Below are 48,189 nucleotides of genomic sequence, written 5' to 3' on the forward strand. Positions count from 1 at the left end.
AGCGTCACTTCAACAATCAGCGCGGGTTCGACCGCGAGGACGACGCGTTGCCCTACGAGCTCCCCGACTTCGACGCCGCGCTCTCGGAGTACTACGAGGTGCGGGGCTGGAACGACGACGGGACGGTCGCCGACGACCAGCTGAGCGCCGCGCCGGCCGACGACTGAGTCGCCGTCCGCTTTTCCCGTTCTCTCACGCGCTGGCGTCGACGGTCGGCGCCTCCGGCGTTCCCGTCCAGAGCCACGTCACCGCGATCGTCGACGAGAGCAACACTGCGAAGCCGATCACGAGCCAGATCGCTCGGCTCAGTCCGTACGCCTCGGCGAGGACGCCGACGACGGCCGGCGAGACCGCGATCCCGACGTACGTTGCCCCGGTCGTGAGGGCGTTGATCGGGCCACTGTACTCGGGAGCCGCCTCGACCGCGTAGGCCGACAGCGCGGGGAAGCAACTCGAGAGCCCGGCCCCGGCGACGAAGACGGCCGCGAAGAGGACGGGACCGGTGATCCCGGAGAACGCGATCGCGAAGGCCGGGATCGCCGGAACGGTCGCGACCAGCATGAGCAGGAGGTAGGGAACCCGATCCACGAGCAGCGTGTAGCCCGTGCGGGCGGGGATGTACGCGAGCAGGTACGTCGACAGGAGCAGGCTGGCCGTCCCCGTTCCGTAGAACCCCTCGGCGTAGTAGACGAGCCACGTGAAGACGATCCCCTCGACGGCGCCGGTAAACAGGATGCCGACTGTGGCGCCGACGACGGCGGGTCGGCCGAGCAGTTCGCGAAGCGCACCGACCGAGATCGACCGCTCGGCCTCCATCGAGGGAAGTTCGGTCCGGGCGGCGACGACCGCGACCGGAACGAAGAGTCCCGCGAGGACGAGGAAGACGACCCGCCAGTCCGCGACCGCGAGGACGCCGGTGACCAGCTGCGGCCCGAGCACGGCCCCGACGGCCCAGGCGAGCGCGTACGCGATGTAGACTCGCCCGCGACGAGCCGAGTGGATGTGACTCAGAGCTGCTCGGTCGACGCCGCGAAACACGCCCGCGGCGCCGCCCTGAGCCAGCAACGCGAGCAGGAAGACGGCGTAGACGGGCGCGGCCGCCATCGCGACCAGCGCACAGATCACGCCCGCGGCGCCCGCGAACAGCGCCCACCGCATCCGGAGCCGTCCCGCGAGCAGCCCCGTCGCGACGGCGGCGACGGCGAAGCCCGCGGTTCCGGCCGGCGCCACCAGCCCGAGTTCGGCCTCCGAGACCGCGAACGTCGCCTCGAGACTCGAGAGGATCGGCCCCCTCGCCTGTAACGCCATCGCGTCCCCGAAGACGAACAGGAAGATGGCGACCGTCCAAACCGTCGTTCGCTTCATACCGGTGGTGTCGGTTCGTCGAAGAAAACCGTGGCTATCGTCGGGCGTCGAACGCGCCGTCGCTTTCATTCCAGCAACCGTGGTTTGGTAACATTTGACGAACGGTGAAGGTTCTCCCCGCCCTACCGTCGGACGGGAGATGGCAATCAAAACCACGACGCCCGACGCGGGGGATCGCTTCGACTCCGTCGTCGAGGTACTGGCCAAGGCGAACGAGCCCAAAACCGGCGACGAACTGGCCGGAGTCGCAGCCGACTCGGACGCCGAGCGAGTCGCCGCCAAGCGGGCGCTGGCGGGGATGCGACTCGAGACGCTGCGGGAGAATCCCGCCGTCCCCGCCGACGAGGACGAGGTGACGCGGGTCATCCAGGAGGCGGTCCGAGAGCCGATCTACGACGAAATCCGCGAGTGGACCGTCGCTGACCTGCGGGAGTACCTCGTCGCCACCGACACGGGCGAGCGAGAGATCGCGGCGATCCGACCGGGGCTCACAAGCGAGATGATCGCCGCGGTGACGAAGCTCATGTCGAACCTCGACCTGGCGCTTGTCACCTCGCGGATGGAAGTGCCCGCGCGCTGTAACACGACGGTCGGCGAGCGGGGAACCCTCTCCTTTCGACTCCAGCCCAACGACCCCGCCGACGACGTCGCGAATATCGTCGACGCGACCCGGGAGGGACTGTCCTACGGCGTCGGCGACGCCGTGATCGGCGTCAACCCGGTCCAGGACGGCGTCGAGACGACGACGCGGATCCTCGAGGCGACCCACGGGTTCATCGAGGAGTGGGACGTGCCGACCCAGAACTGCTGTCTCGCCCACGTCACCACCCAGATGGACGCCATCCGCGAGGGCGCCCCCGCGGATCTCGTCTTCCAGAGCCTCGCCGGCACGGAGGCCGGCAACGACGAGTTCGGCGTCGACGTTGCCCTCCTCGACGAGGCCCACGAGCTCGCGCGGCGTCGGTGTACGTCCTCTGGGCCGAACGTGCTGTACTTCGAGACGGGCCAGGGCGCCGAGCTGTCGGGCGACGCCCACGAGGGCGTCGACCAGCTCACCCTCGAGGCCCGCTGCTACGGGCTCGCGAAGCGGTACGACCCCTTCCTCGTGAACACCGTCGTCGGCTTCATCGGTCCGGAGTACCTCTACGACGGGCGACAGGTGATCCGCGCCGGCCTCGAGGACGTGTTCATGGGCCAGCTCCACGGGATCCCGATGGGGATCGACGCCTGTTACACGAACCACATGCAGGCCGACCAGAACGACATCGAGAACCTCGCCGTGTTGCTCGCGGCGGCGGGAGCGAACTACTTCATCACGGTTCCGATGGGCGACGACGTCATGCTGAACTACCAGTCCAACAGCTACCACGACGCCCCCGCCCTCCGGGAACTGTTCGACCGCGACCCGGCGCCCGCCTTCCGCGAGTGGCTCGAGGAGATGGACCTCTGGCGGGACGGCCGGCTCACCGACCGCGCGGGCGATCCGACGATCTTCACGTAATCATGGCATCCGACTCTGGCGCCGACGCCGACGGACCCGAACCGACCGCCGACCGCGACGCGGAATCCGACGTCGAGACCGACCGTGCGATCGCGGACGAGGAGGCGCTCCGGCGAATCGCCGACCGAACGCCGACCCGCCTCGGCGTCGGTCGCGCCGGCCCGCGACCGGCCACCGACTCGCTGCTGGCGTTCCGGGCCGACCACGCGGTCGCCCGCGACGCGGTCCGCTCCCGGGTAGGAGACGAGCTGCTCGCGGACCTCGACCTCGTCGCCCTCCGGACGAAAGTCGACGACGCGGACCAGTACCTCGCACGACCGGATCTCGGCCGGGAGCTCGACGCGGCGAGCCGCGAGCGACTCCTCGAGAAGTGCGACCTCGAACCTGCGGTCCAGCTGGTCGTCAGCGACGGGCTCTCCTCGACGGCCGTCGAGGCGAACGTCCCGGAGCTACTGCCGATCCTCCGGGACGGGCTCGCCGAGCGCGGGATCTCGGTCGGCACGCCCGTCTTCGTCGAGTTCGGCCGCGTCGACGTGATGGACGCGATCGGCGAGGAGCTCGGGGCCGACTGCTGTGTGATCCTCATCGGCGAGCGCCCCGGGCTCGGCAGCGCCGAGAGCCTGAGCGCGTACCTCGTCTACGGCCCGGAGCGCGGGACGGCGACCTCGAGGAAGTCGGTCGTCTCGAACGTCCACGACGGCGGGCTTCCCCCGGTCGAAGCCGGCGCCGAGCTCGTCGACCTGATCGCCGAAACCCTCGCGGCCGAGGCCAGCGGGATCGACCTCCGCGAGGACGACCGCGCGTTCAGGGAGTCCTGATCGGCCGTGACCGACCGCTCGGAACGGCTGACCAGCGTCGGGATCGACGTCGGGACGACGACGACCCATACGGTCGTCAGCCGCCTGCGAGTCGAGACGCCGCCCGGCGGCGTCGCGAGCCCCGAGATCGCCGACCGCGAGATCGCCTTTCGGGGACCGGTCCGCGAGACGCCGCTGCTCGATCCCGAGACGATCGACGTGGAGGCGGTCGCCGCGCACGTCGCGACCGACCTCGAGGCGGCGGGCGTCGATCCCGCCGCCGTCGACACCGGCGCGGTGATCGTCACGGGCGAGACCGCCCGCCGGGAGAACGCCGAACCGCTCGTCCACCGGATCGCGGCCGACGCGGGGCGGTTCGTCGCGGCGACGGCCGGCGCCGAACTCGAGGCCGTCCTCGCCGGCCGCGGTTCCGGCGCCGCGACCCGCGCCGCCGAGCGAGGCGAAACCGTCGCCAACGTCGACGTCGGCGGCGGGACGACCAACGCCGCGATCTTCGAGGGGCGATCGGGCGACGGGCGCGGGCGAGGCGGGGAGCTGGTCGGAGAGACGCGCTGTCTCGACGTCGGCGGCCGACTCGTCCGGTTCGACGGGCACGGACGCGTCGAGTCGATCTCGCCGCCCGCGTGGCTGCTCGCGGACGCGCTCGAGCTTCCACTCGAGGTCGGCGACGAACCCGACGACGAACTGCTCGCCGCGCTCGCTGCGGCGATGGCCGACCGAGTCGTCGACCTGCTCGAGGGGCCGCCGTTCGACGCCCTCACGCGCGAGCTGGCGATCGGCGAGCTCCCGTCCGAGCCCGTTTCCCTCGACGGCGTCGTCTTCAGCGGCGGCGTCGGGCGTCTCGTCGGTTCGCCGCCGTCCGAGCCGTTCGCCTACGGGGATCTCGGCGGGCCGCTCGCGGCCGCGCTCCGCGATCACGAGCGGGTCCGGGCCTGGTCCGTCCGCGAGCCCCACGAGGACCTGCGAGCGACCGTCGTCGGTGCCGGCACCGAGTCGACGACGCTCAGCGGGCGAACGATCTCGATCGAGCCCGACCTGTTCCCGATCCGGAACGTCCCGGTCGCCGACGCCGGCGACCTCGCGGGCCGCGAGGAACGGGCCCTCCGCGAACCGCTCGAGTCGGCGGTCGCGCGGCTCCGGGAACTCCACGACCTCGCCGACCTCGACGCCGTCGCCCTCGCGATCGCCGACGTCGGCCCGCTCGAGTACGACCGTCTGGGCGTGCTCGCAGACGCTCTCACGGGGGCCGTCGATCCGCTCCCGCCGTCGCTTCCGGTCGTCGTCGTGACCCGACAGAACTGCGCGAAGGCGCTGGGACAGCTCCTCCGTCGACGAACCGATCGGCCCCTGGCCGTTCTCGACGAGCTCCGTCCCCGCGGAGGCGACTACCTCGACGTCGGCGCGCCGATCGCGGGCCACCGGAGCGTTCCCGTCGTCGTCAAGACGCTGGCGTTCTGACTGCGGTCGGCTACCGCTCGCCCTTGGAGCCCGACCCGTTCGGCTCCTCGAGATCGTCCGGCCCCGTCCGATCGTCCCCCCGCGAGGGAAGCGGCGCGTCGTCGGCTCTCGAGGGATGAATGTTGAAGTTGTTTCCCTTGTAGGGGTCGCTCTCGGGATCGTAGTCGCGCTCACTGCGCTCGAACAGGTAGATGAAAAAGCCGAAGATTGGGACCGCGAACGCGATCGCGGCCCACTTTCGGGCCGGCTCGAGCCCGACCCGACCCGCGTCGTAGTAGACGAACGCGGTGATCCCCAGGTGCCAGGCGAGCGGGATGCCGACGATCGCCGCCAGCAGGATGGTGCTCATACGCCGCCTACGGCTCGGAGCTACTAAATCGCGGGCCCGGAGCTCGTCTCAGTCGACCTCGAACTCGATCGCCGCACCCTGACGCGACCACCTTTTGTCTCGGGCGCTCGCTGTGCGAGCGCCCTCGCAAAATCTGGACCAAAAGGCCCAGACTGATCGGCTTAGTTGACCTCGAACTCGATCGCCGCGCCCTGGCCGAAGCCGACACACAGCGTCGCCAGGCCTCGCCCGCCGCCGCGCTTCCGGAGTTCGTGAATCAGCGTGACGGGCAGGCGCGCGCCGGAGGCCCCGAGCGGGTGGCCCAGCGCGATGGCGCCGCCGTTGACGTTGAACGTCTCGGGGTCGATCCCGAGCTCGTCGCGGGAGTAGATCGACTGGCTGGCGAAGGCCTCGTTAAGTTCGACCAGATCGTAGTCCCCGATCTCGCGGCCGTTGCGCTCGAGCAGGCCCTCCGTCGCGGGAACGGGTCCGATCCCCATCACCGTGGGATCGACGCCCGCGACGTTGTTCGTGCCGACCTCGGCGAGAATCTCGAGGTCGTGCTCCGCGGCGAAGGCCTCGCTCGTGATCAGCAGGGCGGAGGCGCCGTCGGAGATCTGGGAGGCGTTGCCCGGCGTGACGGTGCCGTCGGATTTGAACACCGTGGGGAGTTCGGCGAGCTTTTCGGCGGTCGTACCCGGCCGGATGCCCTCGTCCTCGTCGACGGTGCCGTCGTCAGTTTCGATCGGGACGATCTCGTCGTCGAAGCGACCCTCCTCGGTCGCCTCGGTCGCGCGCTGCTGGCTCCGGGCGGCGTACTCGTCTTGCTCCTCGCGGCTGACGCCGTACTCCTCGGCGACCTTCTCGGCGGTCATCCCCATCTGGAGCTCGCCGATGTTGTACAGCTCGGCCATCCGCGGGTGGACGTTGTGGGTGTTCTCGCCCATCGCCACCCGGGACATGTTCTCGACGCCGCCGGCGATGACGGCGTCGCGGTTGCCCGCGGCGATCGCGTCCGAGGCCGAGATCACCGCCTGCATCGAGGACGCACACCAGCGGTTGATCGTCGTCGCGGGGACGCCCTCGCCCAGCTCGGACAGCAGCGCGATCACGCGGGCCAGGTTGTTGCCCTGCTCGCCGCGTTGCTGGGCACAGCCCCACATCAGGTCGTCGACCTCCGCGCCCGAGAGGCCGGTTTCGGCGAGGATTTCGTCGATCAACGGGATCGAGAGGTCCTCGCTGCGCACGTCCGCGAAGACGCCGTCCTCCTTCCCTTGCGGGGTTCGTACCGCCTCGACGACGACCGGTGTCTGTGACATACCGTATCGGACATTCCTCACGAACTTAAATTCGATAGAACTCCCGAGGATGCGAGCGGAGTTTACGCCAGTACTCGAGAACAACGCTTATCCCGAGTAGCTGGCAATACGCGGCCATGAACGACGACGGCGCGGACGCCGGGTTCGAGGCCCGGGACGCTCGGACCGACGAATCCGACGGCGACGAGCGGGACTCGATCGACGCCGGCGGCACAGCAGACGCCGACGATTCCGGCGACGACCCGATGCCGAACGTCCCGGATCCCGAACCCGAGGAGTCGGACGTGCCCGACGACGTCCGGAAGTACGCCCGGTTCAAGAAGATGGACGGCGCCCAGTACGAGCGGGTCAACGAGTTCCTGCGGGACCGAACGTACATCACGGCCCGCGAGTGGGCTATCGCCCGGCTCTGTTCGGACTTCCGAACCGAGACCGGGGTCGAGATGACCAAGATCGGCGAGAACCTCCCCGAACTGGTCCCGTTCATGACCGACACCTACACGCCCCAGGCGGTCAACCAGGCCCGCGCGTCCTTCGAGGAGAAGGTCCGGATGGCGGGCGCGACCTTCCTCTACGGCGCGATGTGTGACTTCTTCACCGCCGAGGAACTCGACGACGTGATGTACGAGTCCACGGAGGTCGCGAAGTTCCTGCTCGAGGTCGAGGGCGTCGACCTGGCCGTCGAGGAGGAACTCGAGGCCGAGGAGCGGATCTCGACGGTGATGCGGGAGGTTCGGGAGGCGAGCGAGGAGCTCCGGGAGCGGGAGACCGACGCGGAGTAACTCAGTCGACGTCCCAGGCCCGACGGTCCCGTTCCTCGAGGAACAGCGACGGATCGCCGTGGGAGAAGACGATCCATTCGGCGGCGTCCGCGGGACGGACGTGGACCTGGAGGTCCGACTCGCGCAGCGCGCGCTCGAAGACGTCGCGGGCCTCCGGGAAGGCGTACGCGACGGGAACGACGACCGCGGTTTCGCTTCGCTCGTCGCGCTCGACGATCAGCGCGAACCGCCGATCGCCGCCCTCGGACGGCCGGTAGTACACCTCCGCGTCCCCGAACGCCACCGCCTCGTCGGCGACGATGTCCTCGAGGCGGCCGTACGCCGACTCCGCGATCGTAACGTCGAGTCCCGACCGATCCCCGCGCTCGACCGGGGTCACGTCGATCGGCTCGAGGACGAGCACCTCCCAGCCGCGCTCGCGGTACTCCGCGGCGACCTCGCCTGCGTCGTCGATCAACTCCTCCCACTCGGGGGTCGTCGTCGGGTTCGGTTCGTCGCTCATCGGACTCCCTCCACGAGTCGCGCCATACTGGAGATCCCCACCGCCGACCGAGAAAAACGTTGCTGCGACCCTCCGGACCCCCTGGGCTGGCGTCAGTTTCGTCGAGAGAAACGGTCCGTGCGATCGAGTATCGGCCGATTTCGGCGCGCGCGAATCCGCGAAAACTACGGCCCGACGCTGCGCTGACGGCGTCCTCGACGCGGCCGTCTCGGCGGGGGTCGCCTCCCGATCGTTCTCGAGACGAGACGGCGCGACAGGCGGTCCGTACTCTCTCGAGCTGACCGGTAATCGGAACGATACTTTGACGGGTGATATGTCAGCTGTAGACGAGATGACGACGAACGATTCGGATACAGGCGATTCCGCGGGCAAACGACGCGACGAACGCGATACCATCGACGGGACGGGCGGCTCCCGAATCTCCCGCCGGCGAACGCTCCGCGCCGGGGCGCTGGGCGCCGGGGGACTGTTCGGGCTCGCGGGCGTCGGCGTCGACCGCGCCGCGGCGGCCTGTAGCGAACCCGAGGAGGTACTGCACCTCGACTACGATGCGGTCGACGACTGGACCGATCTCTACCGGGTGTCGAACGGCGACCCCGAGAACCTCACCCTCGTCGCCAGCCCGACGGCCTCCGGCGATCGGGCCCTGCAGCTGCGGATCAGGGAGGGCGACAACTGGGGCGTGAGCACCCACTACGACTTCGAGAGTGGGCTGCTCGAACTCAACGGTCGCGTCGACTTCGCGCTCGACACCGGGTGGTCGATGTCGGGGCGACGGCTGGCGAACTGCCGGCTCTGGAACTGCGCGATCGCCAGCGGAACCGGAAGCGCGGGCGGGGGCACGCCCGACGGCACCAACGGCTGGAGCAACCGAATGTACATCACCACTCGAGGCACCGACCCCGAGGGGCCGTATCACCTCCTCTCGAACACGTACCACATGGGCGAGGGCCAGGGCGCGTACGGCGACCAGGATTACATCGTCGACGGCGAACCGACTGCGCTCGCGACCCCCGGGATCGTCCCGGGCCGGTGGTACGAGTTCGAGTACTACGTCCGCGTGAACACGGTCAGCGGGGGCACGCCGAACGCCGACGGCGTCGTCCGCTACTGGCTCGACGGCGACCCGATCTACGAGCGCGAGAACTTCCAGTTCACGACCGACCGGGAGGACAACGCGATCGAAACGACGGGCCCCGTCGGCCACTACGGCGGCCGCTACACGCCCCCGAAGAACCTCTACGCCTACTACGACAACCACTCGATCGCGCTCGAGGGGGCGTTCGACCCCGACGCCTGCGAGCCCTAGACGAGCCGCGGCCCCGGGGCGCGATCACGCCGTTACCTCGACGATCTCCGGCCTGCGATCGCCGACCAGTTCGTTCTCGATCGACCGCGCGATCGTCGTCGGGTCGTCCTCGCCGCTGACGCTGGCGACGCTGCCGATTCCGTCGGGATCGAACGGCACCTCGAGCGCGCCGTAGACCGCCTCGAGGACGGCCGCGAGCCCCTCGCGGTTGTCGACCACGAGGATCCCCGAGACCAGCGCCGCCTCCCGGCGGACCCGCTGGGCGATCCCGGCGACCTTCCGGAGTCGCCCGGCGTCCGACGTCGACAGGGAGTGGGCGCCCGGACAGAACGAGGCGTCGGGCTCGCCGCGCTCGAGGCCGACCCCCAGGTCCGCTACCGCGCGGGCCACGTCCGCGGTCAGTCGCTCGTAGCGCTCGTCGGTGCCACGACGGAAGTCCGCGATCGGTTCGGCGCGGGCGAAGGCCAGCGTCGTCTCGCCGTCGTACGCGACCGCCCGTCCGCCCACGCTGCGCTCGACCGGGGGAAACCCCCGTTCGCTGGCGGCCTCGCGAGCGCGGTCGTATCCCTCGAGTCGGCTATCGCGACGGCCGAAGGCGACCTGTCGGTGCGGCGCCCAGACGCGAACGGCGGGGTCGCCGTCCGCGGCGCCCTCGAGGAGCCGCTCGCTCACCTCGCGGTCGGCTTCGATCGTCCCCGCTCGGCCCCGAAACACGCGCATGCCCCGACGTTCGGGTCGATGGGTCTAAACGCTCCCGCTGCCGACTCGCAGACGACCGATGGCCGTCACCCTCCCCGACGCGCTGCTCGCCCGCTACCGGCGGTTCTCGCTGTACAACTCGCCGTACCGCGCCCACGACGGCGGCTGCGCGGTCGATCTGTACCCCGGAACCCTGCGCGACGGCCGGACGACCGCCGCGCCCAGCCCCGTCACCGGGGTCGTCCGCGAGACCCGCACCGTCCGCGCGCCGCCGAAACCGTACGCTCCCGAGCACGACCATCTGACCGTGATCGACTGCGACGGTCCCGACGACCTCGCGGGGCTGACGGCCCGCGTCCTCCACGTCGAGCCGACCGTCTCGAGCGGGGACCGTGTCGCGGCGGGGGAGTCGCTTGGCACCCTGGTTCGCGCCGGCTTCTTCGCCCCCTGGGTCGACAACCACCTTCACGTCGGCTTCCGGGAGCCGGATCGGAACCCGTACCGGGCGTCCGGATCGCTCCCGCTCGAACCCGGCGTCGAGATCGAACCGCTCGCCTGGGACGGGACCGGCGAGGTGGTCGCGACGGGCGAGACCTACGCCGTGCTGGACGCGCCGACCCACCCCGAGCCGGGAGCGCGGTTCGTCGGCGTCGGCGCCGACTCCGGAGGCGTCCTCGACGGCGGCCTCCCCCACTACGAGGGTGGCGGGCTGCTCGGACCCGCGAGGTCGTCCTCGGGGGCCGTCTCACTGAACGGCGATCGGCTCGGCGTCCTCGACGAGCGAACGATAGACTGGGACGACGTGGTCGTCACCGCGAACGACGAGCCGATCACCGGGCTCTCGCTGTTCTGTGCCCGAGACGGCGACTTCGGCGCGAAGCTGATCCGCCCGGACCGCGAGCTCGAGGTCGGCCAGTGGGTCCGCGTTCGCATTCGCCCCGGTGGACGCTCGTAGCGGGTCGCCGTCGCCGACGCTCGCGGCGCGCCCTGCGAAAAATCGGGTTCAGTCGGCGGGTCGCTCGGTCTCCTCCGACTCGACCTCCGCGCGCTCCCGAGCCGCGGTTTGCATCTCCTCGAGTTCCCGCTCGACCTGTACGCGGCCCTTCTCGAACTCGCCCATCGACTCGCCGGCGGCGCGCGCGAGTCCGGGAATTTTCGCCGTCCCGAACAGCAACACGGCGATAAAGAGGATGATGAGTAGCTCCGGTCCGCCCGGCATCATGAACATCGGTACTAGTGAACTCATCGCGGTCGGAGCTACGACTCCAAAGGAGTTAACCTAGCAGTCAGGAGTTCGGACTCGTTCGCTACTCCCGCCGTTTGCGGTGTCGTTCCCTGGCGTCCCGGTAGGCCCCGTCTTCGCGAACCCGTTCCCAGTACTCCTCGAAGACCAGCGCCGCCGCCCGTTTCTCTCCGTCGGCCCACCGTTCCGGTTCGCGCTCGGTCCCGTCGTCGCCGTACTTCTTCCCGCCGGGATACTTCGCGTAGCGCATCGCTCGCGTGTACCCCATCCGGAGGTACTTCCGGGCCATGTCCATCCCCGGAAAGTCGTCGTCCTCGCGGTACCGTTCGTACCGCTCGTAGATCGCCTCGGCGGCCTCCTCGGCGCTCTCCTCGTCGGCGTAGGACCACAGCGGCAACAGCTCGCTCTTGTAGGGCTCGACCTTGAACACGCCCTCCTCGCCGCGGCCGATCTCGTAGGCCTCGGGATCGGCGCGGAAGTCGACGTCGTACTCGGGGCCGTCGTCGTCGGGGCCGCGCTCGGTCGACGGATCGCTCATACCCTCGAGACGGTCCCGAGGCGGATGAGCGGGTCCCCTGCGTTCGACAGCCGGCAAAGCGTAGCCGTAAAGAGCGTCGCACGTGCACGGAGTGACATGACCGACGAGGCGCCGCGCTCGGCCGAGGAGATCGACGATCTCGCCGCATTCCTCCAGCGCTACATCGACGAGAACCACGAGTTTCTCTCCTGGATCGGCACCAGCGTCGAGGACGTCGACGACGGGACGATGACGCTGTCGATCCCCTACGACGAGAAGCTGACCAACACCCGACCGACCGCGGGGCCGGACGATCGGCCGGACATCCACGGCGGGATCGCCGCGACGCTGATCGACACCGTCGGCGGGTTCGCTATCCAGACCCAGCTCGAGGCCCCGCTCTCGACGGGCGTCGCGACGATCAACCTGAACGTCAACTACCTCCGCCCGGCGACGGGCGACCTCGAGGCGACGGCGGAGGTCGTCCGCGCGGGCTCGACGGTCGGGGTCAGCGAGGTCACCGTCGAGAGCACGACGCCCGACGGCGAGACGAAGGCCGTCGCGACGGGACAGGGATCCTACCGGATCTTCCGGGACGGCTAGAGCGAGCGCGATCGGATCGACCGAAACGCTAGCCGTTCGAAACCATCCAGTATCGGACCCCCAGGTAGACGATCACGAGTCCGAACGTCGCGGCGTACAGCGTCGCTCCCTCCGCGGCCGCGGCGACGAGCGCGATGGTGTTGAGTGCGATTCCACCCGCGTACAGGACCCGGAGCCGTCGGGCGTTCACTCGCGACACCTCCCCTCACCGGGGGTCGCGGCCGACCGCGTCGACGATCGCGGATCGTCCGTCCGGACGCTCGTCGGTCGTCGTCGCACGTTCATAGTGGACCGTTCGAAGGCGGAGCCAAAAACCCCTCTCCTCGAGACGGCGACGTTCGAGCGCCCGCCGGGGGCGTCGGCTCCGCTCGCCCCGCGGGGACTACGCCGCGTCGAACGCGAGCGCGTCGCTCTCGACGACCTCGCCGAACAGCCACTCGGCGTGCTCCAGGGCGTACTCGCGGTGGTCGGGGTCGACGTATCCGATGCAGTCCTCGACCAGGATCGGGCGGAAGTCCCGCAGCCCGGCGCTGCCGCCGGTGTGGAGCACGCAGACGTTCGCGAGGGTGCCACAGATGACGAGGTCGCGGATGCCGCGGGCGTTCAGCCACCCCTCGAGTTCGGTGTTGTAGAAGGCGTCGTAGGTGTGTTTCTCGACGACGTGATCCTCCGGCTCGACGGGGAGTTCCTCGACGAGTTCGGCCTCCCAGGAGCCCTCGAGGACGTGCTCGCCCCACTGCTCGAACTCATCGTAGTAGTAGCTCTCCTCGAACTGCTCGGGCGGGTGGACGTCCCGCGTGAAGATCACCTGGACGCCGGCCTCGCGCGCCCGCTCGACGAGGTCGACGACCGGCTCGATCACGCCCTCGCTGCCCGGGGCGTGCAGCGTGCCCTCGGGGTGACAGAAGCCGTTTTGCATATCGACGACGACGAGTGCGGTGGTCGCTGGCTCGAGGCGCATACGCGACCGTAGGCGGTCGATCCACAAAACGTTCGCCCGATCGGCGGCCTTTTGATCCGCCCGCGCTTACGGATCGGTATTCCGGCATGAACTCGAGGCGAACGCGGACCGTCGTCGCCCTCCTCGCCGTCTCGTCGATCCTGCTGCTCGCCGCGGCCGGCGGCGCGGTCCCGGGGCTGCTGTCGGCGGGACCGTTCGGGGGCGACGCGACCGCCGACCGACCGGACGACCCGACGACCGAGGAGACGGTCGGGTACGTCGAGGGGTACTGGCACGACGACGAGCTCGCGGTCGACGACCGCGAGGGCGCCGTCGTCGAGGACGACGAGCTCGAGGCGGTCGTCTACCGATCGATGGCCCGCGTCGAGGAGATCCGCGGGCTGACCTTCGACGAGGAGGTGTCCGTCGACGTCGTCACGCGAGCGGAGTTCGAGGAGAACAACAGCGAGGTCTTCGGGGCCGCCGACGGGGACGAACGGATCCGGCTGAACGTCGAGGGCGAGGCGCTGTTCGCGGTCGACAACGAGACCGACGCGACCGACGAGCGGGACGCGCTCTACGGCGGAGCCGTCGGCGGTTACTACGAGCCCGGCACCGATCGGGTCGTCGTCGTCTCGGACGACGTCGACGAGCCCTCCGTGGACGAACCGGTCCTCGGACACGAGCTGGGACACGCCCTGCAGGACCAGCGCTTCGATATCGGGAGCTACAACCGCTCCACCGTCGACCGGGACAACGCGAAAAACGGGCTCGTCGAGGGCGACGCCACCCGGATCGAAACCGAGTACGAGACGCGTTGCGAGGCGGGCTGGTCGTGTCTCGACGCCGCCGCGTCCGGGGACGGCTCCGCGAACCTCAACTGGGTGCTGTACGCGACGATCTTCCAGCCCTACAGCGACGGCCCCGACTACGTCGAGCACCTGCTCGGAACCGACGACCCCTCCGGGGACGACTGGGGCGCCGTCGACGCGGCCTACGACGACCCGCCGGCCAGCAGCTCCGAGGTGATCCGACCCGGAACGGAACGCGAGCCCGCGGGCGTCGACGTCGAGGACCGGTCGAACGAGAGCTGGAGCCAGCTCGAGGTCGACGGCGAACCCGCGACCGAGACCTACGGCGAGGCGGGACTGGTCGCGATGTTCGCCGGCGACGCCCTCGATTCGCTCGAGCCGTCGGTGATCGACAGGGAGTCGTTCCTCACCGAGCGAACGGGCGAGTACGACTACGACCACTCCTACACCGACGGCTGGGCCGGCGACGAACTCGTCACCTACGTGCCCGACGGCGCGTCGGCCGACGATCCGACCGCCGCCGCGGATCGCTCCGGCTACGTCTGGGAGACCGAGTGGACCTCGAGCGAGGAGGCCGAGCAGTTCCTCGCCGGCTACCGGGAGCAACTCGAGCTCGAGGGCGCCGACCCCGTCGCGGACCGTCGGGACACCTACGTGATCGACGAGGAGTTCCCCGGAGCGTACTACCTCGAGCACGACGGAGAGACGGTGACGATCGTTCACGCGCCCACCGTCGCGGAGCTCTCGGCCGTCGACGAGGGCGCCGCGCCGTCCGGCGAGGACGAGATCGACCCCGAGGACGTCGATTCGAACGACGGAACGACCGGGGACGACGACGAGACGATCCCCGGCTTCGGAGTCCCCGCCGCGCTCGTCGCGGTCGCGGCCGTCGTCGCGGTCGCGATCCGAGCCCGGGACTGAACGCGGGCGCCGACCGCGACCGCACGGCAGACGGGTAGCTTATTTGACCGCCGACTGAAACCGACGGTATGACTAACCCGTTCGGAATCGTGTCGTCCGAGGCGATCCTCGAGGGCGCCGCGACGGACGCCTACTTCGAGCGCACCCGGACCACCCTCGAGCACGCGGGGAAGAACCCCCGCGTGGTCGCCGAGGTGACCGCGGACCAGTTCTCCACCGGCTCCTTCGAGGTCTGTACCGGCGTGAAAGACGTCGCGACGCTGTTCGAGGGTCGCGACGTCGACGTCGACGCGCTTCCCGACGGCCAGCTGTTCGACGGCGGTCCCGTCCTGCGGATCGAAGGGCCATACCTCGAGTTCGCCGAGCTGGAGACCTCGCTGCTGGGTTTTCTCTCCCAGCCAAGCGGCTTCGCCACGGCCGCACTCGAGGCCCGGCTCGCGGCGCCGTCGGCGACGGTGCTCTCCTTCGGGGCCCGCCACGTCCACCCTGCGATCGCGGCGACGGTCGAGCGGGCGGCCCTGCTCGCGGGGCTGGACGGGTTCTCGCACGTCGCCGCCGGCGACGTTCTGGGTCGGGAAGCCGGCGGGACGATGCCCCACGCGCTCATGTTCTGTTTCGGCGAGGGGAACCAGGCCGACGCCTGGCGGGCATTCGACGAGGCCGTCCCCGAGGACGTCCCCCGGATCGCGCTCGCCGATACCTTCTGGGACGAGAAAAGCGAGAGCCTGCTCGCCGCGGAAACCCTCGGCGAGGACTTAGACGGCGTCCGCATCGATACCACGGGCTCCCGACGGGGCGATTTCAGACACATCATCCGGGAGGTCCGCTGGGAGCTCGACGCGCGGGGCCACGAGGACGTCGACATCTTCTGTAGCGGCGGACTCGGCCCCGAGAACATCCGCGAACTTCGGGACGTCGCCGACGGCTTCGGCGTCGGCAGCCACATCACCGGGGCCGACTCGGTCGACTTCAGCCTCGACATCGTCGAAATAGCGGGCGAGCCGATCTCCAAGCGGGGCAAGCTCTCGGGCGTGAAACAGGTCTACCGGACCGCCGACGGGGGCCACCACGTCGCGCTGGCCGACCGCGACGGACCCGACGACGCCGAGCCCCTGCTCGAGCCGCTGGTTCGGGACGGCGAGGTGGTTCGGGAGTTCGACCTCGAGGCCGCCAGCGAGCGCTGTCTCGAGGACGCCGCTGCGGTCGGGTTCGACGGGTGAACGATCGGCGACGAAGAGTGCTATCGGCGTCTCAAAGCTCCTCGATGCTGCCGTCGGCCTCGCGCTCGCGGAAGACCTGCCCCTCGAACAGCGTGACGACGACGTCGTCGTCCTGCCAGGCCCCCGGCGCGAGCTTCGCCTTCCGACAGGTGCGATCGAGGTACTCGCGGGCGCTCCAGCCGTTCTCGACCGGAACCGTCGGATAGAGCCACCCCCCCTCGCCGCCGTCGATGGCGACGCCGTGGGTTCCCAGCTCGAGGTCGGCCAGCGGGTCGTCGGTGAGGACGACGTTTCTGACCGCACAGACCGAGACGGTGAGGTTCGGCAGCTCCGAGGGGCTCACTTCCGAGCCACAGGAGTCCTCGCTGGCGGCCTCGATCGCCGCGTCGACGATGACGTGGCCGAGCTGGTCGCCCGAGCGGTACCCCCCGGCACAGCCCCGTAGACTGCCCCGCCCGCGGGTCGACTCGAGGCGAACGAACGCCCCCGTTCGCTCGTAGAAGGCCTCCCGCATACTGCCCGGTTGCTCTCGCTGTCCGTGTTGCACGTAGGATTCGACGGATTCGCGCGCGAGCTCGACGGCGCGTGCACCGTCCTCGTAGGAAAGGTCAACGCCCTGTCGCTGGGACATACAACCGGACATGGTGATTGTCGTCCTAAAGCGCTTCCATTCGCCTCGAGGCGGGAGGACCCGACCGCGGGACTTATTGGTCCTCCGACCCTACTCCCGCCGGGAGAGAGAGCCCGGCTGCCGCGATGACCGCGACGGCGACGGCGCGGTCACCATGGGACGGCGCGACTCGACGTCGCGTCGTGCCCCCACGTTGCTCGTCCCTCCGGGACGCGCAACGCTCGCGAGGAAAGTCCCCCCACCCGTTCGGGCGGGTGACCGGACGCAAGTCCGGAGCGGGAGACCGCTGGCTCTGGAACAGAAACGACACGTCTCGGTCCGACCGATGAGGCGCGCGACCCCGACCGCGAGGAAGGGAAGCTGACCCGCCGAGGGACGCGTGGCTCTCGTGCCTCCGGCGCGAGAGCCGCGGTATGCGAGACGGCGACGCCGTCGAGCTGTGTGCGGTCGCGCTTCCGACGCGGTTCGAACCCGCGGGTTACGATCGTCGTAACCGACCGCACACGGACGGCCGAGGATCGATGGAACGGCGAACCCTCACCGGTGCAAGTCCGCGCCGTGGTAGCCCGAACGCCCCGCGATTTCGCGGACGGCGCGGACGCTCAGCCGAATGCCGGATCGAACAGAAGGGGGCTTACTCCTCTCGCCCACCGTTCGTCCTCGAGTGGCGACGCCCCTCGAGAACGGGGACTCCACTCAACAAAGTTGAACGATCTGTCACCAGTGAGGCGCTGTTCAGACCGTCCTGTGGAAGCTACGGCAGCGAAGCGGTTCCCCTCAGTTGGGACGGGAGCTCGTTCAGATGATTATATAACAATCGAAGAAGCGGTTCGATTTGGTTCCACTCCGGACCCTCGGTTATCGTGTCTTCGTCACCGTCCCAGCAGACGTATCCCTTCTCCTCGAGTTTCGGCAGCTGCATGTGATACAGTTCGACCCGTACGTTCTCCTCCTCGAACGCGAGGTTTGAAACCCGGTGAAGCGGGAGTTCACCGGAATCGCTATCCCGTTCGTAGAGGCTGAACAGTAGCCGACGCCGAAGGGGATGACTCAGCGTATTCAGTATCTCGTCGGTTGCCTCGTTACGAGAGTGAGCGAGCATATCGATAGAGTCGTTAACGTAACTACATGAACTTTACTAGCGTTGTCTGAAGTTTCTCCCCGTTCGGACACTAGTGGACGTTTGGAGATCGTCGGCGTGATGTATCTCCGACCGACGCTTCGCGTCGCTCGCGGTGTTGTTGCGTCGGAAACGTCCTGACGGAGTCCAACGGCGAGCGAAGCGAGCGTTGGGCACGTCAGGACCGAACGAGGCAGCGAGTGCTGAACGAAGTGAAAGCACTCGTAAGGAGTGAGCGTCCTGACGGAGATTTGAACTCCGGTCCCTGGCTCCGCAAGCCAAGAGGATAGTCCACTACCCTATCAGGACTCATCTCTACGTACTGCCGTCGACATTAAAGCCCTTTCGAAAGTATTCGACCGCTGGCCGTCGATTCCGGGTGTGAGTGACACGCGAGCGACGCAGGTTTATCCCGGAGGAGGGGGCCAACGGGGGTATGCACTCCGACCGTCGAACCGGCCTCGAGCCGTCGCGTCCGTTTCGCCCCCTCGTGTTCGTCATTCGCTCCCGGAGCCGTCGAATGAGCAATTCTTATGCGCGGGCTACCCATGAACGAACATAGAATGAGCGACATCGAGGGCGTGTACGAGGACCTCGAGGCGGACGTTTCTCTCGAGGAGTTTCGCGAGGCCGTCGAGGAGAAAGTCGAGCAGATGGGCGGGCTCGCCGACGAGGAGACGGCGGCGATGCTCATCGCCCACGAGATCGGCGAGAGCGAGGTCGGGGGCGTCGCCGACGTCGAACCCGGGATGGAGGAGGCGAAGTTCGTCGCCAAGGTGATCGACATCGGCGAGTTGCGGACCTTCGAGCGCGACGGCGAGGACGAGGACGGCCGCGTCGTCAACGTCGAGGTCGCCGACGAGACGGGGTCGATCCGGGCGGCCTTCTGGGACGACCACGCCGAGGCGACCCGCGAGGAACTCGAGGAGGGCCAGGTGTTGCGGATCAAGGGTCGACCGAAGGAGGGCTTTTCGGGCGTCGAGGTCAGCGTCGACGAGGTCGAACCCGACCCCGACACCGAGATCGACGTGCAGGTCTCGGACACTCACACCGTCGAGGCGCTGTCGCTCGGGCTCTCGAGCGTGAACCTCGTCGGCGTCGTCCTCGACACCGACAGCGTGCGCACCTTCGACCGCGACGACGGCTCGGAGGGGAAGGTCGCGAACCTCGTCGTCGGGGACTCGACGGGACGTATCCGGGTGACGATGTGGGACGAGCGCGCGGAACAGGTAACGGAGTTCGAGACGGGCGACACCGTCGAGGTCGTCGACGGCTACGTCCGCGAGCGCGACGGTTCGCTCGAGCTCCACGTCGGCAACCGCGGCGCGATCGAGCCCGTCGACGCCGACGTCGAGTACGTTCCGGAGAACGTGCCGATCGAGGACGTCGAAATCGGCCAGACGGTCGACATCGCGGGCGTCGTCCGCTCCGCCGACCCCAAACGGACCTTCGACCGCGACGACGGCTCGGAAGGGCAGGTTCGGAACATCAGGGTCCAGGACGCTACCGGTGACATCCGGGTCGCGCTCTGGGGCGAGAAGGCCGACCTCGACGTCGGTCCCGGCGACGAGGTCGCCGTAGCCGACGTCGAGATCCAGGACGGCTGGCAGGACGACCTCGAGGCCTCCGCAGGCTGGCAGGCGACGGTGACCGTTCTCGATTCGGACGCCGACCGGGGTGCCGAGACGAGTTCCGACACCGACGACGAGAACGCGGGCCTGTCGTCGTTCGCCGACGGCTCCGATTCGGCGGCGGACGACGACGGCTCGAGGACGGACGAGGGCGGGGACGCCGATGAGATCGGGGACGATGATCGGAACGACCCCGAACCCGGCGAGGAGATCGAGTTCACCGGCGTCGTCGTTCAGGCGGGCGATCCGATCGTCCTCGACGACGGGGAGACGACGATGAGCGTCGAGACCGACGTCGACGTCGGCCTCGGCGAGGAGGTAACCGCCCGCGGGACCGTCCGGAACGATCGACTCGAGGCGAACGACGTGTTCTGAGACGGCGAAAAACGCCGAATCACGAGGAAAAGCGTTAAGGGAGTTAACTCCGGCTATCATGATATGAACGTCGAACTCCCGTTCGCGCCGGTGGATACGATCATCCGGCGGAACGCGGACGAGCTTCGGGTGAGCGCCGACGCCTCGGAGGAACTCGCAAAGCGCATCCAGGACCGCGGGAGCGAGCTCGCGACCGAGGCTGCCGAGCGAGCGGACGCCGACGGGCGCAAGACCCTGATGGCCGAGGACTTCGGGGTCGAGACGGTCGTCGACAAGGAGGGCCTCGAGTTGCCCGTCGCCCCGGTCGACCGCATCGCGCGCCTCGAGATCGACTCCCGGTACCGGGTCTCGATGGACGCCCGGATCGCGCTCGCGGACATCCTCGAGGACTACGCCGACAACGTCGCCCGGGCCGCGGCCGTCCTCGCGCGCCACGCCGATCGGCGCACGATCACGGACGACGATATCGAGACGTACTTCTCGCTGTTCGAGTGAGATGCAGTTCGGCTACAGCGAGACCTGTCTCGCACACGATCCCGGCGCGCGTCATCCGGAGTCGCCGGACCGACTGCGCGCGATTCGCGAGGGACTGAAGCGAAAACACGGCGTCCAGTACGTCGAGGCCGATCCCGTCGACGTCGACGTCATCGACGGCGTTCACGACCGCGACTACCTCGAGTCCGTCAGGGAGTTCTGTGCCGACGGCGGGGGTAACTGGGACCCCGATACCACCGCGGTCGAGGAGACCTGGGACGCGGTCAGATACAGCGCCGGACAGGCCTGTTGGGCCGCCGAAACGGCGCTCGACGGCGACGATGGCCGAGAGACGCCGTTTTCGATCGGCAGGCCACCGGGCCACCACGCCGTCTCCGACGACGCGATGGGCTTTTGTTTCGTCAACAACGTCGCCGTCGCCGCCCAGCACGCCCTCGAAACGCGTGACGTCGACCGGGTCGCGATCGTCGACTGGGACGTTCACCACGGCAACGGTACGCAGGACATCTTCTACGACCGCGGGGACGTCTTTTTCGCGTCGATCCACGAACAGGGACTGTACCCGGGCACTGGAGCGGTCGAGGAGACTGGCGAGGGTTCGGGCGAGGGAGCGACGATGAACCTCCCGATGCCCGCCGGCACCGACGACCGGGACTACCTCGAGGCGGTCGAGGGACCGATCGCGACCGCGCTCGAGGCGTACGACCCCGACCTCCTGCTGATCAGCGCCGGCTTCGACGCTCACCGCCACGACCCGATCTCGCGGATTCGCCTCTCGACGGAGGCCTACGCCCTGCTGACCGATCGGCTCCGCGGGATCGCCGACCGAACCGACGCGGCGCTGGGGTTCGTCCTCGAGGGAGGGTACGGACTCGACGTGCTGGCCGACACCGTCGCGCTGGTCCACGAGACGTTCGACGGCCGCGAACCGATCGAACCCGACGGCGACCGCAGCCCCGACGCCGTCGAACTGCTCGAGGAGGTCGCGGCGGCTCACGACCTCGAGTTGGACCTGGATTGAAGCGGGCTGAGCCCCGCTATCGGGCGTTTGGACTCAGGGGCGTGGCTCGAAGTACGCACGGAGCTGGCGGCCGAACTCCGGCAGCAGCGCCGTCGTCTCCGCGCCGACGAGGACGTCGTACCCGTCCTCGAGGGCGGTTTCGACGTGGGCCCCCAGTCCGACGTCGAACAGCCGCTCGCTCTCGAGGAAGGCACGGGCGGTCGTCCACTCCCGCTCTCGCTCCGCGACGTACCGATCGCCGTCGACGAACGGGCCGTACACGTCGGAGTCGCCGGCGTAGGCGTCGTAGAACCCTTCGGCGTGGTCGCGGACGTGAACCGGCGGACCGAGATGGCGCTCGACCGCGGGTCGCTCGGCGACGGCTAGCTCCGCGAAGACGACGGCCGTCTCCGCCGCGAACGTCCGCGCCCGGAGCACGTCGAATCCGCGGTCCTCGAGTCCGCCGACGATCCCCTCGAGGGATTTCTCCAGTTGCGGGTAGAGCTGGTCGTCGACGAGGTCGGGCGTCTCGAACCTGATCGCGACGGGCGTCGTCCCGCGGTCGGCGAGGTGCTCGCGAAGCTCCGCCTCGGTCAGCGGCGCCGGCTCCCGGGGCTCGAAGTACTCGACCGACGGCGCCGCGAGGAACTTGCGGGCGTAGTGCTGCAGGCGGGCGACGTTTTCCGCCGAACAGACGGCGGCAACGTTGCGTTCGGGGTCGGTCGGATCGATGACGATCAACGGGTCGTCGAACGCGACGTCGGCGGCGTGGTCCTCGGGGTCGAGCTCGACGGGCGGATGCCAGTCGGCCGCCGCCTCGAGCAGCGGGACGAACCCGCCGTACTCCACGACGAGCAACTCGGTGAGGTAGCCGCTGAACCCCCGCGTCCGGAGGTCGCTCCCGTAGGCGCCGATCCCCTTCAGAAACTGCTTGGCGAGGCGGACGTCGGCCGCGAGCTCCGCGTCGAGGCGCTCCACAAGGTAGCGGTTGTGAAACGGCGTTCGGTCGACCGCCGATCGGATCTCGGTCGCCGACTCGAGCCGAAAGCAGGGCACGACGTCGACGTCGAACCCCTCGACCTCGCCTTTGACGTAGGGGTGTTCGGCGTACTCCTCGTGGCCGTCGGGAACCGTCGCGTGTCCGACCTCGAGGCCGTACTCCTCGAGGGTCTCGCGGTCGATCTCGGGCGGAAAGCGGACGAAAACGTCGATGTCGCGGTCGCCGCTGATCCAGGTCTCCCGGGCCGAGGATCCGACCTGCAACACGTCGGCGCCGGGCGCCAGGTCGGTCGCCGCGTCCGCAGCACGCTCGGCCAGCGTCGTCGCGACCGCGCGCAGCCGCGAGCGCTCGTCGGCGTCCGGATCGACCCGCTCTCGGACGGTCGCCAGGACCGACTCGAGGTCGGCGTTCGATCCGTTCGCACCGTACTCGTCGCGGTCGCCCTCGTCGTCGCTCATCGCGTCCCGGTACTCGAGCGGTGAGTGAAAGGGTGTCGAACTCCGGGAAGGGAAAACGAAAGCCCTATCAAACCTACCCGATTACCTGATGATGAGCCGAAGTAGCTCAGATGGTAGAGCACCTCGCTGTTAACGAGGTTGTCCCAGGTTCGAGTCCTGGCTTCGGCGTCCGACAAATTTCTTCGGAATTTTCGGGCTGGCTGGAACGCGAAGCCTTCCAGCCCTGCTGATTTTCGAGCAATCACACGCGAGGAGCGATAGCTCCGAGCGTATCCAGCGAGAAAATCAGCGGGACAAGCAGGACTCGAGCGCGCGAGTCGCACGCGGCGAACGGAGTGAGGCCGACCGTCTCGCACCCGTTCGAGTCCTGGCTTCGGCGCTTTTCCGGACCTCTATCTCGAGAAGAGCGATTCCGCCGATCGAATTCGAGTTCCGAAAACGAGAGACGGGGACGTTGTTCCGCGGTGTCCCGTTTCTCACTCACTCGCCTCTTCGATCATCTGGAGGACAGACTCCCGGTCGCCGGTCTCGACGACTTCCTGGACGACCGCCGAGGAGACAGTTTGCTGATCGACGGACGGATTCGTTTCCCCGCTCGCGGTCGGCTCGGTGTACAGGATCCCGTTGACTTCGATGCTGTTCTCCGCTCCGCCGACGATCTGTATCGGTCCGCCCTCGTTCCCCCGAGCGGTGTTCGCGCGCCCTTCGTTAACGCTCGAGTTGAACAGATTGAATCCGGGACTGACCGTAAACTCGTCTAAAGTGGGGTCCCCGAAGCCGCTCTCGTTGTCGTTTGCGGTGTTGTTCGACAGCGTATTCCTGTCTGACCACGCGAGGAGGATACCGCCCTCGAACCCGTTGGAGTTCGCCGTATTTCCGATCAGGGCGTTTTCGTCCGAGAACAGGAGCGAGATCCCACAGTCTGCGTTTCCGTTGGCGGTGTTTTCCCGGATCGTGTTTCCGTGTGACTCGACGAGGCTGATGCCGATGAGGTTGGTGTTTCCATTTACGGTGTTTCTTACGAGCGTATTCGCGCTCGATTCGATCAACACGACTCCGTCGAAAATGTTGTCGCTCACGGTGTTTCCCTCGAACGTGTTCTCGTGGGAGTTCTCGAGCCTGATGCCGGTGATGTTTCCGTCGACGTCGTTGGCTACGAGGGTGTTCTCGTTCGACTCGAGGAAGAAGATGCTGCTATCTTCTTCGTCGGGGAACGAATTATCGTTCGCGGCGTTCGCCTCCAGCCGGTTCCCGTCGGCGTTCTCGAGTCGAATTCCGTGTCCGACGTTCGCGAACGCGTCGTTGTTGACAAGCGTGTTCTCCGCTGACTGGAGGAGGGAGATTCCATATCGATTACCCGACGCGGTCGTCTCTGCGATCGATCCCGCCGTCACCTCGTCGAAGGCGATTCCGGCGTCGAACCCCTCAACGGCGAGGTTCCGTACCGTCACGTTCGAGAGGCCGTCGGTCGCGTGCCCGTTGGATTTCTTCTTGTCTGTTTTGGCTTTCGTTTCGTTTTCTCCTCCCGTACCCGGCTGAACGAGAACGCCGGCGGTCCCCGTCTCGAGCGGGCTGTCGAACCCGTTCGGTTCGGTGGGTCCTGGACCGGAGATCGCGTACCCCTGGCCATCGAGCGTCACATTGCTCGTACGAATCTCGATACAGGTTTCACCGGGCTCCGCTTCGAGATCGGTTTCCAGTGCGTAGCGTCCGGGCTCGGTGATCGTCGTACACTCGGCGATCGTCGTCCGTTCCGTCTCCGTCCGTTCGCCTTCCTGCTGGTCGGTACGTTCTTCGCCGTCGGACTGTCCATCCGATGACGGCCCGTCGGCCGCCCGAGGGTCGTTCGTCCGATCTTCTTTTTCGGCACGGCCGTCGCTGGCCCCAACGCATCCCGCCAGCCCGCTCAGCGTAATGACGCCACCGTACAGGTACGACCGTCGTCCGACCCCGCAGCCCTGGGTTTCGATATCTTTCATCTCGGATCCCTCCAGAATACCGGCGGACTTGGGTATGAGTCACTTATCTTTCCACGTATGTTGTTTGTACGCATCACGTCGTCAATCCTGATCTGAGGTGTACTCGGGAGTGGGATCCCATTTCTCGGGCAAACACCCCAACTATTGTTGACAGACGCTTACTTTAGGAAAAACCGATACGACCGAGAGACCGCTGTTCGAGCGGTCTACTCGCAACAACCGTCGACTACGCGTGACAATCGCCGATTCTAACCCGCACTCGACCGAGCGACAGGCCAGTGATGAACTTCGATCTCTCCGTCTCGTCGCTTCGGATGGTTGCCAGCTGCCGTTGAGATGATAGTATGGACCCCGAACTCGGCCGGTTCGAATCGGAAGACCGACGTGTGCTCGCGCCAGCGAACGATCCAATGCCCGTTCCGGTTACTATCCTCTGTGGCGAGCTCGGCGCCGGAAAGACGACGCTGCTTTCGAGACTGCTCGAGTCCGCCGACCGCGACATTGCCGTGCTGGTCAACGACGTCGGCGAGGTCAACGTCGACGCCGATCTGGTGGAAGCGCGCACCGACCTCGAGACTGGCGACGAGGTCGTCGCCCTCGAGAACGGCTGTATCTGCTGTAGTCTCGGCGGCGAGCTCTCCCGAGCCGTGATCCGGCTCTGGAAGGACCACGAGTTCGACCACCTCGTCGTCGAAGCATCGGGAGTCGGCGAACCCGAGCCGATCGCCCGGCAGTTCGTCCGCGGTCCTGCGGGCGGCCCCTACGACCTCGAGGCAGTCGTCACCGTCGTCGACGCGCGGCGGTTCCACGATCGGTTCGCCGATGGCGAGGCGGTTCCCGTTCGGCAGGGTCCCAACGGCGAGGGAACGCGTCCCCTTTCGGACCTGGTCCTCGAGCAGGTGGAGTTCTGCGACCTGCTCGTGGTGAACAAAGGCGACCTCGTCAGCGACGCGGAACGCGAGCGAGTCGTCGCCCTGCTCGAGATGCTCCAACCGCGCGCGGCGATCGAGACGGCCGAGTACGGCGATCTGGAGCCCGAGGTCTTGCTCGGCGTCGAGCGCTTCGAACTCGAGACGGTCCGTGATTCGGCGGGCTGGAAGCGCCAGATCGAGGCCGACGCTGGCGAGGGCGAACACGGGACCGACGGAAATCACGACTGCAGCGACGGTGGCGACCCCGCTCGCGGCGGCGATCACACCCACAGCGACGGCGACCACGCGCACCCGCCAGAACGGTACGGGATCGAGGTCGAGGGCTACCACCGTCGCCGTCCGTTCCACCCGGAACGGTTCGCCGAGCTGCTGCGTTCGCTTCCCGACGGGCTCGTCCGCGCGAAGGGGCTGACGTGGATCGCCGGCCGCGAGGACCAGGCGATCACGACGAGCACCGCCGGCGCCGCGACCACGCTCGAGGTGACCGGTCGCTGGATCGCCAGCTTTGCCGAAGAACGACAGGAGACGTATCGTCGGGGCCAGCCCGACCTCGTCTGGGACGAGGAGCACGGCGATCGGGAGGTGCGGCTCGCGCTCATCGGCCGCGACGTCGACTGGGACGCCCTCGAGTCGCGCCTCGACGACTGTCTGCTATCCGACGAGGAGATGGCCGCCGACTGGAGCGACTACGAGAACCCCGCACCGACGGGGATGGGTGAAACGGTGACGATCTCGAGCGCCGACCCGGAGGCGCCGGCCCGATGAGAACCGCGGTCTCGGGACAGGAGTTATCGCCCTTCGGTCTGGAGGTACGCGTATGACGACCGATCGCGCCGACCGGCGGAGCACCGACGACCACGGCCACGACCTCATCGATCCGCTCTACGTCGGGATCGTCACGGTCTCGAGTTCGCGAGCCGCGGCGGCCGACCCCGACGATCCCGGCGGCGACACGATCCAGGAGTGTTTCGAAGCGGAGGGTCACGAGGTCCGGGATCGCGTGCTGGTTCGGGACGACTACTCCGCGATCCGTACCGCGGTTCGGGGTCTCGTCGCCCGCCAGGATATCGACGTCGTTTGCACGACGGGCGGCACCGGCGTCACGGCCGACGACGTCTCCCCCGAGGCGACGTCGTCGCTGTTCGAACGCGAACTTCCCGGCTTCGGCGAGCTGTTCCGCTCGCTGTCGTGGGAGGAGATCGGCACGCGAGCGATGTCCTCGCGAGCGACTGCCGGCATCGCCGTCGACACGCCGGTGTTCTGTCTCCCGGGGAGCACGGGCGCCTGTCGAACGGCCTGCGAGGAGCTGATCGTCCCCGAGACTCCCCACCTCGCGGGACTGGCGACGCGCCACCGCGAGGGGACGACCGAGCAGACGCTCGCCGACTACGACGAGTAACCTCCCGCGGCGTGCGCTGTGATTGCCGGAGCGGTCGCCAGCCGTCGGCACGCCCGCAACAGTCTTTATTGGCTTCGAGGTCGAAGTCTCGAGTGTTATGTGTCACCACTTCGAATCCGTCTTCGAGCTCGACGCCGAGGAGCGAGCCGACGTCCTCGAGTCCCACTCCGACGAGGAACTCGAGGCAGAGCTTTCCGATGACGAACTCGAGGCGCTGACCGCGTAGCCGAACCGGTGCTTTTTCGCGGACGAAACAGACAGCAAGCGTTAACTATCGTGCCGGGTTCGTTCGACTCGAGGGCCCTTAGCTCAGCCTGGTTAGAGCGCTCGGCTCATAACCGAGTGGTCGATGGTTCGAATCCGTCAGGGCCCATGTACCTCGCGGCGAACAATCCGTGAACCGCGAGTACGGGATCGCTGGCGGTTCGAACCAGACTGAGGTTCTACGAGCAACGCGAGCAGGTTCTCAGGCGAGGTTCGAATCCGTCAGGGGCCATGGCTACCATATATTGGTTTTGGGGCCTTTCAAGCGCCCGAAATCAGCGTTTTGGAGATTCGGAATGTTTCTGTCTGACAGGCTCGTCCACATATTGCAGAGTTCTCAGCCAGCCGAATTTGGGAGCAACACAGAATAACTTAGCCGAGTAGTAAAGTCACAAACAGCGGAATGAAACTATAGCCGGTGTACTCACGCAGTCACTTCGTCAGCGGCGAAGTGCTCGCGGAGTTTATCCTCGTCTTCCGGTGAGAGATTCGTCTCCAGGACTTCGGGGTTGTACGGATCGAGCTCTTCGATAACGCGGTCTCGCTGGACGTCGCTCACGAGCATGAACAGCGCGGACTCGTCAGGTTCGATCTGCTCGCCAACTTCCTTGATGAACGCATCGTCGACACCGATATCGGAGAACTTTCCGCCCAGCGCGCCGGACACTGCACCAACAGCCATCCCTAGTACGGGTGCAAGGAAGATGAGTCCGATGAGCAGTCCCCAGAACGCACCACCGAGCGCGCCCGAACCGACGAGGCTCTGGGCCTGTTTTACGTCCGTTTTTCCTTTTTCGTTCCGGACCACGACAGCAGCATCGTCAATCGTGATCAACTCCTGTTTTTGCAACTCGAAGAGTTTGTCTCGCACTTCGAGTGCGCCAGTCTCGTTATCGAACGCTAGTACAATGAGTTTCTTCATCCGGTGTCTTCACGGAAACTCCCACCGAGGGCTGGCAAATACCTTTCCGGTGCTGGAGGAGAGTGTCTCCACACGGAATCTGTGCTCGGATGTATAACAGTTACCGATGGTATAATTGATCGACGGTTCTTTCGGACCGTCATCGTGTCAGTGGCGCGGGCGACCTTCTCCTGTATTTTGTACCTGTCTCCGGTTTCGAGATTGCGCATCTTCAGGGTACACGTGCGCGGAGTGTTTTCCCATCGATTACGAATACCTGCTCGCCGACCTCGTTTTCGACGTAGTAGTCGTCACCGATGGCCACGAGTCTCTGGGTCATTTTGTAGCGATCCCAGTCGCGTTTCCCGCTGACTTGTCCGCCACGCAGTTCATCGCGCCGATTTCGGCGTCGTTCCTGTCGCCTTGCTCGTCGATTCATACCCAAGCGTACGCTTCCATACGGCATCAACAGGCCGTAATTTCGATTGGTATGCCTTCGCAAAAAGACGGTCTATCGAGCGGCTTGGTTACTACCGATTACGAGCAGGCGGATGCCCTCCTCGGAAACGAGCTACAGGTCAACGCCCTCGTCGCCTTCCGCGTCAGCTGGAGGCATCATATGTTCTTGCCCAACAATTCGATGTCCACCTGACCGAACAACTGGACCGCGACGTAATCATCCGTGTCGGATTCATCGGAGCCCAGAATTCTGAGGACGAGCCGCCGGATTCGTCGATCGAAGGGACAACGGTATCGGGCAGGACGGAAAATGGAGTTCTGTCCAGCTAATTTGATACGAAAGAACGGACAGGAACCGTCTCCTTCGATGAGTGTCAGCACCTCATCGAACATCAGCATCGACGACGATTTTCCCAACTAGCAAAAAGATACTTGTCGATTGGTGGTGGGCATTCTCATGGAAATTCCAATGAAAAAACACATTGAGGGTACCTTCTTTGCGTCGAGTCCGTTATGAATGATCCGAGTCCGGAGGTACCGTACACGCAGCCACGAACCCGGTTCTGGATACCCACGTTCATTACCTCATTGAGCATGGTTCTCGGCGTGCTTGTCTACCTCTCAGCGAAGACGAAACGCCCGCTGGATGGCTCTCAGTAGCCGATTCAAACGAATTCACCGTACGTTCAAAATGATATATGATGGATTGGTTATGCGAATAGGACGCTTTGACGGCGAAAGCGAATCAAATCACGGTGAGTTACAGCGATGAGCCTCATACAGGTTCTCCCATTGGCTATCGTAATGATCGCGGGCCCACAGATACTCTCGCCCATCTTTCTTGCCACGAGCGAACAGTGGCGGAAGAACTCTGCGGCATACGTCTTCGGCGCGTCTCTCTCGATCAGCCTCGTCGTCGTCGTCGCGTACCTCCTCGGCAACAGTCTCGGCGGCGGAGGTGGTGGACTGTTAGGGGCGAGTGCGCAGCAACTGCTCTACCTCGTCGTCCTCGTCCTCCTCCTCTACGCGGCGGTGGAGACCTACCGAAAGCGGAACGTGTCCGAACCGCCGAAGTGGATGGGTAAGTTGACCAGCGCGTCACCGCGGTTCTCGTTTCGACTGGGGTTCCTCCTATTGGGGTTTTTTCCGACCGACATCGTCACCTCGATAAGCGTCGGCACCTACCTCGCGGCGAACGGCGATCCGGTCACGGACGCGGCTGGGTTCGTCCTGCTCACACTCTTCATCTTAGCGCTTCCGTCGCTCGGCGTGCTCGTCTTGGGCGAGCGGGCAGAAGCCGCACTCCCGAAGATCCGCGACTGGATGAACGACAACTCGTGGATCATCTCTGAGGTGGTGATCGTATTATTCGTCGTCCTGACGCTCCAGAACCTCCTCGGGTAAGGCATTATGTAAATTCCAATTGAATGATCAGTTATTACCACAGACGTCCTTTACACCATATGCCCCTCGTACAAGTATTAATATCCGAGGAGCGCGAGAGCGCCTTTTCGGGGCTCTCGGCGAGGGAGCATTGACTACACAGTTTTTGAAGAAGTCGGACGGGGTGGTTTCGAGGGCAGGGTCCAATTCCCCATCCCGGAGGGCGGTGTCGAACTGATACTGGGGCGAACGATTAGCATCATTCGGGATACCACTCTGGTACTCGTGTCCATTATGGTTGACGAAGCCAACGAGTGTGAAAATCTAGCCAGTCAGTTTAATTTTACTATCCCTGTTTAGTGAAATTAGGTTTATATCCACTGACAGCATAGTAATATTTGATCATGGAAATAAACTGGACAGCAGTCATTACTGGATTCGTCGTGACCCTCGCATTAGGGTTCATCAGCGGCCTCATCTATGTCGGATCGGAAGCATCAGTCGTGCTCCTGTACTGGGGAGCAATCGGACTACTCGGCGGCCTCACCGCCGGATACCTCGCTGGCGGGACGATCAGTTCCGGTGCAACCCACGGCGGTATCGCCACCGTCTTCGGGTCGCTGGTGCTGTTAGCCCTTGCGACGTTCACGACCCTGCTCTTCGCAGGCCTCGTCGCATCGTTCAGCATGCTCGTACTCGGCCTGCTGATGCTCGCTTTCTACGCCATCCCCGGTGCTCTGGGCGGCGTGGTCGGCTCGTGGGCAAAGCACCGCCGGGTCGCTCCGGAACCGTCGGGTACCCGGGCCTGAATTAGTCACTGGCGACCCATACCGAGTTTTTTGTAGACTACAATCGGCAGATGAGTTTCATCGCCGTCACGAATCCCTTATTAATACCCTCGAGGAGTAATTGGATTCGTCACGCCACTCCACACAAATCGGAAACCATCAGAAAGTAAATATAATTGATTTAACCACTAGCTGAAGCGTTTCATGAACTGATGAGTGCAGAATCGAAGCGATCGAAACGGTTTCTCGTTCTGATCGGTATTCTAGTCGGACTGCTATCCGTACTGATCGTCCTGCCGTTTCTCACCTGGATTCTGATCGCCGTGATCCTGGCATACGCGCTCGCTCCCATCAACAATCGGCTTTTACAGCGATTCCGGGCGGGACTATCCGCCGGTCTGTCGATTCTCATCGGACTGTTTCTGATCGTCCTTCCGATCGTTCTCATTCTTGGTGTTGCGGCGAATCAGGCCCGGCAACTCTTCGCAGAGTTCGAGCCTGGAGATGTCTCCCAGCTCGACGACGTCATCGCGGAACGGTTCGGTATTCAGGTGGATATCGCGGCCCTCCAGGAGTCGTTCAGCGGCGTCGTCAGAACGGGTGCGCGAGGCCTCGCTGGCAATCTCTTCAGCATCATCGGGGGTCTTCCCGAGATTTTTATCGGATTTACAGTACTGTTTTTCGTCCTATTCTATTTGCTCAAAGACGGCGACCAAGCCCTTGCATGGTTTCGTACGGTCTTACCACTTGAGCCCGACGTCCGAGAGGAACTGTTCAAAGAAACAAATCTGCTGATCCACAATTCACTGGTCGGTACTGCCGCTGTTGCCGCAGCGCAAGCAGTCCTGCTCGGCGTTGCGTTCCTCGTTCTCGGCCTCGGGAACGTCATCTTCTGGATCGTAACGACGTTCGTTGCAGCGATGATTCCGCTCGTCGGTGCGTCGATTATCTGGTTGCCTGCATCGATCTATCTGTTCATCGTTGGCCGCCCTGTCCCTGCAATTGCGTTGTTGGCGTTCGGTGCAGTCGTTATCAGTACCGTCGATAACGTCCTTCGTCCGATCGTCATGCGACGTGGAACCCAGCTCAGTCCTGTCGTCACAATTATCGGTATTTTCGGTGGCATCGCACTCTTCGGTTTCGTCGGTCTCTTTATCGGTCCGATCGTCCTCGGGATGATGAAACTGATCATCGACATATTGGTCCGTGAGTATCCCGAGTCATCACCGACCCAGCAGGGGTGAGCGTAGTAATCAAGAACCTCAATTTTTATATTAAACACCGAGTATTTTTGATTTCAGTCGCTGCAAACAACCCGTGGAACGAGATCACGACTCTTGTGTTTCGGGTCCCCTTCTAACGATTGTCACAGGCATGTGTGCCCGTCGAACGACGTGTTCAGCGACGCTTCCGAGGAGATATCGTGAGATCCCGTGGCGGCCATGACTTCCCAGTACGATGTGATCCACGTCGTGTTCCTCCGCGTAGTCCACGATCGAGGTGGTTGCCTCTCCAAATACCGTCTCCGTCGTTATTTCGTTCTCGTAGTGTTGTGCGATTTCAGTAGCTCTGTCAATTGACGGTTCTGTAGCCTCTTGTGATCGCTCGTGAGCCTCCTCCAAATCGTCTCCCTCTACAGCATCTGCAATGTACCATTCCTGAGGATCATTCACGTGAAGAACGCGTATCTCTGCATCAGTGTACGTGCTCAGGGCGTGCCGTAATGCGAAATTCGCCTGGTTGACCCGTCGTATGCAACCAGAACTCGATCGCCCATAGATCTACAAAGGCGAGAAGGAGTAAATTCCCCCGTATCGATGTGTTCTAATTTCTCCCCGGCGCTCATAAAGCGAAGCGAGCAGATGCGAGCTTCGCGGAGTGGATCGCCGACGATTTGAAGCAGGGGGGAGCTTTGCTCCGACCGGAGTTCGAATCCGTCAGGGCCCATCGATTCTGCGATGAACGGACATGAGGAGCGAATCGATCTCGCACTGCGGTTCGAACCAGACTGAGGCTCTGCGACCAGCGCGAGCAGGTTCTCAGGCGAGATTTGAATCCGCCAGGGCTCATGATTTCCGTAAAATGATTCTTGAGAATTTCTTATTGGATGCGTTCCAAATCAAACGTAACAGTTACGTTTCGTCCTCCAGACGCTTGCGACGTTTCTCGAACTCTTCGTCCGAGATCTCACCACGAGCGTATGCAACTCGTAACTCTTCGAGCGCAGTATCTCGGCCGATGGCACTGGGTTGCCGAACCGCCCTGTACAGAAGGTATCCGAACCCGAGGAATACGAGCAAGGGAATGAGACCCATTAGAAGCCACATCCAAGCGGCCCCAGTACCGTTCCACATGTGGCCCCAACCCCACAGTCCCATCATCGGCATCATTAGTATCATCATCAGGATCGGCAGTAGTAGGAGTGCGGCGACGACGATCACGGCCGTCCGAGTCAGGGGATCATCGGGTACCATATTGAAAGTAGGTGTACATGAGTAATGAACCAGCGGGACAGGTCCCACCTCACGGGATCACCAAGACGCGTTTTCTTCCCTGTCACAGCTATCAATCGGTTCCCTGTGTAGGCCACTGCCGAACGTCGGATTCGACCAATCCGAGTAGTAACCGCCGGCGTTTATCAAGGCCATCAAGACAGGTTTGGAACTCTTCGTCCGACACGGTTGGAATACCCGCTTCACGGAGTGTTCCTAGATCCGGTGTGGGAGGAGAACCGTCAGCAGGCTCGACGAAGTTCTCGTGAAGCGTTTCGAGGTAGTTTTCGATACTATTGCGGGTGTTTCGGACAAAGATCTCGTTCGGTCGATGTGGTTCCGGCACGCCGAATCGGATGAGCGTCAACGCCTCATCGAGTGCCGTGATTTCCACGGCGGGGGATTGCTTCCGCTGAGCGCTGTGAAAGTAATGAAGCACCGGGTACGCGTTGTGATTTTCTGTTAGGGTCGAAAGCTGTGTTACGACGGTGTTCAACGGCAGATCAAGCCCCTGAAATTCCTCGCCGTTCCAAGCAGTCCGAACGATTTCCTCGCTTCGCATTCCGAACCCGCTCACGTTGGTGGCGAACGCACGCTTCTGGGTGACTGCATCGAGTACTGACAGTGTATACGTAACGCCAAGCGTTACGAAGAGCAATCCGCTGCTCGTTGCGAGTATCGTGATAAGCTGCCAGAGACCTTCCCGTGGAGCAAAATCACCGATACCTAACGTGAAAACCGTGTATCCGACGAAATAGATCCGGTCGGTCCACGACACCGAACCGCGGTTGAGTGTATCGATGAGGATGTTCTCGGCCCCGGCGAAAATAAGCGTCCATCCGCTCCAGATTAGCACAATCCATACCGCGAGGGTCAGCACGAAGATCAGCGGTCCTGAAAGGCTGAGCAGCCGTGAGTTTTGGGCGCCGACCCATCGTAGTGATCGCCACGTCCACACCATCAACCGAGACGTAATTGGACCAGCGCCGCCTTCGACCCAGAGCGTCGTCCAGAGAAGGTCGATTACGGTTCCGACGAGAAGAAAAACGCCGAGGGCGAGGTATATGCGGTTCATTTCGCTTGCTGAGTGATGTGACGGCTTACTTGCTGTCGGTAGACGTCCATTTTAGTCGGCCGGTTGTGCGTCTGGAGCGGTTGGCATGCCCGGCACACTCGAAAGGGAAAGATCGACGCGGCGGAGTAGCTGTGCGTTGATTGCGACGATAACCGTACTGAGTGACATCAGGAGCGCTCCGACTGCTGGCGATAGTAAGATCCCGATCGGCGCGAGAACACCCGCCGCGAGCGGGATTGCGAAGACGTTGTACCCGGCAGCCCAGACGATGTTTTCTTGCATCTTCCGGTAACTCGCCTTGCTCAGCTTCACGAGACGGGCAACGTCCATCGGGTTGTTCTGCACGAGGATGACGTCTGCAGACTGAACGGCGACGTCCGTCCCACTTCCAATGGCGATCCCGACGTTGGCTCGAGTCAGCGCGGGCGCGTCGTTGACGCCGTCGCCGACCATCGCCACGAACTTACCTTGGTTCTGTAGCTCTTGGACCTTCTCGTCTTTGTCTTCGGGCAGTACCTCCGCGAACACCGTATCGATTCCCAGTTCATTGGCCACTGCATCGGCCACATCCCTCGAGTCGCCGGTCAGCATCGCCACTTCGATATCGAGTTCGTGGAGCGCTTCGACGACTCGGTAGCTCTCGTCCCGGATCACGTCCGCCATAGCGAAGGCAGCGATCGGCTCCTCATTTCGAACGACGTACACGACAGTCTGTCCGTTTTCGCCGGCCTCATCAGCGAACCGCTGCAGATCCGACCGGACATCGATATCAAGGTGAGTCAGGAGGTTTGGACCGCCGACATAAACCTCGTCACCCGTAATCCGCGCGCGAACTCCCCGACCTTTCATCGCTTCGAAGTCCTCCGATTCGGGAACGCTAACACCGCGTTCAGCAGCCGCTTCGCGGATAGCGCGGGCAATCATGTGTTCCGAGTCACCCTCGACTGCAGCCGCCAGCGCCAGCGCCTCCTCCTCGTCGATACTGCTCACGGTCTCTGTACCGACGACACCGTGTTCGCCTTCGGTGAGCGTTCCCGTCTTGTCGAAGATGATCGCGTCCAGGTTCCGTGCTTCTTCCATTGCGATGCGGTCCCGCACCAACATCCCGTTTCGGGCCGCCAGCGAGGTGTTGATCGCAACTACGAGCGGAATGGCGAGGCCGAGTGCGTGTGGACACGCGATCACGAGGACGGTGACGACTCGCTCGATGACCGCCGCGTCGAACGACACGGCGACCGTCCACCCGACGGCAGTCACGGCCGCTGCCGCGACGGCGACGTAGAATAACCAGCCGGCAGCTCGGTCAGCAAGCACTTGCGTCTGCGACTTGCTCCCTTGTGCTTCTTCGACGAGACGCATGATTCCCGCAAGAGTCGTCTCCTCGCCCGTCGCTTCGATGCGAACACGGAGACTCCCGTCACCGTTGATGGTCCCGCCGATCACCTCGTCGCCCGGCTCTTTCGAAACTGGCATCGACTCGCCGGTGATCATCGACTCGTTCACGTCCGAATCACCCTCCTCAACGACGCCGTCTGCAGGGACGCTGGTACCGGGACGGACGAGGACGAGATCTCCTTCGGAAAGGTCGCCCACCGGGACCTCTTCGGTTTTTTCGGCAGCGGCTCCCGAATGGCCAGCCGAACCGCGTTCGGCGCTGTCAGCGTCATCGGTGATTCTTTCGGCGGTGTCGGGCATGAGCTGTGCCAGCTCGTCGAGCGCACTCTGTGCTCGCCGAACCGATCGCATTTCGATCCAGTGGCCCAACAGCATGATGTCGATCAGGGTGACGAGTTCCCAGAAGAACGCCGATTGGGTCGGCAGGACGACGCTCGCCAGGCTATAGACGAACGCGACTGAGATCGCCATCGAGATGAGCGTCATCATCCCCGGTGATCGATTGCGCAGTTCGGGGACGGCCATTCGGAGGAACGGAACACCACCGTACCCGAAGACGATTACCGCGAAAACCGGATTGATCCACTCACTTCCGGGAAACGCTGGAACGGAAAACCCCAGCCACTCCTGGAGCATCTCGCTGTAGAGGAGAACCGGAATCGAGAGCAGCGTCGAGATGAAAAACCGACGGCGGAACATCGCTTCGTGGCCCTCGTGCATTCCACCGTGATCGTGACCATCGCCCTCGTGGTCCATTCGGTGTTCGTGCTCGTCTTCGATCGTTCGTTCGGCCTCGTCAGCGTCCGTAGCCTTCTCCTCGACCAGCGACTGTTCCACTTGAGGTTCTGATTTTCCGTCGGTGTTGTCTGGCTCGCCATCGACAGTGGACCGGTGGTCGCGGTTAGGACGGTTTCCAGGTGGATTTTCGTCGTCCGTTGATCGATTGTGATCGTGGTTATTCATGAGCGTTTAAATACTGAAACATCGGCCAAGGTGATCCATGTGTTGGTGAAACATAACGATTACTTACATAATACTGCTAAATTGTGCATATTACTCCGTAGCCATCTGCAAAGGTTGGGTCTGCCCAACGAGAGTCGCAACGTATGCGTTGTAGCTCCCGAAACTCGCTACGATGGTCCCCCAGACAACGTTGTGCCACAGTTCGGGACCCACGAAACCGAATATGAATGGCTCGATGACGAGCCAGGTACCGAGGATTGTAACGAGGCCAGCCCCGGTCCTGCTCAACGGTCGTCGTCTAACGGATCTGCTGTAGTTGTAGCCGGCGACGAGAACGACTACGAGTCCAACGAGTACATCGTTCCAGCGGCGGACTCCTGTCGCTCCGAAAACGAACGGAACCGCGATCAGCCATCCTCCGAGTACAACGTTGCCGCCAGCTGTGACCCTCGTTATCATCCCCATCGTCCAGTGTTCGTGTGATTCCGCCCGAAAGATGGTCAGTCGTGAAGCCACGAACCGCGGTAGTCAGGACCGTTATGCCGAAGCCATGTTCCGGCAACTCTCGGCGCACTCGCGCAGCACGTCAGCACACACCTGACAGTGTTCGTGATCGAACTGCTCACACTCGTCGGCGCACTCTTCACAGGCGTCTGCGCACGTCTCCGCGAGGTCAGCGTGATACCCGGAATTTCGGGCCATAAAGCGAGCGTGTAGCGCCGTGATATCGGCGACGTCCCGACAGAGGCGGATACAGCGCGCCATCTCCTCGCCGTGGTCGAGACACTCGTCGGCACACCACTCGCAGGCCTGTACCGCTTCGAAGCAATTGTCCGTACACTCCGCCATTTCGTCGTCCATGTGGTCAATCTGGGTTAGCGCCATCGCATATCACCGGTCGGCACGACCCGACTTTATTATCGTCAACCCAAGCCGAGAGAATAATTAGTGAGGCGGCGGTAACATCGTTCAGCCGAATAGGGACAACCAATGAGATGGGGCACAATCTAGTGTTTTATACCCGAAACAGTGCTGGTAACCCGCTATCTCTCCGTTCAAACCGCGTAGATCGCAGTAATCTGCGACTCTGAGTTTGCTTTCGGCTGCAGGCAGCGGAGTTGAAGACGCACCCTATCCTACGCTCCGATATGATTGATGCGTCGCTGCAAACGGCGAGCATCCTGTTCGCCATCATCGGCGGAACAGCAGCCGGCGTACTGTCCCTCCTTCTCTGGGGTATCCTCCGTGAATCGCCGTTCGGGACGGTAATCACACTACTCACACTGACGCTTGCTGGAGTGATCCTCTATCACGTCTTCTTGATCATCGCCGGCGGCGAATCGGTCTTTCTCGATACACTCCGGAGTGCGATGCACACCGTCGTCGCAATTTTCCTGTTGCTAGTGATCGCCACGCACGAGCAAATTCAACAGAGTGTTTCAGGGAGTTGATGCTCCGTGGTTGAATTCCCACCGTTTGCCGTATACAATCTCACAGTAGGCGCTGTCACGGGGATCGGATTATTGTACTTCCTCTTTTTCAGACCGACTGTCGTTGACTACCACCGCTATTTGCTGTTGACGATCTCCGGAATACTGTTGTTTCTCATCGGTGGCCCGCTGGCGGAACTGCTGTTCCCACGGTAGTGCACTGGGTACACGGTATCGCGTCGGTGCTCGTCGTGATCGGTTTATATAGCCCGGTTAAAAACGATTTGCGTCAGGAAGCCTGGGCCGATCTTTTGCTCCAAGATCCCACACAGGTTCGCCAGGTAGACGAGTGGATGCTTCCCGTTGATGACGCAATCCTTGATCTCTTCCACTCGAAGGATCTCGTTCTGACACCGGCCATCATCGCGTACAACATTCACTACAGTCGAGAGGAAGTGAACCGTCGGTTAGTCGAATTGGAGTCTCGCGGCTTCGTTACGAAAGCCGAACGCGGGAAGTATCGTATCACGAGACTCGGAAAACAGTATATAGAAGGAACGGTTTCGTGCGAAGGGCTTGGTTGTCTACGCTCTCTCTGGAGCCACCGTACCAATTAGCACACTCTCCCAATCACGAATACGGCCTTGTTAGGTCGCACCTCTTTATCACGGAAAACAAACGGTTGTTTATCATGGTGTGTCGTGATATAAGGAGACAAGAGGCTCCTAAAATCCCCTCTAAGCGCTTCTCGACGCACTAACGGCTGGATGAGATTTCAGAAGATCGAGGCACTCGAAATACTGAACGAGCTCACCAGTGAGAGCGAACTCAGCGAGCACGATGTTCAGGAACTCGCCGATAGAAGCAACGAACGTGGACGAAAGCGCGTCGAAGGAGAATCGGAGTAGACGCGACGAACGAAGCTGGCCACCGCCGCGAACGGCCGATCCTCTCCTCGAGACGTTCCGACCGAATCCGGTACGGTGAGGCGAGCCGTCCGTATACCCCGCGTCGTCCTCACCCGTTCGGATCGCCGGTCGAGGGTCGTTCGAGCGCGCCGCCGTCGGTCCCCCGGACTCGCTCACCGTCGATTGCGGACCTCGAATCCGTAGTCGGTCGGCCGCCTCACTTTCGATTCCAAAGCCGTTCCGGAGGTATATCCCGACTCGAGACGTACGGCCGCCCATGCGAGACCTCGACGAAACGGACATGGCGATCCTGCGGCTGCTCGGCGAGGACGCCAGGCGACCGTACAGCGACATCGCCGAGGAGGTCGGGCTCTCCGGCCCGGCCGTCTCGGACCGGGTACAGCGACTTCGGGAGGCGGGCGTTATCAAGCGTTTTACTGTCGACGTCGACCGCTCGCAGCTCCGGGCCGGCGTTCCGGTGTTCGTCCGGGTGTCGGGCGTGACCGGAGCCGTCGACGAACTCGAGGCGCGGATCGGTGACGCCGACGCGGTCGAGCACGTGTTCGTCACCGCGGACGCCGAGATCTGGTTCTACGCGCGGGCGCAGCTCCGGAACGTCCGCCGGTGGCTCGACGGGCTGGTCGGCGACGTCGACGGCGTCGAGTACGCGGTGACGCTGATCGACGACGTCGAGTGGCACCCCTCGCTCGACGGCGCCGAGTTCGCGCTCACCTGCGCCGAGTGTGGCAACACCGTCGACAGCGAGGGCGAGTCGGCGACCGTCGACGGCGACCTGTATCACTTCTGTTGCCCCTCCTGTCGGAGCCGGTTCGAGGAGCGCTACGACCGCCTCGAGGAGGGGGCGTGAATCCCTTCGGTTTCGAAAGTAACGGACCGGGTCGGCTTTGGATCGCTATCGAAAACGGAGGTAAACGTCGATCCCCTACGGGTACACAATGAGTCAGCGAACTACCCGCCTCGAGATCCGAGGGATGAGCTGTGCGAACTGCTCGCAGTCGGTGACCGAGGCCGTGGAAGCCCTCGACGGCGTCTCGGAGGCCGACGTCAACTTCGCCACCGACGAGGGATCCGTCGAGTACGACCCGGGCGAGGTATCGCTCGCCGAGATCTACGGGGCGATCGACGATGCGGGCTACCGTGCCGAATCCGCCACCGTCTCGGTCGGAATCGCCGACATGACGTGTGCGAACTGTGCCGACACCAACGAGGAGGCACTCGAGTTGGTTCCCGGGGTCGTCGACGCGGAGGCCAACTACGCGACCGACGAGGCCCAGGTCGAGTACAACCCGGCCGACGTCTCCCGGTCGGCGCTCTACGACGCGGTCGAGGAGGCCGGCTACACGCCGATCCGCGACGACGACGGGGCCGCGGAATCGGACCGCGAGCGGCGCGACGCCGCCCGTCGAGAGGAAATCGACAAGCAGCTCCGGCTGACGCTGTTCGGGGCGGTCCTGTCGGCGCCGTTCCTGTTCTTCCTGGCCGACCGGTTCCTTCTGGGCGGGACCGTCTTCCCCGACGCGGTCTTCGGCCTCGAGTTCGAGTGGATCGGCTTCCTGCTCGCGACGCCCGTCCAGCTCGTCCTCGGACGGCCGTTCTACGAGAACTCCTACAAGGCGCTCGTGAAGAACGGCCGGGCGAACATGGACGTCCTGATCGCGCTGGGGTCGTCGACGGCGTACCTCTACAGCGTCGCCGTCCTGCTCGGGCTGATCGCCGGGGAGACCTACTTCGACACCGCGGCGCTGATCCTCGTGTTCATCACGCTCGGGAACTACCTCGAGGCCCGCTCGAAGGGCCAGGCCGGCGACGCCTTGCGAACGCTCCTCGAGATGGAGGCCGAGACGGCCACGATCGTCGAGGAGGACGGCACCGAACGCGAGATTTCCCTCGAGGACGTCGAGGTCGGCGACCGGATGAAGGTCCGGCCCGGCGAGAAGGTCCCGACCGACGGGGTCGTCGTCGACGGGCAATCGGCGGTCGACGAGTCGATGGTAACCGGCGAGTCCGTTCCCGTCGAGAAGGAGGCCGGCGACGAGGTCGTCGGTTCGACGATCAACGAGAACGGCGTGTTGGTCGTGGAGGCGACGAAGGTCGGCGAGGACACGGCACTCCAGGGGATCGTCCGAACGGTCAAGGAAGCCCAGTCCCGCCAGCCGGAGATCCAGAACCTCGCCGACCGTATCTCGGCGTACTTCGTCCCCGCCGTCATCGCCAACGCCCTGTTCTGGGGGACCGTCTGGTTCCTGTTCCCCGAGGCGCTGGCCGGCTTCGTCGACTGGCTCCCGCTGTGGGGCCAGGTCGCCGGCGGCCCGGCACCGGCGGGCGGAAGCGTCTCGGTCTTCGAGTTCGCGGTCGTCGTCTTCGCCTCGGCGGTGCTGATCGCCTGTCCCTGCGCGCTCGGGCTGGCGACGCCCGCGGCGACCATGGTCGGGACCGCCATCGGCGCGCAAAACGGCGTCCTCTTCAAAGGCGGCGACATCCTCGAGCGCGCGAAAGACGTCGACACGGTCGTCTTCGACAAGACGGGGACGCTCACCGAGGGCGAGATGGAGCTGACCGACGTCGTCGCCGTCGACGGCGAGCAACCGGTGGCCGACGGCGGAACGGCAGCGGCCGAGAGCGCCGCTGTCAGCAGCGACCGACTCGACGAGGACGACGTGCTCCGGCTCGCCGCGTCGGCCGAGCGCGGCAGCGAACATCCGCTCGCCCGGGCGATCGTCGAGGGTGCCGAGGAGCGCGGTCTCGACGTCGTCGACCCGGACGGTTTCGAGAACGTGCCGGGCCACGGTGTCCGCGCCACTGTCGACGGCGACGAGGTGCTCGTCGGGAACCGCAAACTGCTGCGGGACGAGGGGATCGATCCCTCGCCCGCCGTGGAGACGATGGAACGACTCGAGAACGAGGGCAAGACGGCGATGCTCGTCGCCCGCCGGCCGGCCGGGGCGGACGAGGGCGAGCTCGTGGGCGTGGTCGCCGACGCCGACACCGTCAAGGACGGCGCCGCGGAGGCGGTCGGCGCGCTCCGCGAGCGCGGCATCGACGTGATGATGATCACGGGCGACAACGAGCGGACCGCCCGCGCCGTCGCCGAACGGGTCGGTATCGACCCCGAGAACGTTCGCGCCGAGGTCCTCCCCGAGGACAAGTCCGACGCGGTCGAGGCGATCCAGGCGGAGGGCCGGCAGGCGATGATGGTCGGCGACGGCGTTAACGACGCGCCCGCGCTCGCGGTCGCCCACGTCGGGACCGCGATCGGGAGCGGAACCGACGTCGCCATCGAGGCCGCCGACGTGACCCTGATGCGGGACGATCCGATCGACGTGGTGAAGGCGATCCGCATCTCCGACGCGACCCTCCGGAAGATCAAGCAGAACCTCGTGTGGGCGCTCGGGTACAACACGACGCTCATCCCGCTGGCGTCGCTCGGACTACTCCAGCCGGTGTTGGCCGCCGCGGCGATGGCGTTCTCGAGCGTCTCCGTGCTGTCGAACAGCCTGCTGTTCCGTCGGTACGAACCCGACCACGACTACGAACTGCTCGGGTTCCTGCGCTGAGTCGTCGCGTCGCCGTCGGTGCGACTCGAGTCGCCGCCTCCAGATCGCCCTACATATAACTTCCTTGACTATCCGGTTGCGCAGACTCGCGTCACGTTCCGTTTAGAAAAAACACTAATAACTCGCCTGAAAAACGGTACCTAATGGGTCCCCAGCCGACGTTGCGACAGCCGATGGTGATAGAACAGTGACAGATACATCGCCGCTTACCCGAATTCGGTCGGTGCTCTCGCGGAACCGACTCAGAATCGCGTTCGTCGCCGTGCTTCTTCTCTCCGCCGGCGCGCTCGTCGCCGCGGCCTCGAGCGACGAACTCTCCACGGCGTCCGAGGAGGAGATGCCGGTCGCTCCGGAGACGGAGAATCACACCATGATCACCGAGTCCGGACGCGCGGGGACGATCACCGTCTACGGCCCCGACGGCGAGGTCGAGTACTACAACAACTCGCGAACGAAGTACTTCGACGCCGATCCCGTCGAGGGCGATCCGACGACGGTCGAGTACACCGCGACGGACACGATCCACTCCGAGGGGCCGACCTGCAACGCCCCGCCGTGTGCGAGAAACGTCCTCGAGCGGGTCGATCTGGAGACCGGCGAGGTCGAGGTACTCTACGAGCGCTACGACCACAAGGAGACGGCCGGCGAGTGGCACGACTCGACGCGGCTCAACGAAACCCACGTCGCGATCGCCGACATCGTCGCCGACCAGGTGTTCGTCGTGAACACCGAGACGGAGGTCGTCGAGTGGCTCTGGGACGCCCAAAGCGACTTCCCGCTCGACGGCGGCGGCCCGTACCCCGGAGACTGGGCCCACATCAACGACGTCTCGTACATCGAGGCCGAGGACGATCCCAACGACGGCCGGATCATGGTCAGTCTGCGCAACCAGGATCAGGTCGTCTTCATCGATCAGGACGAAGGGCTGGTCGACGAGTGGACCCTCGGGAGCGAGAACGACTACGACGTCCAGTACGAGCAGCACAATCCCGACTACATCCCCGCGTCCCAGGGCGGTCCGGCCGTCGTCGTCGCCGACTCCGAGAACGGCCGCGTCCAGGAGTTCCAGCGAGAGGGCGGCGCGGACGGCGAGTGGAACCGCAGCTGGCAGTGGGAAGACGACCAGATACAGTGGCCCCGCGACGCCGATCGGCTTCCCAACGGGAACACGCTGATCGCCGACTCACACGGCAACCGCGTGATGGAGGTCGACGCCTCGGGCGATATCGTCTGGGAGGTCGGCTCGACCCTGCCCTACGAAGCCGAGCGCCTCGAGACCGGCGAGGAGAGCGAGGGCGGCCGGAGCGCAGCCGAACTCGGCCTCGAGTCCCGGACCGAGGACGACGAAGGCGGAGGCGCCGGCGGCGGGTTCGAGTTCGACCCGCTCGATTCCCTGGGCGGGTTCATCGAGAACGCCCTTCCCCATCGGATCTACAACGGGCTCCTCTTCGCGAGTCCGATCTGGATGGGATCGGCCGAGTTCGCCGCCGTCGGCGTCGCCCTGCTGACCGGGCTGACGTGGGTCGGCCTCGAGATCAGGTGGCGGCTCCACGACGCCGGCGTCAGGTTCCGGTCGCCGGTCCACCGGCGGAACGGGTGACGGGGGGTTTCAGAAGACCAAGAGGTGGCCCCCGAGGAGGTACAGGCCGGCGAGGATCGACTGGAAGGAGAGCGAACCCAGCGCCGAGAGGGCGAGAAACGTTCGATCGTCCATCTCCGAGAGCCCCGCCGGAACGGTACACAGCCCGCGGACGAACAGCATCGTGTTGCTCCCGGCGACGGCGATCCCGCCCCAGCGGTCGAACCAGCCGTCGAGGCGCTCGAGTCGCGACTCGGTCAGCGGGAACCACCGCTTTCGAACGACGTACTCCCGGCCGGCCCGACGCACGAGTCGGAACAGCAGGAACTGGCCGACCGTCGTCCCGACGACCGCGACGGCGACGATGACGACGACGTCGGCGATCGAGGCGCCGATCAGCGCCATCGCGCTCGGCACGACGAGCTCGCTCGGCATGAACCGCAACAGCATGGCTCCCTCGAGGATGCAGACCCCGAACAACACCGCGAACGCGAGTTCCGACGCGAACAGCGACTCGAGCCAGGACGGCACCGACTCGAGTTGCAGTAGCTTCATCGACGGGAGATAGCGCCTCTCGAACGTAAGCGTTGGTGGTTCGTCGATCGCGGATCGCGACCCACCGGTCGATGTCGGTCCGACCCCTACGTCGGCACCTCGAGCGACGCGGCGAACGCGACGGTTACGGCCAGCGACGCGAGCAGTGTCGTCGACCCGATCAGGAACAGCCGCCGGTTGATCCGCGGGTTCTTGGACTCGAACCAGTCGAGCGTGACGTGGACTTCCGACAGCGGCGCGAGCGGGCTGATCCCCATCGGCGTCACGATATCGCCCGCGAGATGGGCGAGAACGCTTGCGGTACCGACGACGAATCCGAACGGGAGCGCGCCCGGCGTCGCGGGAAGGACCAGCGCGGTCCCGGCGCCGGCGAGCAGGCCGACGAGAACGGCGAACCAGAGGGTGTGCGTCGGCCCGCGGTGGCGAAGCCGCGAAACCGATTCGTCGACGTCCGGCAGGTTCGCCAGCCCGAGGGCGAGCCCCGCGCCGAGCACTGCCCCCTCCGGCGACCAGTAGTGACTCGCCAGCGGCAGGAACGGAGCGTAAAGCAAGGCGTTGAGTCCGACGTGACCTCCCCGGTACATGACGGCTAGATACCGACGGTCCGGGACGAGCGGTGATTAACCGCTCGGTTCGGTCGACGCCGGCCGATCACTCGATCGCGCGGACGCCGAACGCCGAGGCCGAGATCCCTCCGATCAGGACCGGCATCCAGTAGATCGCGCCCCGGAAGATGATCACGGCGGCGGTGATCGCCGACGCCGGGAACCCGGTCGTGGGAACGAGCAGCGTCACGAACGCGGCCTCGATTCCGCCGAGTCCGCCCGGAAGCGGCGCCGCGCCCGCGAGATTGGCGAGCGGGATCACGAACAACAGCACGTACGGCGGAGCGCTGTAGCCGATAGCGGCGAAGGCCGCAGTGAGCGCGGCCACCTGGAAGAGCCAGCCGGTAAGCGAGAGCCCGACCACCATCGCCAGGCGGTACCGATCGGTCGCGACGCGCTCGATGTTCTCGAAGAACCGCTCCAGTCGGCCAGCGATATTCGCCTCGAGCGTTTCGGGGTCGAACTGTACGAATCCGAAACGCCCGATTCGAGAGGCCAGAACGGCGGGAAGACGCTCGGCGATGGCGTTTCGATACCGCCAGGCGAGCGCCATCCCGAGGACGATGGCCGCGATCAGCGCGACCGCGGAGCCGACGGCCGTCTCGAGCCGATCGCCGACGGCGGCAGTCGTCGCGTAGTACCCGACCCCGGCGAGGATCAGCGAGATCGACGGAACGACGTTGAGCACGTCGACGCTCGCGATTCCGGCGAGTCCGGTCTCGTAGCGCGCGTCGGAGACTTTCGAGATGAGCAGGGCGGCGACGGGTTCGCCGCCGGCTTGGCCGAACGGGGTGACGTTGTTGGCGAAGACGGCGCCGGCGTAGACGAAAAACGCCTTCCGGGCCGAAATGTCGACGTCGAGTGCGGCGAGCACGCTCCTGAGCATCAACCCCCAGGCCGCCAGCCAGCACAGCGCGAGGACGAATGTGGCGGCGACCAGCGAGGGCGCGGCCGAGCGCAGCGCATCGACGACGTCGCGTGCCCCGACGGCGAAAAACAGTACGGCGAAGACGGCGACCGTTCCGAAGGCACCGACGAGGAGGGCACGCTTGTTTCGCTCGTCCATAGCGGACCTGGAGCGGCAGTTACCTTGAAACGTCTGATTGTCACCGACGCCGATCGGACGCGATCGTCCTCGAAGAGATCCCGACGGCCGCGACGAACTTTCGATCGTAGACCGCGTTTCGCTCCGTCGAGCAGTCAGTCGCCGAACTCCCGGGGTTCGCCGCCGAAGCCCCACTCGTCGTCGCTCGCCGTCGGCACCTCCGCCGACGATCGGGCTCCCCGGTAGAGCGACTCGAGGTGCGACAGCGTGCGCTCGACGTCGTAGCGTTCGACCGCTGCCCGCGTCTCCCGCGACCCCGCCAGACACGACTCGATCGCGTCGCTCATCCCCTCGAGGTCGCCGTAGGCGAAGCGCTCGCCGTTGTCGGGGCCGATCGTGCGGTCGAACGGGGCCGCGTCGGTCGCGGCCACCGGCGTTCCGCAGGCGTTGGCCTCGAGCGTCGACAGCCCGAGCGTGTCGGCCGTCGACGCCGTGACGAAGACGTCGAGCGAGGAGTAAAACGTCGGCAGCTCCTCGCGGGGCAGGAACCCCCGGATCTCGACGTTGTCGGGCGCCTCCCGCTCGAGGCGCTCGCGGAAGGGACCGTCGCCGACGATCGCGAAGTCGTACTCGGGGAGGGTGTCGGCGACGCGGAGGATCTCGTCGACGTTTTTCTCCATGCTGAGTCGGCCGCTGTAGCCGATCACCGTGCGGTCGGGGTACCAGTCGGNGTCGGCGACGCGGAGGATCTCGTCGACGTTTTTCTCCATGCTGAGTCGGCCGCTGTAGCCGATCACCGTGCGGTCGGGGTACCAGTCGGCGTCGGTCGGCCGGAAGAACTCCATGTCGATGCCGACGGGCAGGGGGACGTGTTCGACGTCGCGGTCGATGCGTTCGGTCGAGGCGGTCACGACGTCGAAGCTCCGCAGGAACGCCGTCTCGAGGGGAACGTAGGCGCGCCCGAGCGCGTCGGCGACGGACTCGAACGCGACGTTCTGGTGGACGTACTCCTCGAGCGGGGTGTGGTGGGTGTAGATCGCGGGCAGGTCGTGCTTGCGGGCGTAGTACCGCCCGAGGAGGCCGACCGTGGCGGGACCGTGACAGTGGACGACGTCGAGGTCGGGAAGCGTGGAGGGACGCTTGCCGATCGGGATGCGGTAGCCCGGGTAGAAGGGGTTCGAGACCGACCTGACGGGGATCTCGCGGTCGCCGGGGTCGTAGTCGCCGTCGGGGTAGACGACGTAGACCTCGTGGCCCTCGCGCTCGAGCTGTTCGCGCCAGAGTTTGATCGTGTACGTGACGCCGTCGATCTCGGGAAAGTAACTGTCCGTGAAGAATCCGATGCGCATTCAGATCAGCTCCTCGTACAGCCGTCGGTACTGGTTCGCGACCGTCTCGAGCGAGAACGCCTCGCT

General features: G+C 65.0%; 49 protein-coding genes, 3 tRNA genes and 1 other RNA gene (1 of these 53 cut by a window edge). 26 read left to right on the forward strand and 27 right to left on the reverse strand.

Going from position 1 to position 48,189, the window contains the following annotated elements; genetic code table 11:
• Positions 1 to 167 carry the 3' portion of an aldehyde ferredoxin oxidoreductase family protein gene (locus C492_RS06440; RefSeq protein ID WP_008421570.1) on the forward strand. It extends 1,510 nt beyond the left edge of the window, so the window shows 167 of its 1,677 coding nt (coding positions 1,511-1,677); its start codon lies beyond the left edge, outside the window; it ends in the stop codon at positions 165 to 167.
• 25 nt (positions 168 to 192) lie between these two features.
• On the opposite strand, the gene C492_RS06445 is transcribed toward C492_RS06440, so the two are convergent.
• Positions 193 to 1,365 carry an MFS transporter gene (locus C492_RS06445; RefSeq protein ID WP_008421572.1) on the reverse strand — a complete coding sequence of 391 codons (1,173 nt, stop codon included), beginning with the start codon at positions 1,363 to 1,365 and terminating at the stop codon, positions 193 to 195.
• A gap of 139 nt (positions 1,366 to 1,504) precedes the next feature.
• Here C492_RS06445 and C492_RS06450 point away from each other — a divergent pair, with 139 nt between their 5' ends.
• The 3 genes from C492_RS06450 to C492_RS06460 are packed head-to-tail and all read left to right on the forward strand — an operon-like array spanning position 1,505 to position 5,142.
• Complete coding sequence (locus C492_RS06450) at positions 1,505 to 2,866, forward strand: ethanolamine ammonia-lyase subunit EutB (RefSeq protein WP_008421574.1); 1,362 nt, start codon at positions 1,505 to 1,507, stop codon at positions 2,864 to 2,866.
• A 2-nt stretch (positions 2,867 to 2,868) separates the two neighbouring features.
• Complete coding sequence (eutC, locus tag C492_RS06455; protein ID WP_008421576.1) at positions 2,869 to 3,684, forward strand: ethanolamine ammonia-lyase subunit EutC; 816 nt, start codon at positions 2,869 to 2,871, stop codon at positions 3,682 to 3,684.
• Between the two features lie 6 nt (positions 3,685 to 3,690).
• Entirely contained in the window at positions 3,691 to 5,142 is a 1,452-nt protein-coding gene (locus C492_RS06460; RefSeq protein ID WP_008421578.1) for an ethanolamine ammonia-lyase reactivating factor EutA, read from the forward strand.
• Between the two features lie 10 nt (positions 5,143 to 5,152).
• Here the strand turns inward: C492_RS06460 and C492_RS06465 are convergent, their stop codons facing one another.
• Together C492_RS06465 and C492_RS06470 are read right to left on the reverse strand one after the other, a co-directional pair.
• A complete protein-coding gene (locus tag C492_RS06465) occupies positions 5,153 to 5,491 on the reverse strand; it encodes a hypothetical protein (RefSeq protein WP_008421580.1) in 339 nt (112 codons plus the stop codon).
• Positions 5,492 to 5,652: 161 nt separating this feature from the next.
• Complete coding sequence (locus C492_RS06470; RefSeq protein ID WP_008421582.1) at positions 5,653 to 6,789, reverse strand: thiolase family protein; 1,137 nt, start codon at positions 6,787 to 6,789, stop codon at positions 5,653 to 5,655.
• 116 nt (positions 6,790 to 6,905) lie between these two features.
• Here C492_RS06470 and C492_RS06475 point away from each other — a divergent pair, with 116 nt between their 5' ends.
• Entirely contained in the window at positions 6,906 to 7,571 is a 666-nt protein-coding gene (locus C492_RS06475; protein WP_008421584.1) for a DUF5806 family protein, read from the forward strand.
• A 1-nt stretch (position 7,572) separates the two neighbouring features.
• On the opposite strand, the gene C492_RS06480 is transcribed toward C492_RS06475, so the two are convergent.
• Positions 7,573 to 8,073, reverse strand: coding sequence for a DUF7529 family protein (locus C492_RS06480; protein WP_008421586.1), 501 nt, complete (start codon positions 8,071 to 8,073; stop codon positions 7,573 to 7,575).
• Positions 8,074 to 8,404: 331 nt separating this feature from the next.
• On the opposite strand from C492_RS06480, the gene C492_RS06485 reads away from it, so the two are divergent.
• A complete protein-coding gene (locus C492_RS06485) occupies positions 8,405 to 9,382 on the forward strand; it encodes a hypothetical protein (RefSeq protein ID WP_008421588.1) in 978 nt (325 codons plus the stop codon).
• Positions 9,383 to 9,406: 24 nt separating this feature from the next.
• Here C492_RS06485 and C492_RS06490 read toward each other — a convergent pair whose 3' ends face one another.
• Complete coding sequence (locus C492_RS06490) at positions 9,407 to 10,102, reverse strand: lipoate--protein ligase family protein (protein WP_008421590.1); 696 nt, start codon at positions 10,100 to 10,102, stop codon at positions 9,407 to 9,409.
• A gap of 58 nt (positions 10,103 to 10,160) precedes the next feature.
• On the opposite strand from C492_RS06490, the gene C492_RS06495 reads away from it, so the two are divergent.
• On the forward strand, positions 10,161 to 11,036 hold the full coding sequence (locus C492_RS06495) for a hypothetical protein (RefSeq protein ID WP_008421592.1): 876 nt from the start codon (positions 10,161 to 10,163) through the stop codon (positions 11,034 to 11,036).
• A 48-nt stretch (positions 11,037 to 11,084) separates the two neighbouring features.
• On the opposite strand, the gene C492_RS06500 is transcribed toward C492_RS06495, so the two are convergent.
• Together C492_RS06500 and C492_RS06505 are read right to left on the reverse strand one after the other, a co-directional pair.
• Positions 11,085 to 11,327 (reverse strand): Sec-independent protein translocase subunit TatA/TatB, encoded by a 243-nt coding sequence (locus tag C492_RS06500; protein WP_152424805.1) that lies wholly within the window; start codon positions 11,325 to 11,327, stop codon positions 11,085 to 11,087.
• A gap of 61 nt (positions 11,328 to 11,388) precedes the next feature.
• Entirely contained in the window at positions 11,389 to 11,862 is a 474-nt protein-coding gene (locus tag C492_RS06505) for a DUF4385 family protein (protein WP_008421595.1), read from the reverse strand.
• Positions 11,863 to 11,958: 96 nt separating this feature from the next.
• Between C492_RS06505 and C492_RS06510 the strand changes: the two genes are divergently transcribed.
• A complete protein-coding gene (locus C492_RS06510) occupies positions 11,959 to 12,444 on the forward strand; it encodes a PaaI family thioesterase (protein WP_008421597.1) in 486 nt (161 codons plus the stop codon).
• Positions 12,445 to 12,472: 28 nt separating this feature from the next.
• On the opposite strand, the gene C492_RS24480 is transcribed toward C492_RS06510, so the two are convergent.
• Both C492_RS24480 and C492_RS06515 read right to left on the reverse strand, forming a co-directional pair.
• Positions 12,473 to 12,634, reverse strand: a complete 162-nt coding sequence (locus C492_RS24480; protein WP_008421599.1) for a hypothetical protein — start codon at positions 12,632 to 12,634, stop codon at positions 12,473 to 12,475.
• Positions 12,635 to 12,826: 192 nt separating this feature from the next.
• Positions 12,827 to 13,405 carry a cysteine hydrolase family protein gene (locus tag C492_RS06515; RefSeq protein WP_008421601.1) on the reverse strand — a complete coding sequence of 193 codons (579 nt, stop codon included), beginning with the start codon at positions 13,403 to 13,405 and terminating at the stop codon, positions 12,827 to 12,829.
• 86 nt (positions 13,406 to 13,491) lie between these two features.
• Here C492_RS06515 and C492_RS06520 point away from each other — a divergent pair, with 86 nt between their 5' ends.
• Positions 13,492 to 15,117 (forward strand): Hvo_1808 family surface protein, encoded by a 1,626-nt coding sequence (locus tag C492_RS06520; protein ID WP_008421602.1) that lies wholly within the window; start codon positions 13,492 to 13,494, stop codon positions 15,115 to 15,117.
• 68 nt (positions 15,118 to 15,185) lie between these two features.
• Complete coding sequence (locus C492_RS06525) at positions 15,186 to 16,337, forward strand: nicotinate phosphoribosyltransferase (RefSeq protein WP_008421604.1); 1,152 nt, start codon at positions 15,186 to 15,188, stop codon at positions 16,335 to 16,337.
• A 31-nt stretch (positions 16,338 to 16,368) separates the two neighbouring features.
• Here C492_RS06525 and C492_RS06530 read toward each other — a convergent pair whose 3' ends face one another.
• On the reverse strand, positions 16,369 to 16,968 hold the full coding sequence (locus C492_RS06530) for a TIGR00296 family protein (RefSeq protein ID WP_008421606.1): 600 nt from the start codon (positions 16,966 to 16,968) through the stop codon (positions 16,369 to 16,371).
• A 204-nt stretch (positions 16,969 to 17,172) separates the two neighbouring features.
• On the opposite strand from C492_RS06530, the gene rnpB reads away from it, so the two are divergent.
• An RNA gene (rnpB, locus tag C492_RS06685) (RNase P RNA component) lies at positions 17,173 to 17,605 on the forward strand.
• Positions 17,606 to 17,722: 117 nt separating this feature from the next.
• Here the strand turns inward: rnpB and C492_RS06535 are convergent.
• Entirely contained in the window at positions 17,723 to 18,070 is a 348-nt protein-coding gene (locus tag C492_RS06535) for a hypothetical protein (RefSeq protein WP_008421608.1), read from the reverse strand.
• 254 nt (positions 18,071 to 18,324) lie between these two features.
• Positions 18,325 to 18,397: transfer RNA gene (locus tag C492_RS06540), tRNA-Arg, on the reverse strand.
• 254 nt (positions 18,398 to 18,651) lie between these two features.
• Here C492_RS06540 and C492_RS06545 point away from each other — a divergent pair.
• The 3 genes from C492_RS06545 to C492_RS06555 all read left to right on the forward strand — a co-directional run bounded on the left by C492_RS06545 (position 18,652) and on the right by C492_RS06555 (position 21,610).
• Positions 18,652 to 20,094 (forward strand): single-stranded DNA binding protein, encoded by a 1,443-nt coding sequence (locus C492_RS06545; RefSeq protein ID WP_008421609.1) that lies wholly within the window; start codon positions 18,652 to 18,654, stop codon positions 20,092 to 20,094.
• A 63-nt stretch (positions 20,095 to 20,157) separates the two neighbouring features.
• Complete coding sequence (locus C492_RS06550; RefSeq protein ID WP_008421611.1) at positions 20,158 to 20,589, forward strand: histone family protein; 432 nt, start codon at positions 20,158 to 20,160, stop codon at positions 20,587 to 20,589.
• A 1-nt stretch (position 20,590) separates the two neighbouring features.
• Entirely contained in the window at positions 20,591 to 21,610 is a 1,020-nt protein-coding gene (locus C492_RS06555; protein ID WP_008421613.1) for a histone deacetylase family protein, read from the forward strand.
• Between the two features lie 33 nt (positions 21,611 to 21,643).
• Here the strand turns inward: C492_RS06555 and cca are convergent, their stop codons facing one another.
• Positions 21,644 to 23,047, reverse strand: coding sequence for a CCA tRNA nucleotidyltransferase (cca, locus tag C492_RS06560; protein ID WP_008421615.1), 1,404 nt, complete (start codon positions 23,045 to 23,047; stop codon positions 21,644 to 21,646).
• Positions 23,048 to 23,142: 95 nt separating this feature from the next.
• Here cca and C492_RS06565 point away from each other — a divergent pair.
• A tRNA-Asn gene (locus C492_RS06565) sits at positions 23,143 to 23,215 on the forward strand.
• Positions 23,216 to 23,523: 308 nt separating this feature from the next.
• Here C492_RS06565 and C492_RS06570 read toward each other — a convergent pair.
• Positions 23,524 to 25,026, reverse strand: coding sequence for a right-handed parallel beta-helix repeat-containing protein (locus C492_RS06570; protein WP_008421617.1), 1,503 nt, complete (start codon positions 25,024 to 25,026; stop codon positions 23,524 to 23,526).
• Positions 25,027 to 25,436: 410 nt separating this feature from the next.
• Between C492_RS06570 and C492_RS06575 the strand changes: the two genes are divergently transcribed.
• The 4 genes from C492_RS06575 to C492_RS06585 all read left to right on the forward strand — a co-directional run bounded on the left by C492_RS06575 (position 25,437) and on the right by C492_RS06585 (position 27,730).
• Entirely contained in the window at positions 25,437 to 26,723 is a 1,287-nt protein-coding gene (locus tag C492_RS06575) for a CobW family GTP-binding protein (RefSeq protein ID WP_049892795.1), read from the forward strand.
• A gap of 52 nt (positions 26,724 to 26,775) precedes the next feature.
• Positions 26,776 to 27,357 carry a MogA/MoaB family molybdenum cofactor biosynthesis protein gene (locus C492_RS06580; RefSeq protein ID WP_008421621.1) on the forward strand — a complete coding sequence of 194 codons (582 nt, stop codon included), beginning with the start codon at positions 26,776 to 26,778 and terminating at the stop codon, positions 27,355 to 27,357.
• A gap of 97 nt (positions 27,358 to 27,454) precedes the next feature.
• Positions 27,455 to 27,583 (forward strand): hypothetical protein, encoded by a 129-nt coding sequence (locus C492_RS25515; RefSeq protein WP_275040324.1) that lies wholly within the window; start codon positions 27,455 to 27,457, stop codon positions 27,581 to 27,583.
• A 72-nt stretch (positions 27,584 to 27,655) separates the two neighbouring features.
• Positions 27,656 to 27,730 (forward strand) — tRNA-Ile (locus tag C492_RS06585).
• Between the two features lie 315 nt (positions 27,731 to 28,045).
• Here C492_RS06585 and C492_RS06590 read toward each other — a convergent pair.
• Both C492_RS06590 and C492_RS06595 read right to left on the reverse strand, forming a co-directional pair.
• Entirely contained in the window at positions 28,046 to 28,543 is a 498-nt protein-coding gene (locus tag C492_RS06590; protein ID WP_008421623.1) for a DUF1269 domain-containing protein, read from the reverse strand.
• A gap of 594 nt (positions 28,544 to 29,137) precedes the next feature.
• The gene (locus C492_RS06595; protein ID WP_008421625.1) at positions 29,138 to 29,380 is read right to left on the reverse strand and encodes a hypothetical protein; all 243 of its coding nucleotides are present in this window, start codon (positions 29,378 to 29,380) and stop codon (positions 29,138 to 29,140) included.
• A gap of 369 nt (positions 29,381 to 29,749) precedes the next feature.
• On the opposite strand from C492_RS06595, the gene C492_RS06600 reads away from it, so the two are divergent.
• The 3 genes from C492_RS06600 (at position 29,750) to C492_RS06610 (ending at position 32,396) form a co-directional block, all read left to right on the forward strand.
• Positions 29,750 to 30,385: a GAP family protein gene (locus C492_RS06600; RefSeq protein WP_008421626.1), complete on the forward strand. Its 636-nt coding sequence runs from the start codon at positions 29,750 to 29,752 to the stop codon at positions 30,383 to 30,385.
• Between the two features lie 383 nt (positions 30,386 to 30,768).
• On the forward strand, positions 30,769 to 31,173 hold the full coding sequence (locus C492_RS06605; protein WP_008421628.1) for a DUF5518 domain-containing protein: 405 nt from the start codon (positions 30,769 to 30,771) through the stop codon (positions 31,171 to 31,173).
• Positions 31,174 to 31,364: 191 nt separating this feature from the next.
• Positions 31,365 to 32,396 carry an AI-2E family transporter gene (locus tag C492_RS06610; protein ID WP_008421631.1) on the forward strand — a complete coding sequence of 344 codons (1,032 nt, stop codon included), beginning with the start codon at positions 31,365 to 31,367 and terminating at the stop codon, positions 32,394 to 32,396.
• Positions 32,397 to 32,480: 84 nt separating this feature from the next.
• On the opposite strand, the gene C492_RS22115 is transcribed toward C492_RS06610, so the two are convergent.
• The 6 genes from C492_RS22115 to C492_RS06635 form a co-directional block, all read right to left on the reverse strand.
• Positions 32,481 to 32,933 (reverse strand): universal stress protein, encoded by a 453-nt coding sequence (locus tag C492_RS22115; RefSeq protein WP_338042160.1) that lies wholly within the window; start codon positions 32,931 to 32,933, stop codon positions 32,481 to 32,483.
• A gap of 351 nt (positions 32,934 to 33,284) precedes the next feature.
• Entirely contained in the window at positions 33,285 to 33,626 is a 342-nt protein-coding gene (locus C492_RS06615) for an SHOCT domain-containing protein (RefSeq protein ID WP_008421633.1), read from the reverse strand.
• 91 nt (positions 33,627 to 33,717) lie between these two features.
• Entirely contained in the window at positions 33,718 to 34,719 is a 1,002-nt protein-coding gene (locus C492_RS06620) for a potassium channel family protein (RefSeq protein WP_008421634.1), read from the reverse strand.
• Positions 34,720 to 34,770: 51 nt separating this feature from the next.
• Positions 34,771 to 37,077, reverse strand: coding sequence for a heavy metal translocating P-type ATPase (locus C492_RS06625; protein WP_449289495.1), 2,307 nt, complete (start codon positions 37,075 to 37,077; stop codon positions 34,771 to 34,773).
• A gap of 90 nt (positions 37,078 to 37,167) precedes the next feature.
• Positions 37,168 to 37,542, reverse strand: coding sequence for an SPW repeat domain-containing protein (locus C492_RS06630; protein WP_008421639.1), 375 nt, complete (start codon positions 37,540 to 37,542; stop codon positions 37,168 to 37,170).
• Positions 37,543 to 37,614: 72 nt separating this feature from the next.
• A complete protein-coding gene (locus C492_RS06635; protein ID WP_008421640.1) occupies positions 37,615 to 37,962 on the reverse strand; it encodes a four-helix bundle copper-binding protein in 348 nt (115 codons plus the stop codon).
• A gap of 263 nt (positions 37,963 to 38,225) precedes the next feature.
• Between C492_RS06635 and C492_RS06640 the strand changes: the two genes are divergently transcribed.
• Positions 38,226 to 38,528, forward strand: coding sequence for a hypothetical protein (locus C492_RS06640; RefSeq protein WP_008421642.1), 303 nt, complete (start codon positions 38,226 to 38,228; stop codon positions 38,526 to 38,528).
• 716 nt (positions 38,529 to 39,244) lie between these two features.
• Here C492_RS06640 and C492_RS24855 read toward each other — a convergent pair.
• Entirely contained in the window at positions 39,245 to 39,592 is a 348-nt protein-coding gene (locus C492_RS24855; RefSeq protein WP_160166967.1) for a hypothetical protein, read from the reverse strand.
• 100 nt (positions 39,593 to 39,692) lie between these two features.
• Here C492_RS24855 and C492_RS06650 point away from each other — a divergent pair, with 100 nt between their 5' ends.
• From C492_RS06650 to C492_RS06660, 3 genes are all read left to right on the forward strand, one after another.
• Entirely contained in the window at positions 39,693 to 40,283 is a 591-nt protein-coding gene (locus C492_RS06650) for an AsnC family transcriptional regulator (RefSeq protein ID WP_008421647.1), read from the forward strand.
• Between the two features lie 88 nt (positions 40,284 to 40,371).
• Positions 40,372 to 42,990, forward strand: a complete 2,619-nt coding sequence (locus C492_RS06655) for a heavy metal translocating P-type ATPase (protein ID WP_008421648.1) — start codon at positions 40,372 to 40,374, stop codon at positions 42,988 to 42,990.
• Between the two features lie 223 nt (positions 42,991 to 43,213).
• Positions 43,214 to 44,590 carry an aryl-sulfate sulfotransferase gene (locus C492_RS06660; protein ID WP_008421649.1) on the forward strand — a complete coding sequence of 459 codons (1,377 nt, stop codon included), beginning with the start codon at positions 43,214 to 43,216 and terminating at the stop codon, positions 44,588 to 44,590.
• A 9-nt stretch (positions 44,591 to 44,599) separates the two neighbouring features.
• Here the strand turns inward: C492_RS06660 and C492_RS06665 are convergent, their stop codons facing one another.
• The 4 genes from C492_RS06665 to C492_RS06680 all read right to left on the reverse strand — a co-directional run bounded on the left by C492_RS06665 (position 44,600) and on the right by C492_RS06680 (position 48,123).
• Positions 44,600 to 45,124, reverse strand: coding sequence for a DedA family protein (locus C492_RS06665; protein ID WP_008421650.1), 525 nt, complete (start codon positions 45,122 to 45,124; stop codon positions 44,600 to 44,602).
• Between the two features lie 86 nt (positions 45,125 to 45,210).
• A complete protein-coding gene (locus C492_RS06670) occupies positions 45,211 to 45,708 on the reverse strand; it encodes a metal-dependent hydrolase (protein ID WP_008421651.1) in 498 nt (165 codons plus the stop codon).
• Positions 45,709 to 45,775: 67 nt separating this feature from the next.
• Positions 45,776 to 46,795 (reverse strand): lysylphosphatidylglycerol synthase transmembrane domain-containing protein, encoded by a 1,020-nt coding sequence (locus C492_RS06675; RefSeq protein ID WP_008421652.1) that lies wholly within the window; start codon positions 46,793 to 46,795, stop codon positions 45,776 to 45,778.
• Between the two features lie 134 nt (positions 46,796 to 46,929).
• Positions 46,930 to 48,123, reverse strand: coding sequence for a glycosyltransferase (locus C492_RS06680; protein WP_008421653.1), 1,194 nt, complete (start codon positions 48,121 to 48,123; stop codon positions 46,930 to 46,932).
• Positions 48,124 to 48,189: the final 66 nt, after the last annotated feature.

Source organism: Natronococcus jeotgali DSM 18795, assembly GCF_000337695.1.
Taxonomy (GTDB): domain Archaea; phylum Halobacteriota; class Halobacteria; order Halobacteriales; family Natrialbaceae; genus Natronococcus; species Natronococcus jeotgali.

Excerpts from the sequence above, each read along its gene's own strand:
- C492_RS06650 (WP_008421647.1), top strand. The coding sequence starts at position 39,693 with ATGCGAGACCTCGACGAAACGGACATGGCGATCCTGCGGCTGCTCGGC.
- C492_RS06625 (WP_449289495.1), bottom strand. The coding sequence starts at position 37,077 with ATGAATAACCACGATCACAATCGATCAACGGACGACGAAAATCCACCT.
- C492_RS06635 (WP_008421640.1), bottom strand. The coding sequence starts at position 37,962 with ATGGCGCTAACCCAGATTGACCACATGGACGACGAAATGGCGGAGTGT.
- C492_RS06655 (WP_008421648.1), top strand. The coding sequence starts at position 40,372 with ATGAGTCAGCGAACTACCCGCCTCGAGATCCGAGGGATGAGCTGTGCG.
- C492_RS06665 (WP_008421650.1), bottom strand. The coding sequence starts at position 45,124 with ATGAAGCTACTGCAACTCGAGTCGGTGCCGTCCTGGCTCGAGTCGCTG.
- C492_RS06555 (WP_008421613.1), top strand. The coding sequence starts at position 20,591 with ATGCAGTTCGGCTACAGCGAGACCTGTCTCGCACACGATCCCGGCGCG.
- C492_RS06445 (WP_008421572.1), bottom strand. The coding sequence starts at position 1,365 with ATGAAGCGAACGACGGTTTGGACGGTCGCCATCTTCCTGTTCGTCTTC.
- C492_RS06515 (WP_008421601.1), bottom strand. The coding sequence starts at position 13,405 with ATGCGCCTCGAGCCAGCGACCACCGCACTCGTCGTCGTCGATATGCAA.
- C492_RS06590 (WP_008421623.1), bottom strand. The coding sequence starts at position 28,543 with ATGAAGAAACTCATTGTACTAGCGTTCGATAACGAGACTGGCGCACTC.
- C492_RS06500 (WP_152424805.1), bottom strand. The coding sequence starts at position 11,327 with ATGAGTTCACTAGTACCGATGTTCATGATGCCGGGCGGACCGGAGCTA.
- eutC (WP_008421576.1), top strand. The coding sequence starts at position 2,869 with ATGGCATCCGACTCTGGCGCCGACGCCGACGGACCCGAACCGACCGCC.
- cca (WP_008421615.1), bottom strand. The coding sequence starts at position 23,047 with ATGAGCGACGACGAGGGCGACCGCGACGAGTACGGTGCGAACGGATCG.
- C492_RS06520 (WP_008421602.1), top strand. The coding sequence starts at position 13,492 with ATGAACTCGAGGCGAACGCGGACCGTCGTCGCCCTCCTCGCCGTCTCG.
- C492_RS06640 (WP_008421642.1), top strand. The coding sequence starts at position 38,226 with ATGATTGATGCGTCGCTGCAAACGGCGAGCATCCTGTTCGCCATCATC.
- C492_RS06605 (WP_008421628.1), top strand. The coding sequence starts at position 30,769 with ATGGAAATAAACTGGACAGCAGTCATTACTGGATTCGTCGTGACCCTC.
- C492_RS06570 (WP_008421617.1), bottom strand. The coding sequence starts at position 25,026 with ATGAAAGATATCGAAACCCAGGGCTGCGGGGTCGGACGACGGTCGTAC.
- C492_RS06600 (WP_008421626.1), top strand. The coding sequence starts at position 29,750 with ATGAGCCTCATACAGGTTCTCCCATTGGCTATCGTAATGATCGCGGGC.
- C492_RS06550 (WP_008421611.1), top strand. The coding sequence starts at position 20,158 with ATGAACGTCGAACTCCCGTTCGCGCCGGTGGATACGATCATCCGGCGG.
- C492_RS06580 (WP_008421621.1), top strand. The coding sequence starts at position 26,776 with ATGACGACCGATCGCGCCGACCGGCGGAGCACCGACGACCACGGCCAC.
- C492_RS06615 (WP_008421633.1), bottom strand. The coding sequence starts at position 33,626 with ATGGTACCCGATGATCCCCTGACTCGGACGGCCGTGATCGTCGTCGCC.
- C492_RS06670 (WP_008421651.1), bottom strand. The coding sequence starts at position 45,708 with ATGTACCGGGGAGGTCACGTCGGACTCAACGCCTTGCTTTACGCTCCG.
- C492_RS06675 (WP_008421652.1), bottom strand. The coding sequence starts at position 46,795 with ATGGACGAGCGAAACAAGCGTGCCCTCCTCGTCGGTGCCTTCGGAACG.
- C492_RS06475 (WP_008421584.1), top strand. The coding sequence starts at position 6,906 with ATGAACGACGACGGCGCGGACGCCGGGTTCGAGGCCCGGGACGCTCGG.
- C492_RS06490 (WP_008421590.1), bottom strand. The coding sequence starts at position 10,102 with ATGCGCGTGTTTCGGGGCCGAGCGGGGACGATCGAAGCCGACCGCGAG.
- C492_RS06610 (WP_008421631.1), top strand. The coding sequence starts at position 31,365 with ATGAGTGCAGAATCGAAGCGATCGAAACGGTTTCTCGTTCTGATCGGT.
- C492_RS06525 (WP_008421604.1), top strand. The coding sequence starts at position 15,186 with ATGACTAACCCGTTCGGAATCGTGTCGTCCGAGGCGATCCTCGAGGGC.
- C492_RS06530 (WP_008421606.1), bottom strand. The coding sequence starts at position 16,968 with ATGTCCCAGCGACAGGGCGTTGACCTTTCCTACGAGGACGGTGCACGC.
- C492_RS06595 (WP_008421625.1), bottom strand. The coding sequence starts at position 29,380 with ATGCTGATGTTCGATGAGGTGCTGACACTCATCGAAGGAGACGGTTCC.
- C492_RS06495 (WP_008421592.1), top strand. The coding sequence starts at position 10,161 with ATGGCCGTCACCCTCCCCGACGCGCTGCTCGCCCGCTACCGGCGGTTC.
- C492_RS06465 (WP_008421580.1), bottom strand. The coding sequence starts at position 5,491 with ATGAGCACCATCCTGCTGGCGGCGATCGTCGGCATCCCGCTCGCCTGG.
- C492_RS06450 (WP_008421574.1), top strand. The coding sequence starts at position 1,505 with ATGGCAATCAAAACCACGACGCCCGACGCGGGGGATCGCTTCGACTCC.
- C492_RS06470 (WP_008421582.1), bottom strand. The coding sequence starts at position 6,789 with ATGTCACAGACACCGGTCGTCGTCGAGGCGGTACGAACCCCGCAAGGG.
- C492_RS25515 (WP_275040324.1), top strand. The coding sequence starts at position 27,455 with ATGTGTCACCACTTCGAATCCGTCTTCGAGCTCGACGCCGAGGAGCGA.
- C492_RS06620 (WP_008421634.1), bottom strand. The coding sequence starts at position 34,719 with ATGAACCGCATATACCTCGCCCTCGGCGTTTTTCTTCTCGTCGGAACC.
- C492_RS06545 (WP_008421609.1), top strand. The coding sequence starts at position 18,652 with ATGAGCGACATCGAGGGCGTGTACGAGGACCTCGAGGCGGACGTTTCT.
- C492_RS06505 (WP_008421595.1), bottom strand. The coding sequence starts at position 11,862 with ATGAGCGATCCGTCGACCGAGCGCGGCCCCGACGACGACGGCCCCGAG.
- C492_RS06535 (WP_008421608.1), bottom strand. The coding sequence starts at position 18,070 with ATGCTCGCTCACTCTCGTAACGAGGCAACCGACGAGATACTGAATACG.
- C492_RS06480 (WP_008421586.1), bottom strand. The coding sequence starts at position 8,073 with ATGAGCGACGAACCGAACCCGACGACGACCCCCGAGTGGGAGGAGTTG.
- C492_RS06485 (WP_008421588.1), top strand. The coding sequence starts at position 8,405 with ATGACGACGAACGATTCGGATACAGGCGATTCCGCGGGCAAACGACGC.
- C492_RS06510 (WP_008421597.1), top strand. The coding sequence starts at position 11,959 with ATGACCGACGAGGCGCCGCGCTCGGCCGAGGAGATCGACGATCTCGCC.
- C492_RS06575 (WP_049892795.1), top strand. The coding sequence starts at position 25,437 with ATGCCCGTTCCGGTTACTATCCTCTGTGGCGAGCTCGGCGCCGGAAAG.
- C492_RS06630 (WP_008421639.1), bottom strand. The coding sequence starts at position 37,542 with ATGGGGATGATAACGAGGGTCACAGCTGGCGGCAACGTTGTACTCGGA.